Source organism: Novosphingobium sp. PhB165 (genome assembly GCF_004341845.1).
In the GTDB taxonomy this organism is placed as follows: Bacteria; Pseudomonadota; Alphaproteobacteria; order Sphingomonadales; family Sphingomonadaceae; genus Novosphingobium.
In genome coordinates this window covers 115,344-156,929 of record NZ_SLVB01000009.1, presented here as the reverse complement: position 1 = coordinate 156,929, position 41,586 = coordinate 115,344, and the positions used below count along the sequence as shown (strand labels likewise).

General features: G+C 64.6%; 31 protein-coding genes and 1 other annotated feature (1 of these 32 cut by a window edge). Of the genes, 24 read left to right on the top strand and 7 right to left on the bottom strand.

Annotation, left to right across the window (positions count from 1 at the left end; translation table 11 throughout):
- Positions 1 to 37 precede the first annotated feature (37 nt).
- The 19 genes from EDF56_RS21705 (at position 38) to cobA (ending at position 26,365) form a co-directional block, all read left to right on the top strand.
- On the top strand, positions 38 to 394 hold the full coding sequence (locus EDF56_RS21705; RefSeq protein WP_132391486.1) for an Arm DNA-binding domain-containing protein: 357 nt from the start codon (positions 38 to 40) through the stop codon (positions 392 to 394).
- A gap of 272 nt (positions 395 to 666) precedes the next feature.
- Positions 667 to 1,647, top strand: coding sequence for an efflux RND transporter periplasmic adaptor subunit (locus EDF56_RS21700; protein ID WP_132391484.1), 981 nt, complete (start codon positions 667 to 669; stop codon positions 1,645 to 1,647).
- Entirely contained in the window at positions 1,647 to 4,748 is a 3,102-nt protein-coding gene (locus EDF56_RS21695; protein ID WP_132391482.1) for an efflux RND transporter permease subunit, read from the top strand. Before EDF56_RS21700 ends, EDF56_RS21695 begins: the two co-directional genes overlap by 1 nt.
- Positions 4,745 to 6,130 carry a TolC family protein gene (locus tag EDF56_RS21690; protein ID WP_132391480.1) on the top strand — a complete coding sequence of 462 codons (1,386 nt, stop codon included), beginning with the start codon at positions 4,745 to 4,747 and terminating at the stop codon, positions 6,128 to 6,130. The genes EDF56_RS21695 and EDF56_RS21690 overlap by 4 nt, the downstream gene beginning before the upstream one ends.
- Before the next feature lie 9 nt (positions 6,131 to 6,139).
- On the top strand, positions 6,140 to 6,814 hold the full coding sequence (locus tag EDF56_RS21685) for a response regulator transcription factor (RefSeq protein WP_132391478.1): 675 nt from the start codon (positions 6,140 to 6,142) through the stop codon (positions 6,812 to 6,814).
- Between the two features lies 1 nt (position 6,815).
- Positions 6,816 to 8,165, top strand: a complete 1,350-nt coding sequence (locus tag EDF56_RS21680) for a HAMP domain-containing sensor histidine kinase (protein ID WP_132391476.1) — start codon at positions 6,816 to 6,818, stop codon at positions 8,163 to 8,165.
- A 243-nt stretch (positions 8,166 to 8,408) separates the two neighbouring features.
- Positions 8,409 to 9,485: an alpha/beta fold hydrolase gene (locus EDF56_RS21675; RefSeq protein ID WP_132391474.1), complete on the top strand. Its 1,077-nt coding sequence runs from the start codon at positions 8,409 to 8,411 to the stop codon at positions 9,483 to 9,485.
- A gap of 103 nt (positions 9,486 to 9,588) precedes the next feature.
- Entirely contained in the window at positions 9,589 to 10,632 is a 1,044-nt protein-coding gene (locus EDF56_RS21670; protein ID WP_207904873.1) for an alpha/beta hydrolase, read from the top strand.
- A 30-nt stretch (positions 10,633 to 10,662) separates the two neighbouring features.
- Positions 10,663 to 11,079: a carboxymuconolactone decarboxylase family protein gene (locus EDF56_RS21665; RefSeq protein ID WP_132391506.1), complete on the top strand. Its 417-nt coding sequence runs from the start codon at positions 10,663 to 10,665 to the stop codon at positions 11,077 to 11,079.
- Entirely contained in the window at positions 11,076 to 11,588 is a 513-nt protein-coding gene (locus EDF56_RS21660; RefSeq protein ID WP_132391470.1) for a cupin domain-containing protein, read from the top strand. The genes EDF56_RS21665 and EDF56_RS21660 overlap by 4 nt, the downstream gene beginning before the upstream one ends.
- A gap of 542 nt (positions 11,589 to 12,130) precedes the next feature.
- Entirely contained in the window at positions 12,131 to 13,372 is a 1,242-nt protein-coding gene (locus EDF56_RS21655; RefSeq protein WP_165912314.1) for a class I SAM-dependent methyltransferase, read from the top strand.
- Positions 13,373 to 13,690: 318 nt separating this feature from the next.
- Positions 13,691 to 17,857 (top strand): bifunctional nitrate reductase/sulfite reductase flavoprotein subunit alpha, encoded by a 4,167-nt coding sequence (locus tag EDF56_RS21650; RefSeq protein WP_243652763.1) that lies wholly within the window; start codon positions 13,691 to 13,693, stop codon positions 17,855 to 17,857.
- A 94-nt stretch (positions 17,858 to 17,951) separates the two neighbouring features.
- Entirely contained in the window at positions 17,952 to 18,533 is a 582-nt protein-coding gene (locus EDF56_RS21645) for an ANTAR domain-containing protein (protein ID WP_132391466.1), read from the top strand.
- Positions 18,530 to 19,744 carry a CmpA/NrtA family ABC transporter substrate-binding protein gene (locus EDF56_RS21640; protein ID WP_132391464.1) on the top strand — a complete coding sequence of 405 codons (1,215 nt, stop codon included), beginning with the start codon at positions 18,530 to 18,532 and terminating at the stop codon, positions 19,742 to 19,744. The genes EDF56_RS21645 and EDF56_RS21640 overlap by 4 nt, the downstream gene beginning before the upstream one ends.
- 210 nt (positions 19,745 to 19,954) lie before the next feature.
- Positions 19,955 to 21,217 (top strand): nitrate/nitrite transporter, encoded by a 1,263-nt coding sequence (locus EDF56_RS21635; protein WP_132391462.1) that lies wholly within the window; start codon positions 19,955 to 19,957, stop codon positions 21,215 to 21,217.
- A gap of 76 nt (positions 21,218 to 21,293) precedes the next feature.
- Entirely contained in the window at positions 21,294 to 22,523 is a 1,230-nt protein-coding gene (locus EDF56_RS21630; protein ID WP_132391460.1) for a hypothetical protein, read from the top strand.
- Positions 22,524 to 22,743: 220 nt separating this feature from the next.
- A complete protein-coding gene (gene nirB, locus EDF56_RS21625; RefSeq protein WP_132391458.1) occupies positions 22,744 to 25,260 on the top strand; it encodes a nitrite reductase large subunit NirB in 2,517 nt (838 codons plus the stop codon).
- Positions 25,261 to 25,265: 5 nt separating this feature from the next.
- Positions 25,266 to 25,601, top strand: coding sequence for a nitrite reductase small subunit NirD (gene nirD, locus EDF56_RS21620; RefSeq protein ID WP_132391456.1), 336 nt, complete (start codon positions 25,266 to 25,268; stop codon positions 25,599 to 25,601).
- Entirely contained in the window at positions 25,598 to 26,365 is a 768-nt protein-coding gene (gene cobA, locus EDF56_RS21615) for a uroporphyrinogen-III C-methyltransferase (protein WP_132391454.1), read from the top strand. Before nirD ends, cobA begins: the two co-directional genes overlap by 4 nt.
- Positions 26,366 to 26,598: 233 nt before the next feature.
- Here cobA and EDF56_RS21610 read toward each other — a convergent pair whose 3' ends face one another.
- The 3 genes from EDF56_RS21610 to EDF56_RS21600 form a co-directional block, all read right to left on the bottom strand.
- Positions 26,599 to 27,978: an aryl-sulfate sulfotransferase gene (locus tag EDF56_RS21610; RefSeq protein WP_132391452.1), complete on the bottom strand. Its 1,380-nt coding sequence runs from the start codon at positions 27,976 to 27,978 to the stop codon at positions 26,599 to 26,601.
- Between the two features lie 289 nt (positions 27,979 to 28,267).
- Positions 28,268 to 29,020, bottom strand: a complete 753-nt coding sequence (gene yaaA, locus EDF56_RS21605; RefSeq protein ID WP_132391502.1) for a peroxide stress protein YaaA — start codon at positions 29,018 to 29,020, stop codon at positions 28,268 to 28,270.
- Positions 29,021 to 29,128: 108 nt separating this feature from the next.
- Positions 29,129 to 30,019 carry a LysR family transcriptional regulator gene (locus tag EDF56_RS21600; RefSeq protein WP_132391450.1) on the bottom strand — a complete coding sequence of 297 codons (891 nt, stop codon included), beginning with the start codon at positions 30,017 to 30,019 and terminating at the stop codon, positions 29,129 to 29,131.
- 93 nt (positions 30,020 to 30,112) lie between these two features.
- On the opposite strand from EDF56_RS21600, the gene EDF56_RS21595 reads away from it, so the two are divergent.
- On the top strand, positions 30,113 to 31,537 hold the full coding sequence (locus tag EDF56_RS21595; protein ID WP_132391448.1) for an aldehyde dehydrogenase family protein: 1,425 nt from the start codon (positions 30,113 to 30,115) through the stop codon (positions 31,535 to 31,537).
- Between the two features lie 28 nt (positions 31,538 to 31,565).
- Complete coding sequence (locus EDF56_RS21590; RefSeq protein ID WP_132391446.1) at positions 31,566 to 32,441, top strand: SDR family NAD(P)-dependent oxidoreductase; 876 nt, start codon at positions 31,566 to 31,568, stop codon at positions 32,439 to 32,441.
- On the opposite strand, the gene EDF56_RS21585 is transcribed toward EDF56_RS21590, so the two are convergent.
- Positions 32,416 to 35,223 carry a winged helix-turn-helix domain-containing protein gene (locus tag EDF56_RS21585; protein WP_243652762.1) on the bottom strand — a complete coding sequence of 936 codons (2,808 nt, stop codon included), beginning with the start codon at positions 35,221 to 35,223 and terminating at the stop codon, positions 32,416 to 32,418. The two genes, EDF56_RS21590 and EDF56_RS21585, sit on opposite strands and share 26 nt — an antisense overlap.
- Before the next feature lie 129 nt (positions 35,224 to 35,352).
- Positions 35,353 to 36,444: a redoxin domain-containing protein gene (locus EDF56_RS21580; RefSeq protein WP_132391444.1), complete on the bottom strand. Its 1,092-nt coding sequence runs from the start codon at positions 36,442 to 36,444 to the stop codon at positions 35,353 to 35,355.
- Between the two features lie 229 nt (positions 36,445 to 36,673).
- Here EDF56_RS21580 and EDF56_RS21575 point away from each other — a divergent pair, with 229 nt between their 5' ends.
- Genes EDF56_RS21575 through EDF56_RS21565 form a run of 3 tightly spaced genes read left to right on the top strand, consistent with a single transcriptional unit; the run spans position 36,674 to position 39,215 of the window.
- A complete protein-coding gene (locus EDF56_RS21575) occupies positions 36,674 to 37,957 on the top strand; it encodes an epoxide hydrolase (RefSeq protein WP_132391442.1) in 1,284 nt (427 codons plus the stop codon).
- Between the two features lie 37 nt (positions 37,958 to 37,994).
- Positions 37,995 to 38,408, top strand: a complete 414-nt coding sequence (locus EDF56_RS21570; RefSeq protein ID WP_132391440.1) for an organic hydroperoxide resistance protein — start codon at positions 37,995 to 37,997, stop codon at positions 38,406 to 38,408.
- 15 nt (positions 38,409 to 38,423) lie between these two features.
- Complete coding sequence (locus tag EDF56_RS21565; protein WP_132391438.1) at positions 38,424 to 39,215, top strand: alpha/beta hydrolase; 792 nt, start codon at positions 38,424 to 38,426, stop codon at positions 39,213 to 39,215.
- 318 nt (positions 39,216 to 39,533) lie between these two features.
- On the opposite strand, the gene EDF56_RS21560 is transcribed toward EDF56_RS21565, so the two are convergent.
- Together EDF56_RS21560 and EDF56_RS21555 are read right to left on the bottom strand one after the other, a co-directional pair.
- Positions 39,534 to 41,015, bottom strand: coding sequence for a SulP family inorganic anion transporter (locus EDF56_RS21560; RefSeq protein ID WP_132391436.1), 1,482 nt, complete (start codon positions 41,013 to 41,015; stop codon positions 39,534 to 39,536).
- A gap of 68 nt (positions 41,016 to 41,083) precedes the next feature.
- Positions 41,084 to 41,139, bottom strand: a sequence feature (sul1 is cis-regulatory element that is thought to sense ions involved in sulfur or methionine metabolism; They are found in Alphaproteobacteria).
- Positions 41,140 to 41,233: 94 nt separating this feature from the next.
- Positions 41,234 to 41,586, bottom strand: the end of a protein-coding gene (locus tag EDF56_RS21555; protein WP_132391434.1) for a pirin family protein. 526 nt of this gene lie beyond the right edge of the window; 353 of the gene's 879 nt are visible here — the last part of the coding sequence; the start codon falls outside the window, past its right edge — the gene reads right to left on this strand; its stop codon occupies positions 41,234 to 41,236.

Below are 41,586 nucleotides of genomic sequence, written 5' to 3'. Positions count from 1 at the left end.
TAGCATTTGGGCCGATACCCCCAGATGGATACGACCCATGGCGCTCACGGAACTCGAGGTCAAATATGCCGCCAAGCGCGGCAAGCCTTACAAGCCCGCCGATGGCGGCGGCTTGCATGTCCTCGTCCATCCTAACGGCTCCAAGCTGTGGCGCATGAAGTACCGCTTTGACGGCAAGGAAAAGCTCCTCAGCTTCGGCCAATACCCGAAGGTGTCGATGGCTCACGCGCGTGCCAGGCGCGAGGAGGCCAAGGTGTTGCTCGCCGCAGGCAAGGATCCCGCTGTCCAGCGTAACGTCGAGCCATCCGCCGGGCGAGTTAGCCGGCCGTCGGCGGGCGCATCGGCCGCCGAGACGGCCGGCGATAATTCCGAGGGAAGCGGCTATTCCGGCTGAGATCGAACTGCAAAGCGTCTCCTTAAACAGGCCGTTCCCGCAGTGCCGGCACCTGCCGACCCGAAGGGCCGTGCCGTCGGACGGACCGGTAAGTCTCTTATGCATGGCACAATGGGCGAAGCTACCGTTGGTTCAGGCTGGCCAATTTTGTGCCGGCGAGTGTCGCCTCTTGCCGCAGCAATCTGCGATCTTGGCGCAAGGCAATCTCAACATTGGGAATTTGTATAGGGGCCTCCAGCGTCCCCCAATGATGATCGGGTAGCGCATGCGCCATGCGTCAGATCCTCCTATTGGTCCTTCCGATCGCCGTAGCCGCCTGTGGGCAACCGTCCTCCAGGCAGGCGGCTGCTCCGTCCCATGCCGAGCTTATCGCGCTTGAGACGGAACTGCTGAGATTGAAGCTGACGTCGGCGGCGCAGGAGCGGCTCGGCATCGAGATTTTCCGCGTCGGTATTGGCTCGATGCCGCGGACGCGGAGCGTTTCGGGTGAGGTGGTGGTGCCGCCGATCACTGCCAATGGCGTGCCGACCGGTTCGCTCAGCAATCTTCAGCAGATCGGTGCGCAACAGGCGACCGCAGACGGCGAAGTGGCGCGTACCCAGGCCCAGGCCAGACTGGCACGCATTGGGCTAAGCCGGGCGGAAGCCCTCGTGCGAGAAGAGGCCGGAAGCGCGCGCGCCCGCGATGAAGCGTTTGCCGCTCTGGCTGCGGCTCAGGCCCTGGCAGACGCGGCGCAGCAGCAGCGTCGGCTGCTTGGGCCTGCTATTGGCGCGTTGGGAAATCAGGCGACCCTGTGGGTGCGGGCTTCGGTCTTCGCAAGTGACCTGGGCACTCTGGCGCGAGGGGCCGCGGCTATGGTGCGGGCGATCGGCGCACAGGAGGTTGCGCGGGGCGCGCGCCCGGTAGCGGCGCCGCCCTCGGCAAACGCCGCCGCAGGCACGGTCGACGTCTATTATGCGCTGGACAATCGCGACCGGAGCTTCCGGGTCGGCCAGCGTGTTTCAGTGGACCTGCCGATGGCGGGCCGGAATGCGGGCCTGACGATTCCGTCCTCCGCTATCCTGCGCGACATTTACGGCGGCGAATGGGTCTATCGCCGCACGGCAAAGGATACTTTCGTACGTCAGCGTGTGGAGGTAGCTTCGGAAGCCGGCGGTCAGGCGCTGCTCGCGCGCGGGCTGGAAAGCAGAGCCGAGATCGTGTCCGTCGGCGCGGCGGAACTGTTCGGCACCGAATTTGGAGCGGCTCACTGATGCTGGCCGGTCTCGTTCGCTTCGCCCTCATCCAGCGCGTCCTCGTGCTTGCGCTGGCAGCCCTCCTCATCGTGCTCGGCCTGCGTGCTGGCCGCGATGTACCGCTGGACGTCTTTCCCGAATTCGCACCGCCCATGGTCGAGATCCAGACCGAAGCGCCGGGCCTGTCAACCGAGGAAGTCGAGAGCCTTGTCACCGTCCCGATCGAGACCGCGGTTAACGGTGTGCCAGACCTGATGACGCTGCGTTCCAAGTCGGTGCTCGGCCTGTCCTCGGTACAGATCCTCTTCCAGCGCGGCACCGATGTGATGCGGGCGCGCCAGATGGTGGGCGAACGCGTGGCGCAAGTGCAGGCGCGCCTGCCGCTCGCCGCGCGTCAGCCGGTGCTGATGCCGCCGCTATCCTCGACCAGCCGCGCGATGAAGATCGGGCTGACCTCGGACAAGCTCGACCAGATGAAGCTCTCCGAACTTGTGCGCTGGACCATCCGGCCGCGGTTGATGGCGGTACCGGGCGTTGCCAATGTCGCGGTTTGGGGACAGCGGGACCGCCAGCTCCAGGTACTTGTCGATCCCGACCGGTTGCAGGCGGCGGGCGTGACGCTTGCCGAAGTGCGTGCGGCGGCGGGGGACGCGGTGCTGGTGGGCGGCGGTGGCTTCATCGATACGCCGAACCAACGCATTGCCGTCCAGCAGGCGGGCATGGTGCAGAATGCAGAGCAGCTCGCGCAGGCGATCGTCAAGCAGAGCGGCGATGCTCCGGTTCGCCTGGGTGACGTCGCCCGCGTCCAGGACGGCTATGCCGCGCCGATCGGCAATGCGATCATCGACGATGTGCCGGGCATCATGCTCATCGTCGAGAAACAGCCGACCGCCAACACGCTCGAACTCACCCGCGCGGTCGAGGCGGCCATCGCCGAACTGAAGTCGGGGCTTGGCGAGGTGAAGGTCGATACCACCATCTTCCGTCCGGCGACGTTCATCGAACGCTCGATCGATAACCTGACCCAGGCGCTGCTGATCGGCTGCGCGCTGGTCGCGGCGGTGCTGTTCCTGTTCACCCGTGACTGGAGGCAGGCCGTGATCAGCCTCACCGCGATTCCGCTGTCGCTTCTCGGAGCCGGGTTGGTCCTGCTGTGGAGCGGCGCGACGATCAACGTCATGGTCATCGCCGGACTTGTCATCGCGCTGGGCGAGGTCGTCGACGATGCCATCATCGACGTGGAAAATATCGCCCGCCGGCTACGCCTGAACCGCGAGGCGGAAATTCCGAGATCCGCGTTTGCAGTCGTCCTGACCGCTTCGCTCGAAGTCCGCTCGGCCGTAGTGTTCGCTTCGCTGATCGTGATGCTGGTATTCCTGCCGATCTTCTTCCTTGGCGGCCTTGCGGGAACGTTCTTCCAGCCGCTCGCCATCGCTTATGTGCTTGCCATCGCGGCCTCGCTGCTTGTCGCACTGACCGTTACTCCGGCACTCTGCCTGATGCTCCTGCCGAATGCTCCACTCAAGCCCGAGCGCGAAACCCGCGCGGTCGCCTGGCTTAAGCGCCGCTACGTCGGCGCGTTGCCGGCGGTCATCGAGCGGCCGAAGCTTGCAGTTGGGGTCGTGGCCGCCGGGCTCGTGCTGGCGGGGGTCGGTTATGCGACATTCAAGGACCAGTTCCTGCCCGACTTTCGCGAGACCGACTTCCTCATGCACTTCGTCGAAAAGCCCGGCACTTCGATCGAGGCGATGGAACGCATCACCATCCGGGCCTCGAAGGAACTGCGCTCCATTGCCGGCGTGCGCAATTTCGGCGCCCATATCGGCCGCGCCGAACAGGCCGACGAAGTGGTCGGCCCCAACTTCACCGAACTGTGGATCAGCCTTGACGAAAAGGCGGACTACGATGGCTCTGCGAAGCGGATCAAGGAAGTGGTCGACGGCTATCCCGGCCTGTTCCGTGACGTGCTCACTTACCTTCGAGAGCGCATCAAGGAAGTGCTTACCGGTGCCGGAGCCACGGTCGTCGTGCGGATCTACGGTCCCGATCAGGGCGAACTGCGCGCTGCCGGGGGACGCGTTCGCAGTGCCATTGCCGGTATCCGAGGGGTTGCCGATCTCAAGCTGGAAAGCCAGGTGCTGGTTGCACAGGTGCGCATCCATCCGCGGGCTGCTGAACTGGCGCGGCTCGGCCTGACGGCGGGCGAAGTGCGGCGGCAGGCTCAGACTCTTGTTGCGCAGCAGAAGGTTGGCGAAATCTACCGCGACCAGCGGGCCTTCGACGTGGCGATATGGGGAGAGCCTGCGGTGCGCGGCAATGTTCACGCTCTGCGCGACCTGATGATCCAGTCGCCCGCCGGGGCGCCGGTGCGCCTGTCCGACGTGGCCGACGTGGAAATCGTTCCCGCCCCCAACGAAGTGAAGCGGGAAAACGGCCAGCGCCGTCTTGATGTGACGCTCAATGTTGCGGGCGCCGATCTCGGCACCGTGGCCCGCGAGGTTGAGGCGGCTGTCGGCAATGTGAAGTTTGCGGCAGGCTATCACCCTGAAGTGCTGGGCGAATATGCGGCGCTCAAGGAAACGCGCCAGCGGCTCTGGTCCACCGGAGCCCTCTGTCTGATGGGCGTCATGCTGCTGGTATGGATCGAGTTCCGCTCACGTCGGATCACCGCGCTCGTCAGCGTCAGCCTTCCGTTCGCGCTTGTTGGCGGCGTGGTTGCCGTCGCGTTTACCGGAGGCGTGCTGTCGCTGGGTTCGCTGGTCGGTTTCGTGACCGTGATCGGCATCGCGGCGCGTAACGGCATCATGCTGCTTTCGCACTATCGTCATCTGGAACGAGAAGAGGGCATGCCTTTCGGGCGGGAACTGCTGCTGCGCGGTGCCGAGGAACGGCTGGTGCCGATCCTGATGACGGCGACCTGCGCGGGCCTTGCCCTCGTGCCGCTGATCGTCGCGGGCAATGCGCCGGGGCACGAGATCGAGCATCCGATGGCGATCGTCATCCTGGGCGGGCTGATCTCCTCGACGGTGCTCAACCTCTTCCTGATGCCATCGCTCTATGGACGCTTCGGTGAGGAGCGCCGCGCTCGAAGCGAGCAGAGTGGGGAGGCGCTGGCATGAGCGCGCGGTTCGGCCGGCCCCTCGCGCCGCTTCTCGCCCTTGCGGCGTCCGCCTGCATGACCGCGCCGAAGGTTCATGTTCCGGCCGCGCCTCCGAGTGCTACCGGAGCCTTCGCCAGCCTGCCGGTAGCGTCGATCGCGCCGGTGCCGGACGATTGGTGGCGCCTTTATGCGGACCCGCAGCTCGATGAACTCGTCGCACGCAGCCTTGCCGCCAATGCCGATTTGCGCGTCGCCTATGCCAACCTCGACGGCGCGCGCGCCGCTTTGCGCGCGGCCAAGGCGGCCCGCCTGCCGACGACGACGATCGAAAGCGCACTGACGCTCGACAATCCCAGCAAGCAGCCGAGCGCAGCATCGGTTTCCGCCAGCGACTGGGACATTGCCGCCACGGCAAGCTGGGACATCGACCTGTTCGGCCGCTTGCGCTCGGGTGCGCTGGCCGCGCAAGCGGACGCGGATGTCCAGCAGGCTGCGCTTGATGCCGTGAAAGTGACGGTCGTGGCCGACATGGTCCAGGCCTATGTCGATCTGTGCGCGGCGAGCCAGGCCAAGCGCGAGGCGGAAAGCATAGTGGCGGCGCAGGAGCGTTCACTGGAACTCGTGCGCGAGCAGCTCGGCGCGGGCGAAGTCTCGCCGCTTGAAGTATCGCAGTCGGCGGCGCTTGCGGCGTCCTCGCGCGCAGTCGTCGCACCCTATGAGGCGCAGCGGGCCTCTGCCCTCTATCGCATCGCCTTGCTTCAGGGGCGACCTCCGGCGGAAGCGCGGGGCTATGGCTTTGCCTGCAATCGGCCGCCGCGCCTCGCCGCGCCTGCGCCGGTCGGGGATGGCACGGCGCTGCTCCTGCGGCGTCCCGACATTCGCGAGGCCGAGCGACGACTCGCCGCTGCCGCCGCCCGCGTGGGTGTGGCAAGGGCGGACCTCTATCCGCGGGTCAATCTGGGCGGTGCCCTGGGCCTGCTTGCCGGAGGGTTCGATGCGGTTGCCTCGCCGCTCGTAAGCTGGGCCTTCCCCAATCAGGGACCGGCCAGGGCGAAGCTGGCGCAGGCGCGGTCCGCAGAACAGGCGGCGCTGGCTGGATGGGACGCGGTGATTCTAAAAGCGTTGGGGGAAGTCGAGACGGCGCTGGCCGCCTACGACGCCGAAGTCCGGCGCAATCGCGTTCTGGGTCAGGCAGATGCTGAATCCACAGATTATCTACGGCGGACGGCGGTACGCGTGCGCCTCGGCGAGGCTTCCGGGCTGCTCCACGTCGATGCCGAACGCACTCTTGCAAATGCGCGGCTGGCGAAGGCGCAGAGCGACCTTGCCCTTTCCTCCGCGGAAGTTTCTCTGTTCCGCGCGCTCGGCGGTGGCTGGCGCGCGGGGCAGGAGAGCGACTAGGCTATCCTCATGCGAATCCTGATGATCGAGGACGACGAGGAAACCGGCAGGTTCGTTTCACGCGGACTGCAAGAGGCGGGGCATTCCGTCGTTCTCAGCCGCGACGGCAGGGAAGGTCTCTTCGAGGCGACGGGCGGCGGTTACGACGTGATTGTCGTGGACCGCATGCTACCGGGGCTCAACGGCATCTCGGTCGTGAAAGCCATGCGTGCCGCCGGTGATGCGACCCCGGTGCTGATGCTAACGGCAGTCGGCGGGATCGCCGATCGCGTGGACGGGCTGGATGCAGGTGCGGACGATTACCTGGTGAAGCCTTTTGCCTTTTCCGAGCTTTCAGCGCGGATCAATGCACTGGCCCGGCGTCCCGCCGTCCGTGCCGAAGCACACACGCTGGAAGTGGGCGACATCATGCTCGACCTGCACCGCCGGACGGTCGATCGGCAGGGCCAGCGCATAGCCCTGCAACCGCGTGAATTTGCCCTTCTCGCGGAACTCATGCGCAATCCCCGACGGATCATGACCCGTACAATGTTGTTGGAGCGGGTCTGGGATTTCGACTTCGATCCCAAGACGAACATCGTCGAAACACACCTGAGCCGCTTGCGGTCGAAGCTCAATGCGGGCTTTGACGAAGATGCCATCGAGACGATCCGGGGGGCGGGCTACATGATCCGGAGCCGCTAGGATGCGCCGGTTTTGGAGGACGACCACGGGTCTAATCACCGTCGTCGCACTCGTGTTTGCGCTCGCGACCATGGCCATCGGTGCGATCGCTTACGAAGTGACACACGAGGCGCTCGAACAGCAACTCGACCATCGCATCGCAGCGGAAACTTCGGCCCTGCTTGCAGAAGCCCGGCACGAAGGCCTTCCGGCGCTGGCCGCAGGAATTCACCGGCGCGAGGCAGCTCGCTCCACGGCCAGCCTGGAATATCTGCTGGTAGGCGATCACGGCGAACCGATTGCCGGAGCGCTTGGCGCCGAAGTTCCGGCGCGCGATGGCTTCGAGGAACTCCTCGCCTATCGCCACAAAGTGTCGGGGCATGAAGGGATTGCACAAGCGCTGACTACCCGCGTTCCTGGGGGTACCCTGATTGTGGCGGCGGATCGGTCGGATCTCAACGAGATCGACTGGGCCTTGGGCCGCCTGTTTGCGGCGGCCTTAGCGGCCACGCTGGTCCTCGGGCTTGCTGCCGCGGGTTTCATCGGTTGGGTGACCCGCCGCAGACTCGGCCGCATCGATGCAACGGCGCAAGCGATCATAGATGGCGATTTGACGCGCCGCATTGCACTGGACGGATCGGGCAGCGAGTTCGACCGTCTCGCCGAGACTCTGAACGGCATGCTTGATCGCATCGAAAGTCTGATGGAAAATCTGCGACAGGTTTCGAGCGATGTCGCCCATGACCTGCGCACGCCTCTGACCCGGCTCTACAGCAGTCTCGAAAGAGCTGACGCGTCGGACGATCCCGCCGACCTGCACCGTTTGATCGACAGCGCCCGTGCACAATCGGCCGGGCTTCTGGAGATATTCGCGGCCGTACTCCGGATCGCGGAAGTAGAGGGGCTCTCCGAAAAACTCCCTCGACAGCATGTCGATGTTTCGACCTTGCTGGAAGAGATGGTCGAGACCTACGCTCCGGATTTCGAGGATGGCGACAGGATGCTCCGGCATGCGATCCAACCCGGAATGACCTTGCTGGGCGATCGGCGGCTCTTGAACCAGGCCCTTGCCAATTTGCTCGATAACGCCTTGCGTCACACGCCGGTGGGTACGGTCGTCGACCTGAAAGCATGCACGAGGGACGGACAGATCATCCTGACCGTGTCGGACGACGGGCCAGGGGTCGCCGAGGCGGAGCGGGCCAGACTGTTCCGGCGCTTCGCGCGCGCAGAACGGTCACGTAGTACCGAGGGCCATGGGCTGGGCCTCAGCATGGTCAAGGCCATCGCGCTCGCTCATGGCGGAACAGCGCAGATTCCGGCGCATGGCCCCGGTTTCGAAGTGCAGGTTCGTCTGCCATCCTCGACCTGACCAAAGTGGCGCCCGGCTGTTCCCGCTGACGGGAGCAGATACCCGTCGACAGCCGGACGCTAATTCGATCAGCGCGACACCCTCAGGCGGGTAGATTAACGCTCAACCGGTCATTTTGCCGCGCGATTTTGCTGAAGGTCCCCGTCCGTTGATAAGCGTGGCTAATTACTACATGCGCATTTAGCTCCCTAATCAGATAAAATCTCCCGCGCTATTCTCCGACGCAAACCAGGAGGAAGCGCCATGTTGTCCCGCGCGATTACCGCTGCCGCAGTCGCGATATCGTTGGGGGTGGTTGCCGTGGCCGCACATTGCGCCCCAGCGAGCCCTCTTCCCTTGGTCATTCGCGAGCAGGGAAGTTTCGCGATCGGCGGAACGGTTCGCACGGCGCCCGGATCATTCGACAACAATGCCCCTACGTCTGCGGGGCAAAGCATCCACGCAGATCATCTCTACGCCTTCTACCAGATGCCGGAAAATCCAAGGCGCCTGCCGATTGTCATGCTTCACGGTGCCTACCAGTCCGGACGAAGCTGGGAGACAACGCCGGATGGGCGCGAGGGCTTTCAGACGATCTTCCTGCGCCGCAATTTCAGCACGTATCTGGTCGATCAGCCGCGCCGTGGCCGGGCCGGCAACAGCAGCATCGCGACTACTATCGAGCCGGTGCCGAACGACCAGCTCTTCTTCGACCAGTTTCGCCTGGGGACCTGGCCAAACTTCTTTGAGGGCGTACAGTTCGATCCCAGGCCCGAGACACTCGATCAGTTTTTCCGCTCGGTTACGCCGAATACCGGGCCCTACGATGCCACGATCATTTCCGCCGCGATGGCCGCCTTGCTGGCGAAGACGGGCCCCGCCATCCTCTTCACCCACTCGCAAGGGGGTGAGCCGGGATGGTTGACCGCAATCCAGAGCGCGAACGTCAAGGCGATCGTTGCGTTCGAGCCGGGAAGCGGCTTCGTCTTTCCCAAAGGGGAGGTGCCTCCCGCGATGCCGAGCGCGGCAGGAACCCTGAGGCCGGTCGAAATTGCCCCGGCTGAGTTCGCGAAGCTCACACGCATTCCGATCGTCATCTACTATGGCGACAACATTCCGACCGAGCCTACGAGCGAACGTGGCAAGGATAACTGGCGCGTGCGCCTCGCGATGGCAAAACTTTGGGTCGCGGCCGTCAATCGGGATGGCGGAGATGCCCGGCTGGTCCATCTCCCCGACATCGGCATACGCGGGAATACGCACTTCATGATGTCCGATCTCAACAACGTTCAGATCGCCGACCAAGTCTCCGCATTTCTCTCCGAGAAGCATCTCGATTGACCAGGATGAGCCGAAAATGACCGACTACCCCCATCGAAGCCGGCGCGCGTTCCTGGGCGGAACCGCGCTCGTCCTCGCCTCCGGATTGATAGGAATGCCCTCTATGGCCGATGCATCTGCTACCGCACCCGCGGCTCCTCGCCTGGACTACCGGAACAACCCGTTCACGCTCGTCTACGATGGTGCGCTTACCAAAAACGAGGCGGGCAAGGTCCAGATCCATCCGGTCAAGTATAAGGTACTCGGGCTGGACATCGCCGCCAACGTTTACACGCCTGCCAATTACGAGCCGAGCCGGAAGTACCCTGCCATCGTCGTGGCGCATCCCAACGGCGGGGTGAAGGAACAGGTCGCGGGTCTCTATGCGCAGCGCCTTGCAGAACAGGGCTACATCGCGATCGCCATGGACGCCGCCTATCAGGGGGCGAGCGGCGGTGAGCCCCGCAATACTGACAAGCCGCAGTCGCGCATCGAAGATATCCACGGCGCGGCGGACTTTATCTCCAGCTATCCCGGCGTCGATCCCGCCCGGCTCGGCCTGCTTGGGATCTGCGGCGGCGGCGGTTACTCGCTCGCGGCAGCCAAAGTCGACAAGCGTTTCAAATCCGTCGCGACAATCAGCATGTTCAATTCCGGTCGTGTCCGGCGCAATGGCTTCGAGGATTCGCAGCTGCACACGATCCAGGAGCGACTGCGACAGGCGTCGGTTGCCCGCGCGCAGGAAGCATCCGGCGGCCAGGTCCTTTATGTTGGAGGCGGCGCCCCGCTGACCGATCCCCAGATCGCCGCATTGCCGTTTGAAATGTACCGCGAGGGGGCCGTCTATTACGAGCGGACCAACGGGCACCCCAATTCCGGCGCCTATCCCGGCTCGGGTGGCACTTATACGGTAAGCAGCCTCATGGACCTGATGCGCTGGGACGCGACCGACCAGATCGAGCTGATCGACCAGCCCTTGCTGATGATCGCCGGAAGCAAGGCCGACAGCGGCTACATGACCGAAGATGCTTTCGCCAAGGCGACCGGCACCGATGCCAAGGAGCTGTTCAAGATCGAGGGCGCCTCGCACATCCAGACCTACTGGGTTCCCCGGTACGTCGATGCGGCCATGGGCAAGCTCACGACCTTCTACGCCAAGAACGTATAACCCGTTCCAGCTTTCGACGAGGACCCCATGATGAAAATCATCGCCAAGACTACGCTTTTCGCCATGGGCATCATGATGACCGGAGGAATTGCCACGATGGCCCATGCCCAAGCACCCACCGGTGCGACGGAAACGCCGCCGTCTCGTGCCCAGCAGCTCATGGGCGATGTCGCTCCCAAGCTTGCAGAGCTGACCGACGACGTACTGCTTGGTGACGTCTGGGAACGCCCCGGTCTCGCAAAGCGCGACCGCAGCCTCATCACGGTTGCCGCACTGATTGCGCTGAACCGTCCGGAGCAGCTGCGCTCACACATGCAGCTCGCGCGGCGAAACGGCGTCACCGAGACCGAACTGGTGGAAACGATCACGCAGCTTGCCTTTTACGCGGGATGGCCGAACGCCATCAATGCCGTTGGCATTGCCCGTGACGTCTTCAATTCCAAATGAGGCGGCCGGCGCACTCGGCCATCGTCGCTGTCGGCATGATGTCGCTATCGGCGATCGCAACGGCTGAACCGAAGTCGGAAGACATGAGCGTCTCCGTCATCAAGCACGGCACCGGGGCGTCAAGCGTCGGGGCGGAAGAGAACTTTACCGGCAAGGTGCGTGTGCAGGGTCGTTTTCAGCGCGGTGCACCGGCGCGGATCGGCGGGGCGACCGTGACGTTCGAGCCCGGCGCGCGAACCGCCTGGCACACGCATCCGCTCGGTCAGACGCTGATCGTCACGAGTGGCCACGGCTTTGTGCAGGAATGGGGCCGGCCCGCGCAAGCCCTGGAATCAGGCGACGTCGCCTGGATCCCACCAGGCGTGAAACACTGGCATGGCGCCGCCCCTTCCGCGGAAATGACCCATGTCGCGCTTGCCGAAAGCCAGGACGGCAAGTCGGTGACCTGGATGGAGAAGGTCAGCGACGCGCAATACCGGGGCGGTAACGCGGACACAGCCAAGCCATGATCTGCCGCGCGGCCTTTCCCGCGCGGCGAAGCAGACAATTTGAAAGTCAGCCGATGCCTCTTGATCGCCGCCGGGGCGGCGTCCTTGGGCCGGATTTGGATGCCGCCAAACGAAGCCCTTGCCGTTTCGGCCAAAGGGCTTCGTTTGGCGCTTCTTCCATCTGAGAACAGTCGTCAGCGCCGTTGCAGCCGGCAAGGCCTGCTTCCGTCGGAGCGGACCAATAATCTCTCCACCCCTCTATAAATGCAGAAGCACGTGAACACGCGAGCGGTACGGGCACTTCGCTCCCTCAATGCGCGCAATTTGATGAGGTTGTCAGAGATGAATTTCCAAAGCTCCGCGATGCCTGAGCCGATAATCGAAACGACGGCTCATCCTATGGCCCATCGGGTGGATTGCATCATTGCGCACCCCGGAAGGTTGTGTCCGCGTTGAGGTAAATTCCCAGCCCGTCGTTCAGGCACGGACTGTTCTGCCGGATCATAAATTTCCGTAGTCATGGTTATGAATATCCGCTGACACCCCCACTATTTTTATAGACCTTGCTGCCGAACGCCTCCGACGCTGCGCTCAATAGCGATCCTGATTTCATAGGAAAAATAATGCATAAACCATACAACATCGATGGCGATAAGCATATTTGCCGCGTGCCCGTGGAAATGTTGTTCTGCGAAAGCAACGACTTTATCCATGGTCCGAACGCCTATGCCGAGCGCCCGCCGCTATGGCATCAGCAGCACAATATCACCGACGGCTTACCAATCATGAGCCTACGGTCCCACATCCGGCTTTTCGAAGGCTTCTTCGATCCTTCGCAGCTCGATGTCAGCTATTACGAGAATTGGTGGAACACCATTCATAACACAATGGGTATAGCTCTGCCGTGCAGTGCGGCGGACCAAATTTCCCAGCGCTACGACTATTTCAATCATCTCAATGCACGTTATGCGGAAAATGGCATTGAAGACGAAGCCTTTCTTCTTGAAGGCGAATATGATGCATCGACCGGCCGCTTCATTCTGCGGGATGGCCATCATCGCACCTGCTATTTGATTGCGCGCCGCGAACGTTGGGCCAATGTGCGCATGTCGCGTTCATCCTTCTCGGCGTTATTCGAGCCATCCATCGGCGAGCGCGTGCGCAACCATGTCGACAAGGTTGGCTATAGCCAACCTTACGCTCCCATCGAGCATCCACAATTCCATATCCCCTTTGCCTATCGGGACAATTTCTTCCCGAACCGGCTCAGCTGCATAGCCGACACGCTCGGCTATATCCGGCCAGCGAGCGTATTGGATATCGGCTGCAACGCCGGATATTTTTCTCGTCATTTCAGCCGTATGGGCGCGCACGTCGTTGGTGTGGAGCCGCAAGATTGCCACTTCAGCACCGCTTCGATCCTCAACGAACTTTTCAACACGCAGTGTGATTTTCGGCAGGATACCGCGGAAAACGTCGATTTGGGCGACCAGGTATTCGAAGTCGCGATCATGCTGACTGTACTATATCATTTCCTCGACAAGGGTGACACGGCAGTCAAGATCGCCAAAAAGATCGATAGCCACGTGTCGCACTTCGTGTTTTGGGAATCCGGCTCCGACGCCGCTCGCGAAATCGAATTCATGAAGCGACATACCGGCTTTAGTGCCTATCGCCGCCTGCGCATGACCAGCGGCACCGGCCGTGTTCGCGAATTAGGCGTATTTGCTCGCGAGTCCGATACCATCGATAATCTTCTGGCCTTCAATCCCTATCACCAGATCATGCTCGCACATACCCATTGAAGATCGCGATGATCCGTGCTGCGCCTGCCGCTCCGTCTGCCGTCTCAGGGGGAACACCATAGCAGAATGACGGACCTTTCGGGGGGCAGGTCAATGAGGATCAGCACCGGTCCCTGAGTAACGAACAGATTGTGCAGCGCAAAAAAAGACGCTTGCGGGGTCGTTTCTCATCTGACAAACATTGTCGGGGTTAGGAACCATTCCGCAACGATGCGGCGTCGGTTCCCAGATTACCATCAATTTTGAAATGGCAACGGCGCCATCGATCCACCTGTTCAGGTGATGATCGATGGCGCCTTTTTCGTGCGGAAGGCAGGCGTGAATCGCAAGACCGTCAAAAGCGTTTGCCCCTATTGCGGCGTCGGCTGCGGCATCGTCATGGACGTGGCCGACGGTCGGATCGTCAAGGTGACCGGCGACAAGAGCCATCCGACCAACTTCGGCCGTCTCTGCACGAAGGGAAGCAGTTGCAACGTCCCCGTCACCGCGCCCGGGCGCGCGGATGCGGCCTATTTCCGCATTGCCGGCGGCACGGATCAGGGCATCATTCCCATGACCGAGGCGATCAATCGGACCGCCAGCGGTCTGCGCGCGATTATCGACCGGGACGGCCCCGATGCGGTGTCCTTTTATGTCTCCGGGCAGATGTCGCTGGAGGCTCAGTACCTTGCCAACAAGCTTTGCAAGGGCTTCATCGGCACCAACAATATCGAGAGCAATTCGCGGCTCTGCATGGCCAGCGCCGCCAGCGGCTATAAGCTGTCGATCGGCGCCGACGGACCTCCCGGTTCCTATCAGGATTTCGACAAGGCGGACCTGTTCTTCGTCATCGGCGCGAACATGGCGGACTGCCATCCGATCCTGTTCCTGCGCATGATGGACCGGGTGAAGGCCGGGGCGAAGCTGATCGTAGTCGATCCGCGCCGCAATGGCACGGCCGACAAGGCGGACCTGTTCATGCAGATCCGGCCCGGCACCGATCTCGCGCTGCTCAATGGCCTGTTGCACCTGCTGGTTGCTTCTGGCGGCTTCGATAGCGACTTCATCGCCCGGTTCACGCAAGGGTGGGAGGCCATGCCGGACTTTCTGGCGGACTATGCGCCGGAACGCGTCTCCGCAGTGACCGGCATTCCCGAGGCGGATCTGCGCCAGGCTGCCGAATGGATCGGCGCGGCGGGCGAGTGGATGACCTGCTGGACCATGGGCCTGAACCAGAGCACCCACGGCACCTGGAACACCAATGCGATCTGCAACCTGCACCTCGCCACCGGGGCGATCTGTCGTCCCGGCAGCGGGCCGTTCTCGTTGACGGGGCAGCCGAATGCGATGGGCGGGCGCGAAATGGGCTATATGGGCCCGGGCCTGCCCGGCCAGCGCGCCACCACCAGCGAAGCCGATCGTCATTTCGTGGAGGACGCATGGGGTGTGCCGAGAGGCACGCTCCGCACCGAAACCGGCGCGGGAACGGTGGCGATGTTCGAGGATATGGCGGTAGGGCGCATCAAGGCGTGCTGGATCATCTGCACCAACCCCGTTGCCAGCCTATCCAATCGCAAGACGGTGATCGCCGGGCTTGAGGCTGCCGAACTGGTGATCAGTCAGGACGTCTACATCGATACCGAAACGAACCGCTACGCCGACATCATCCTGCCGGGCGCGCTCTGGGCAGAGGCTGAGGGGGTGATGATCAATTCGGAGCGGAATCTGACGCTGATGCAGAAGGCCGTCGATCCCCCCGGAGAGGCAATGGCGGACTGGGAGATCATTGCCCGCGTGGCCTGCGCGATGGGCTATGCCGACGCCTTCACGTATAACTCCGCCGCAGAGGTTTTCGAGGAAATCCGCCAGTTCCAGAACATGAGGACCGGATACGACATTCGCGGCGCCAGCCACGAACGGCTGCGGCAGGGCCCCATGCAATGGCCCTGTCCGCCGGAAACCGAAACCGACCGCAATCCCATCCGCTATCTGAACGACGGCGTCTCCCAGACCCTGCGCGTGGAGCAAGACGGCTCCCAGCCGCGCATCGCGTTTCCCACCGAAAGCGGAAAAGCCCATTTCCTGCCGCGCCCGCACATGCCCGCCGCCGAGATGCCGGACGAAGAATTTCCGCTGGTCCTGAACACCGGGCGCCTCCAGCACCAGTGGCATACCCTGACCAAGACCGGGAAAGTGCCCACGCTGAACAAGCTCAACCCCGGCCCGTTCGTCGAAATCCATCCGGAGGACGCGGCGTCGCTGGGTATCGGGGAGCGGGATCAGGTGGAAGTGCGGTCGCGGCGCGGACGCGCGGTGCTGCCGGCGGTCGTCACCGACCGGGTTCGCCCGGGCAACTGCTTCGCGCCGTTTCACTGGAACGACGTTTTCGGCGACGATCTTGCCATCAATGCCGTGACCAGCGACGCGGTGGACCCGATATCGCTGCAGCCCGAATTCAAGTTTTCCGCCGTCGCATTGATGCGGGTGTCCGGCCCTGCCGAGACTGAAACCGTTGCGCATACGGCCGCAGGCCGTGCGCCTTCTTCGCCATCGCTTTCGGGGTATTCGCCCATGCAACAGGCCGCCGTTGACGTTTTCGAACGCGTAATGGGGCTGGAAGCCGCGCAGCCGCCGCGTCTTTCCGATGAGGAAAGAGCCTATCTCACGGGCTTCACTTCCGGTCTGCGATCGCTGGAAACCCTGCCTGCGCGCGATGTGCCCCTCGTCCCGCAAGGTTCCCCGTTCGATCCGGAGCGGCGGCACTATGTGAACGGATTGTTGGCAGGTCTCTTCGCGCGGGCACCTCTCCCCGATGGAAACGCAGCGCCCGTCGCCCCTTCATCGGGCCATTCTTCATCCGGCGAGGTTCTTCTGCTCTGGGCCTCGCAAACCGGCAATGTCGAAACTTTCGCCCAGGCCTGCGCCGGTCAGTTGAAGCAGGCGCGGCACGATGTTCGGTTGCTGGCCATGGATGCGGTGAAACCCGCCGAACTGGCCGATGCGGGCGCAGTGCTGCTGATTGCAAGCACGTTCGGGGACGGCGATGCGCCGGACAATGGCGGCCAGTTCTGGTCGGCACTGACGGAAGCGGCGGCTCCGCGCCTTGAAGGCCTACGCTATTCCGTCCTTGCGTTCGGCGATTCCAGTTACGACCAGTTTTGCGGTTTCGGGCGCAAACTCGATGCGCGGCTTGAGGAACTGGGCGCGGCAAGGCTGGCCCCCCGCATTGATTGCGAGCCCGATTACGAAGAGGCCGCGGCCTCCTGGGTCGCGAGTACTCTGGCCGCGCTTCGGCCGGATAGTGCTTCCGATGCCGGATCTGTGCCGGCGCCAACCCGCATCATAGAGACGGCGGAGCGGCCAGTCGCCGAAGCCGTCGCAGTTGCCGTCTATTCGCGCAAGGCACCGCTAAGGACCGCGCTTTCGCGCAATACCCTGCTGAGCGGAGCGGGGGCTGCGAAGGAGGTCCGTCAGCTTGGTTTCGACCTGGCCGGGCGCGATTTTGCATACAAGGCCGGGGACTCGTTGGGTGTCTGGCCGGTCAACTGCCCCACGCTGGCCGCCGAAATATTGAACGTCCTCGATCTCTCCGCCGAAGCGCCCGTCGCGGTGAAACAGGTGGGCGAGATGGCGCTTTTCGATGCGCTGGTCCGGCATTGGGATATTGCCCGGCTCAACCGCAATATCCTCGAACTGATCGCGGAGCGCCGCCCGGATGCGTCCTTCGCACCCCTGCTCGATCCCGATCGGAAGCCGGAATTCGACCGGTGGCTGTGGGGCCGCCAGATCGCCGACGTTCTGCACGAGACAGGCGTCCGTCTGAGCCCCGGCGATCTGGGGCAGGTCATGCGTCCGCTGCAGCCGCGCTTCTATTCGATCGCGTCCAGCCCCCACGCGCAGGTGGACGAAGTGCAATTGACGGTATCGACGGTGCGCTATTCCTGCGAAGGTCGCAGTCGCCACGGCGTATGTTCGGCATTCATGGCCGACCGGGCACAGGATGCCGACGTCGGCATTTTCCTCCAGCCCGCCGCGCATTTCCATCCGCCGGCCGATCCTGCACGCGGCGCGATCATGGTTGGCCCAGGCACCGGCATCGCCCCGTTCCGGGGGTTCCTGCACGACCGCCAGGCCCGCGGCGCCAAGGGACGCAACTGGCTGTTCTTCGGCGAGCAGCACGCCGCGACGGACTTCTATTACCGCGAAGAGATCGAAGAATGGCGCCGGAACGGCCATCTCGACCGGCTCAGCCTGGCCTTCTCGCGCGATCAGGCAGAGAAAATCTATGTCCAGCACCGGATGCTGGAAGAAGGCGCGGAACTCTGGCGATGGCTGGACGGCGGCGCCCATTTCTATGTCTGCGGGGAAGCCGGACGCATGGCCAAGGATGTCGACAAGGCGCTGAAGCAGATCGTTGCCCAACATGGCAGCATGAGCGGCGAGGACGCGAGCGACTATGTGGCGCAGATGCAAAGCGAAAAGCGCTATGTCCGCGATGTCTACTGAACCGGGGAATACCTTGCCGCCGATGATCCGGATCGGTCGTTGACATGCCCGAACCACTCAACGATCAGCAACGCCGGTATGCCGGGGGCGGGACATGAGAATCGTCATCATCGATGACAGCGGCTTGCGGGCAACCGTCCTTGAGGAAGGGCTGCGCGAGGCTGGCTACGACGATATTCACATCGTCCCCCCGCGCGGCGCCTTCGTCGCGCGGCTGGAACGCATGGCGCCTGATGTCGTGCTGATGGACCTTGGCAGTCCCAGCCGCGACACGCTGGAGGAAATGCTGTCGGTCAGCCGCGCGCTGGCGCGGCCCATCGCCATGTTCGTGGATCAATCGGACGAGGCGATGATCGGCGCCGCCATCGACGCAGGCGTTTCGGCTTATGTGGTCGATGGCCTGCGCAAGGAGCGGGTGAAGCCGGTGCTGGAACTGGCGGTGCGGCGCTTCAACGCCTTCTCGAAGATGCAGACCGAGCTGGAGGAAGCGCGCACCGCGTTGGCCGATCGCAAGGTGCTGGATCGCGCGAAATCGATCCTGATGAACCAGCGCGGCCTTTCCGAGCAGGATGCCTATGGACTGCTGCGCAGCAGCGCGATGAACCAGGGCAAGAAGATCGTGGATGTGGCGCAGGCGCTGATTACCGCCAGCGACCTTCTGGGAGGCGGACTATGACGACCAACCTTCGTATCGCCTTCCTGCCGCTGAACGACGTGGCCGTGCTCGCTGTCGCCCGTGAACGTGGCTTTGCGGAGGAAGAGGGCATCGCGCTCGACCTCGTTCGCACCACGAGCTGGGCCACGCTGCGCGACCGGCTGGTCTATGGTCAGGTGCAGGCGGCGCACATGCTGGCCCCGCTGGCCGTCGCGGTAACGCTGGGGCTCAGCCAGCAGCCCGCCGCACTGGCCGCGCCTTACAAGCTGGGCGTCAACGGCAACATGCTGGTGATGGCGCGCGATTTTTCGGCCGCGCTGGAGCCCGATCCGGCGCGGCGGCTTGCCGATCCGGTGGGCACGGCGCACGACTTTGCCTCTGCCATCGGCCTGTGGCGACGCAAGCCGGTAATCGGCGTGGTGCACCGTTTCTCCAGCCATGCCCTGATGCTGCGCTACTGGCTGGCCAGCGCGGGCATCGATCCCGATCGCGACGTGGTGCTGCGCGTATTGCCGCCCTCGCTCACCGTCGAGGCAATCCACGCGGGGGAGATCGACGGGTTCATCGCCGGTGAACCGTGGGGCAGCGCCGCCATCGATTCCGGCCGGGCCGAGGCGGTGGCCATCGGAGAGCGGATCTGGCAGCGCGGGGTCGAGAAAGTGCTGGCCTTCCGCGAGACATGGCTGGACGAGAACCCGGAGACGGCCGACCGTCTGCTGCGTGCGCTGGCCCGGGCCGCCGCATGGTGCGATGAGCCCGCCAATCACGAGGCGCTGGCGGACCTGCTGGCGGATGCGCGCTATGTGAACCAGCCTGCCGATCTGATCCTGCGCGCGCTGTCGGGCCGGATCATTCCGCGCGCGGGCGATGCCGCAGTCGCTGCACCGGATTTCGTGCTGTTCTCGCGTGAGGCCACGTCGTTTCCGTGGCGCAGTCAGGCGCTGTGGATCTACTCCCAGCTGGTGCGTTGGGGCATGGTCGAACATTCGCCCGAAAACGCCGCGAAAGCTGGCGCGGTGTTTCGTCCCGACGTGTTCCGCCGCGCCCTTGCCGGGAGCGACGTACCGATGCCGGGGGCCAGCATGAAACTGGAAGGCGCCGTGGCCAGTCCGCTGGCGGTCGGTTCGCGCAAGGGCGATCTGACACTCGGCGCCGATCGCTTCTTCGACGGCCGGGTGTTCGATCCTGATCGGATCGACGAATATCTGAAGGGCTTTTCGCAGTCGCACTGAAAGCGGCCGAAATTTTGTGCCTTGCAACATGAGCCGAATCGTCTGATGATGCAGATCTCACGCGAAGGCGCGTGATCATATCTGGATGCGCCGCTTCAACGGTGGAGCGCCATCCTCACCGAAATTCGCAGCAAAGCCGCTGACCGGTCTCACCCAAGGGTGACGTCCGGCCTGCGGCTTTTTTCGTGTCCGTTTTACGGGGGACTTACGATGGCAACCGCTTACTGGAAACGTGACGGAGAGGCCGCGCTGGCCGAAGATACATCTGAGGCTGCCCCGGCCACCAGCTTCTGGAAAGCCGGCCATGCGCCGACGCTTATCGCTGCCTTTCTCTATTTCGATCTGGCCTTCATGGTCTGGGTCCTGCTGGGCCCGCTGGCGCCGGAAATTTCGAAGACGCTCGGCCTGACGCCTGCCGAAAAGGGCCTGATGGTCGCGGTGCCGACGCTTGCCGGTGCCTTGCTGCGTGTGGTCAACGGGCTGCTGGTGGATCGGATCGGCCCCAAGCGTTCGGGCGCGATCAGCCAGTTGATCGTGATCGTGGGCCTGTTCACGGCATGGTTCGTGGGCGTGAACAGCTTCGGCGGCACGCTGGCGCTGGGCGTGATCCTTGGCTTTGCCGGAGCCAGCTTTGCCATCGCCCTGCCGCTGGCCAGCCGCTGGTATCCGGCCGAGCATCAGGGCAAGGCGATGGGGCTTGCCGGCATGGGCAATTCGGGCACCGTGCTGGCATCGCTTTTCGCACCGATGCTGGCCAAGACCTTCGGCTGGAACGCCGTGCTGGGCCTTGCCTGCATTCCGCTTTCGGTGGTTCTGGTGGTCTATCTGATCCTTGCCAAGGATGCCCCCAACCAGCCGCCGCCGCGCAAGCTGGTCGATTACTTCGGGCCGCTGAAGCAGGCCGACGCATGGTGGCTGATGGGCTTTTACGCCGTGACGTTCGGCGGTTTCGTGGGCCTTGCCGCCTCGCTGCCGATCTACTTCACCGACCAGTTCGGGCTTACCTCCATCACCGCCGGCTATTGCACTGCGGGCTGCGTGTTTGCCGGATCGCTGGTGCGGCCGATGGGCGGCGCGTTGGCGGACCGGATCGGCGGCGTGAAGGCGCTGATGATGGTCTATGCGGTCGCGGCCGTCGCGCTGGTCGGGGTGGCGCAGGCACACTCGCTGCCAGGCGCGCTCGGCATGTTCGTGCTGGCCATGCTGGCATTGGGCACCGGTAACGGATCGGTCTTCCAGCTCGTTCCGCAGCGCTTTCAGGCGGAGATCGGCGTGATGACCGGGCTCGTCGGCATGGCGGGCGGGATCGGCGGGTTCTACCTGGCCAGCTCGCTGGGCCTTGCCAAGCAGATGACCGGCAGCTTCGCGCCCGGTTTCCTGATCTTCGCGGGGCTCGCCGTGGCTGCCCAGGCGGGCGTGGCGCTGGTCAAGACCCGCTGGCGCGCCAACTGGAAGACCGGCGCGCGTATCTGATCGGAGAGGGAGGCGGCGGACGGACCGATAGGGTCCGTACCGCCGCCCAATTACTTTCCCAGGGGGGAAACATCCAATGCGATATCTTTTGGGAACGGCGGTCGCCATGACCGCCGCGATGTCTTGCGCCGGCTCTGCTCATGCCGATGAAGTGGTCCTGAAGCCCGTGGCCGAGGCGCGGGTGCGCTATGAGCATGTCGATCAGGATGGACTGGACGCCTCCGCCGATGCCCTGACGCTGCGCGTTCGCGGCGGGGCTTCGGCGGCGAGCGGCCCGCTGAGCGCTACCGTCGTTGCGCAAGGCACACTGGCGGTAGTGGGCGATTACTACGATGGTCTTCATGGCGCCGCGACCCGGCCGCTGGTCGCCGATCCGCAGAATGTGGCGCTCTATCTGGCGCAGCTTCAATACAGGACGCCGATCATCGCGCTCACTGCCGGGCGGCAGAAAATCGCGCTGGATGACGAGCGTTTCGTCGGTAATGTCGGCTTTCGCGACAATGCGCAGACTTTCGATGCCGTGCGGGCCGAAGTGACGCCGCTGAAGGGATTGAAGTTCGATCTGTCCTATGCGTGGAGCGTGCGCACGATCTGGGGTGTCGATGGACACGGCGCGCGTCCGCAGGCGGTGGACGGGAACAATGTGTTCGCGAACCTGTCCTTGGCGACACCTATCGGTACACTGACCGGCTTTGGCTACCTCGTCGATCAGGACGAGGCGGCCATGCAGGGATACAGACTTTCCAGCCAGACTTATGGCGCACGATTGGTGGGCAGTCGTGCCCTCTCCACTGAGGTGAAACTCTCCTGGCAGGCAAGTTATGCCCGCCAGTTCGACTGGCATCGCAACCCCGGCGACTATCATGCCAACTATTGGCTGGTGGATGCGACGCTCGATGTGAAGGGCTGGAAACTGAATGCCGGATACGAAGTTCTCGGTGCCGGCGGGGGCCCGGACGGGGGCAAGCCCTTCACCAGTTTCCAGACCCCGCTTGGCACCAATTTCAAGTTTCAGGGGTGGGCCGACAAGTTCCTGACCACGCCTGCGAACGGCGTGCGCGATCTCTATTTCGGCGGCGGTTATCACTGGAAGCAGCTGGGGCCGTTTTCGGCGGTTGGGCTGCAAGGCACATGGCATCGTTTCGAGAGCGACCGCCTTGACCAGCACTATGGCAATGAGGTCGATCTTCTCGCATCTGCGAAGCTGCGCAGGACGACTTTATCGCTGCGCTATGCCCGTTACGACGCCCGAGAAATGGCGACAGATACCGATAAGTACTGGATTCAATTGGACTGGGCCTATTGATCAGGAGGCATGACGGAATCGCTTGAGCCCTCGGGCGTTTCCCCATATGGTGCAGTGCAAAGGACGACGCTGTCCTTCTTACATCACCGAAGCGGCCCATTGGCGGGTCGTGGAGGTCCGAACGATGGCAAGGCCGCCATCCAGACTTTCGGTTTCGAACCGAGGGTCCGGATGGCGGCCTTTTCTCGTTTCTCCCTTTGCTTTTTGCGGAGTCTCGCGAATGGAATTTCAGGACGGGATCGAACCCCAGCAAACCACGGCGCCGGACTACGACGAGGCTCTCGTCGTGCCATCGGATGATGTGCGCGAGCATCTCGTGGTCGTGGGCAATGGCATGGCCGGGTGCCGTGCGGTGGAGGAACTGCTGGCACGCGACGCCGGGCGTTACCGCGTCACCATTTTCGGTGCCGAACCGCATGTGAACTACAACCGCATCATGCTTTCGCCGGTGCTGGCGGGCGAGAAGACGTTCGATCAGATCGTCATCAATCCCCGCGCATGGTACGATGACAACGGCATCGAACTGGTCGCTTCGGACCCCGTTGCCGCCATCGACCGCAGGGCAAAGACGGTCACCTCGCAGTCGGGCCGCAAGGTCCATTACGACCGGCTGCTGATTGCCACCGGCTCCGATCCCTTCATCATTCCCGTGCCCGGCAAGGATCTGCCCGGTGTCATCTCCTTCCGCGACATGAAGGACGTGGACACGATGGTCGCGGCAGCGGCCGAAGGCGGCGACGCGGTGGTGATCGGCGGCGGCCTGCTCGGTCTGGAAGCCGCGCATGGCCTGTCGCTGCGCGGAATGAAAGTCACCGTCATCCACCTGATGCACACGCTGATGGAGCGCCAGCTGGACGAGGCGGCAGGCTGGCTGCTCAAGACCGCGCTTGAAGCGCGTGGCCAGACGATCCTGACCGGGGCCGACACTGCCGAAATCTATGGTCAGGGCAAAGTCGAGGGCGTGCGCCTGAAGGACGGCCGCGCGATTCCGGCCAGTCTGGTGGTCATGGCCGTCGGCATCCGCCCGTCCATCGCACTGGCGCGCGACGCCGGGCTCGAGGTCAATCGCGGCATCAAGGTCGACGATCACATGGTGACCAGCGACCCCGCCGTGCTGGCGGTGGGCGAATGCGTCGAGCATCAGGGCAATGTCTACGGCCTTGTCGCGCCGCTCTGGGACATGTGCCGCAGCCTGGCCGACGGCCTGACCGACCGGCACACCGGCTATCGCGGCTCGGTCACGTCGACCAAGCTCAAGGTTGCCGGGCTCGACGTGTTTTCCGCCGGTGACTTCTCGGGCGGTGAGGGCTGCGAGGATGTGGTCCTGCGCGATGCTTCGCGCGGCGTCTACAAGCGAGTTGTCATCAAGGAAGGCAGGATCGTCGGCGCCGTGCTCTATGGCGATACGGCGGACGGCAACTGGTACTTCGACTTGCTGCGCAAGGGCGAGGATATCTCGGAAATCCGCGATACGCTCATTCTGGGGCAGGCTTTCGCCTCTGGCGGCAATGCCGATCCACTGGCGGCGGTGGCCGCGCTGCCTGCCGATGCGGAAGTGTGCGGCTGCAATGGCGTGTCCAAGGGGCAGGTCGTGTCCTGCATCGAAGCGGGCGCTTGCAGCCTCGATGCGGTGCGCGCCACCTGCAAGGCTTCGGCAAGCTGCGGCTCGTGCACCGGCCTCGTCGAGAACCTGCTGGCGCTGACACTGGGCGATGAAGTCAAATCCGGTCCCAAGACCCTGTGCAAGTGCACCAGCTTCACCCACGACGATGTGCGACGGGAAATCGTGGCGCAAGCGATGAAGTCGATCCCCGAAGTGATGCAAAAGCTTCACTGGTCGACGCCGGACGGCTGTTCCTCGTGCCGTCCCGCGCTCAATTACTATCTGCTCTGCGCGCTTCCCGGCGAATACGAGGACGATCAGCAGAGCCGCTTCGTCAATGAGCGCATGCACGCCAATATCCAGAAGGACGGCACTTATTCGGTAGTCCCGCGCATGTGGGGCGGCCTTACCAATCCGCGCGAACTGCGCGCGATTGCCGATGTGGTGGAGAAGTACGAAGCGCCGATGGTGAAAGTCACCGGCGGCCAGCGGCTCGACATTTTCGGGATCAAGAAGGAAGACCTGCCCGCCGTCTGGGCCGATCTCAATGCCGCCGGGATGGTCTCCGGCCATGCCTACGGCAAGTCGCTGCGCACGGTGAAGACGTGCGTGGGCTCCGAATGGTGCCGCTTCGGCACGCAGGATTCCACCGGGCTCGGCGTGAAGACCGAGCGGATGACCTGGGGATCGTGGATGCCCCACAAGTTCAAGATCGCGGTTTCCGGCTGCCCGCGCAATTGCGCCGAGGCGACGATCAAGGACTTCGGCGTGGTCTGCGTGGACTCCGGCTACGAACTCCACGTCGGCGGCAATGGTGGCATTCACGTGCGCGTCACCGATCTGCTCTGCAAGGTCGCCACCGAACAGGAAGCGCTCGATTACTGCGCCGCCTTCGTCCAGCTCTACCGCGAGGAAGCGCGTTATCTGGAACGCACCGCGCCGTGGATCGAGCGTGTCGGCGTCGAGTACGTCAAGCAGCGGATCGTCGAGGATGAGGTGGGACGTGAGGCCCTGCGCGCCCGCTTCCTCTATTCGCAAAGCTTCAGTCAGGATGACCCCTGGGCCGAACGTGCGGCCGGTGAGAAGGCCGAACTGCACCAGCACCTTGAACCTCTGGCAATTGCCGCGGAGTGAATGACATGAACGACTGGATCGACATCGGCACTTTGTCCGACATTCCCCTGCGCGGTGCGCGTACTGTTCAAGTTGAGGGCGAGAAAGAGATCGCCGTGTTCCGTACAGGCGACGACAAAGTCTTCGCGCTCGTCAACGAATGCCCGCACAAGAAGGGGCCGCTCAGCCAAGGCATCGTCCATGGCCATTCGGTTGCCTGCCCGCTGCACAACTGGAACATCGCCCTTGCCAGCGGCGAGGCGCAGGGAGAGGACAGGGGCTGCACGCCGACGATCGCGGTGCGGCGGGAAGGCGATCGCATCCTGATCGCGCATCCGCAGACCCTGCAGGTGGCCGCTTGATCGCGCCGGGCGAAGTCTGGCTGGTGGGCGCCGGGCCGGGCGATCCGGACCTGCTCACGCGCAAGGCCGAGCGTCTGATCCGTGCGGCGGACGTGGTGTTCTACGATGCGCTGGTCGGCCCGGGCGTGCTCGAACTGATCCCGCCGGGGATCGAGGCCGTGAGTGTCGGCAAGCGGTCCGGCCGGCATAGCAAGGCGCAAGGGTCCATCAACGATCTGCTCTTGCAGGCCGCCCTCTCGGGAAAGCGCGTGGTACGCCTGAAGGGCGGCGATCCTTCGGTGTTCGGGCGTTCTGCCGAAGAAATGGACCATCTCATGCAGGCGGGCGTCGCCGTGCGCGTCTGTCCCGGTGTCACCACGGCCAGCGCTGCCGCTGCCAGCGCCAATGCCTCGCTGACGCTGCGCGGCGTTACGCGCTCGATCACTCTGCTGACGGCCCATGCGCGCGCGGGCGAGCGGCTGGATCTCGACTGGGACGCGCTGGTCAGGGCAGGGGGCACGCTGGGCGTCTATATGGGCCGCGCGGCGGCGGGGGAAATCGCCAGTTCCCTGATCGCGGCGGGCTGCGACCCCCAAACACCGGTGATGGTGGCAGTGGACGTCTCGCTGCCCAGCGAGCGTCTTATTCGCGGGCACCTGTCCGCATTGGCATTTCTGGTCGCCACGGTCAGCGATGACGATCCGACCCTGCTTTTGATCGGCGAGGCTGTGGGCCAGCACCGTCCGGTCCCTTCGTCACGGGCCTTTGCAAAGGGATATGCGTGACGGCTTTATCCATCGATGAGGCCGCGCGGACGATCATCGATGCGATCCGGGCATCGGACGGCATTGAAGAAGTTCCCTTGCGCAATGCCTTCGGACGGATGGCAGTGCCGCGCTGAGCCCGCTGGCAGGCGCAAACGCCATTTGCATCGTCGGCCAAGGAGGGGCGAGGCGGGCCGATTTGCTGATGTAATTTCCCACCCGCCTGGCGCCGTCGCAGGCGGGTGGGATTTTCGTTATGCGCCCGCCTTGATGTGGAAGTTTGCAGGCGTGGGCGGAACGACTGCGGTTTCCTCGTGCGGTGTGCCTTCGGGCGTCCAGTCGTAGGGCACGGGCTGGGCGCGATAGACCCAGTTGCTCGTCACCGGGCGGCCGCTGCCGGCGGCAGACGTCTTCGCGAAATAGGGGCTGACATATTCCCAGACGATCTCGCCGGCCGGGGTCACCTGGAAGAAGCGGCCGTTCATGCCTTCGTCGATCAGCGTATTGCCATTCGGCAAGCGGCGCGCGCTGGAGATGAAGGCGCTGCGGAATGCCCAGAGCGGCTGGTCGGAATTATCGGCCGTGTAGGACCAGACGACCTTGCCCGTGGTGGGATCGATCTCCAACACGCGCGAGCCGCCAACGGTCGCGAGTTCGGCGTCGGGATAGCCCGCTGCGCCCTGATTATCGAACAGCAGCAAGTCGCCTGCGCCCGGCAATCCTTTCGGAATGATATGCGCGTCATGCTGACCGACAAACTGGTCGACCGGCTGACCGGGCTGCGGAGCCGGGGCAGGGCGAGCGCCTGCGGCATGGCTGACCAGAGGCGGCAGGTTCGGCCCCAGGTGCCAGACGACTTTGCCGCTCTTCCTGTCGATGATGGCCACGAAATCGCCGTTGCGGGAATCGATCAGCACATTGTCGGGCGCGAAGCGCTTGTCGCCGCCGTCGAACCACTTGTTGGGGCCCACCGACGTCATGTCGTTGAGGTGAAAGTAATCCGGCGTCGAAGCTTCGCGGATGAGCTTCAATTGCTCGGCCGTGAAGCCGAGTTCATCGAGATGTTCCGATACCGCCCATCGCCACGCGACCTTGCCGGCAGGCGTCACTTCGTAGACGGCATCGTCAAGCTGCTGCGGCAGCGTGAAGCCATCCACCTTGTGCGGCCAGTTGGCGAGTACCAGCGTGTTGCCGTTGGCCAGGCGCTGCCAGTCATGGTGCTGGCGCGCTTCGCCCGGCGGCGTGCCCTCGCCATTCCACTGCCAGGTGACTTTGCCGTTCCAGTCCAGTTCGGCGATCGACTTGTTGCTGAAGATCTTCATGCCCGGCACGGTGCCGATGCCATTCTGGTCGCTGGCCGCCAGTTGGACGAGGACATGGCCCTTGGCTCCGCCCGTTACCGCCGGATCGAGGAGTTCACCCGGAAATCCCTGATGATCCCATGTGCGGACTTCGTTGCCGTTCATGTCGATCAGATGGGTCTTTTCGTCGGTCCCGCTGAAAATCACATAGCCGTTCCAGGCTTTCGCCGGATCGTAGCGGGTCGTTCCCGTGGGAAAGACGCTGGGGTTTGCAAGTGCGGCAGTTCCCGCGGAACCGAGCAGGGCAGCAGCAACCCAAAGTGCTTTTCTCATAAATGTCTCCTCTCATGGACCTGCCGCCAAACAGGCCGCATTCTCTATCAATTTGATTGAGAATGCGGCAAAGGAGAAAATCTAATGCCCCCATGGAGTTTAGCTTGTCGGCAATCTGCCGATGCAGATCCTCGCAAGTCCCGATGGCCGAGAAAGCCGCCCCTTATCCCGGCCGCCTGAACCTCAAGCTGCCTGGACGGTTCGACGATGTTCGCTTGCGCGCGGTCTCAGCTGCGCGCCGAGGGGAGCGGTTCGCGGATCGAAAATGCGAATGCTCCGCCCGTGCCAGTCACGCCCGCGTGAAGCGCCAGTTGTCGGCGTCACTCTCGCGCGGATCGAAGCGATATCCGTCGCTGTCGAACCCGCGCATGGCATCCGCATCGACGATATGATGTTCGCACATCCACCGCGCCATCATGCCCCGCGCCTTTTTGGCGTTGAAGCTCACGAAACGCGGGCCGTTCGGACCCGGCTCGCGGAAGTCGACGGTGATGACGCGCAGGCCCTTCAGCCGGTCCTCGACGGCGGCAAAGTATTCCTGGCTGGCCAGATTGAGCACTACGCCAGATCCTTCGTCTGCGACTTCCTGCCGCAACAGGGCGGCGATGCGGTCGCCCCACCAGTCGGTCAACTTCTTGTGACGCGGCGCCCAGCGCGTTCCCATTTCCAAGCGATAGGGACGGATCGCATCCATCGGGCGAAGCAGCCCGTAAAGGCCGGACAAAATTCGCACATGGTCCTGGGCAAAGGCCACGCCCGGCTCGTCCAGTGTGTCGACCTCGAAACCCGTGTAGACGTCACCCGCAAAGGCATAGAGTGCCTGTCGCTCCGGCAGGTCGGCGAAGTCGCGGAAGCGGTCGGCATTGAGTTTTGCGAGGCGCGGCGAGATGCGCATCAACTCCGCCAAGCGCTTTTGCGGAAGGTTCGCGGCCGATTTGGCAAGATCGCGCGCTTCCTTGACGAAATGTGGCGTCGTGGCGGCAAGGGCCGGCAACGTGCGTTCGAAGTCGAGAGTCTTGGCGGGCGAGAGCAGAACGATCATGCCGCAGGCGGTAGCCAGCCCCGGCTTATGCGTCAAACCTTGGCCTCCATTCTTCCGGCGTCTTCTGGATCGGCTTTCACCTGCTCCGCCGAACATGCCCGGCCTGCGCTATTTCAGAGCGCGCGCGAGTTCGATAAAGGCGCGCAGCTTGGCCGGGACCTGACGGCGTCCGGAGTAGTAAAGGCACAGCGGCGGTTCCAGAGGCATCCAGTCCGTCAACAGCCGCGTCAGGCGTCCCTCCCGAACATGCGGGGCGACCGTCTCCTCGGCCAGATAGGCCAGCCCCATCCCTTCGAGCGCCGCATCGTGCATCAGCCCGCTGTCGTCGACGATCATGCGGCCCGGCACGTCCAGTTCCAGTCGCTCGCCGCCGCGCGCGAACTCCCAGTGATAGATGCGCCCGCTGCCCATGCGGTAGCGGATGCATTCGTGCGCAAGCAGGTCTCGCGGGACGATCGGCCTTGGGCGATCCCGCAGGTAATCCGGTGAACCGACCACGACGAGGCGCACCTCCGGAATGATGGGCACGGCGATCATGTCGGGCGGAACGCTGTCCCGCAGCCGTATCCCGGCGTCGAAGCCCTTGCCGATCACGTCGACCAGCGCCGCTTCGCTGACGATCTCCACCTGCATGCGGGGGTAGCGGTCAAGGTAGTCGCGGATCAGCGGCGCCATGACGAACCGCGCCGCGCCCGCCGCCATGTTGAGGCGCAGCAGGCCCGAGGGTTCTCCCAGATGCTCCCCCGCATTCTCGATCGCGCCATCGATTGCGGCGAGCGCGGGGAGGATTTCCTCCAGGAACCGCGCGCCTGCCGCGGTCAAGGCGACACTGCGCGTGGTGCGGTTGAACAGGCGCAGGTTCAGCCGCTCCTCCAGCGCGGCGATGGCATGGCTCAGCCCGGAGGAGGAAACTCCCAGTTCGCGCGCAGCGACGCGAAAGCCGCCCCGGCGCGCCACCGTGGCGAAGGCTTCCAGTTCGGCGAGGCTCGCCTTGGGCATTGCGCGATTTTCCTCATCAGCCTGTCTCTCATTGTCCTTCTAATCGGAACAGCCTGCGTAAGCCATATCGTCGCTGACCAATGGAGACGGACAATGCGGAATATCGACAAGATCTACATCGACGGCGCTTTCGTGACGCCGCACGGCAGCGCGCGTTTCGACCTTTTCAACCCCGCCACCGAAGAACCGATCGGCTGCGTCCGTCTGGGCGATGCGGAGGATGTGCGTCTGGCCGTCGCGGCGGCCAAACGGGCGTTCCCGGCGATGGCGCGCACCACCAAGGCAGAGCGGATTGCCATGCTCTACCGCCTGCGGGACGCGGTGAAGGCCCGGACCGACGATCTGATCGCCGCAATGACCGAGGAATACGGCGCGCCGGCCTATTTCACCGGCTTTTCGGTGCAGAACACCGCTTCCGTTTTCGAGGTCATGGCCGCCTCGGTGGAGGACTATGCCTTTGATCGGACGGCCGGTTACAGTGCCGTGACCATGCTGCCGCTCGGCGTCATCGGGGCGATCACGCCGTGGAACAGCAACTTCGGCTTCATCGCGACCAAGCTGGCCCATGCCATCGGTTCGGGATCGACGATCGTCATCAAGCCCGCCGAACAGAGCGCGATCCAGACGCAGGTCCTGCTCGAATGCCTGCATCAGGCGGGGCTTCCGAAGGGCGTGCTCAATGTCGTGAACGGCACCGGCCCGGAAGTCGGCGCGGCGCTGACGGCCCATCCCGACGTGGCGCTGATCACCTTCACCGGATCGACGCCGGCGGCGCGGATCATCCAGCGTTCGGCGCTGGAAACGATGAAGCGAATGGTGCTGGAACTGGGCGGCAAGAGCCCGACGATCATCCTGGACGATGCCGATCTCGATGCCGCGATCCCCATTGCGCTGATGAGCGGCTTTGCCAACAGCGGGCAGGCCTGCGTCGCCGGATCGCGCATTCTGGTGCCGCGCTCGCGCCGGGAAGAGATCCTTGCGCGCCTGAAGCGGGAGGCGGAAAGGCTCAAGATCGGTATCCCCACCGATCCGGAAGTGCGCATCGGCCCGCTGGCCAATGCCGCGCACTGGGACCGCGTGCAAAGCTGGATCCGGCTGGGACTGGAGGAAGGTGCCACCTTGCTGACCGGCGGCGAAGGACGGCCCGAAGGGCTGGATCGGGGCTGGTTCGCGCGCCCGACGATCTTCACCGATGTCTCCAACACCATGCGCATCGCCCGCGAGGAGATCTTCGGCCCGGTCCTGAGCGTCATCACCTATGACGACGAGGCTGACGCCATCGCCATCGCCAACGATTCCGACTTCGGGCTTCAGGCCTATGTCCTCTCCTCGGACGAAGGCCGCGCGCTGCGCGTGGCGCGGCAACTGGTGGCCGGGCGCGTCGTCATCAACGGTGCGCCGCACGATCCCCGCGCGCCGTTTGGCGGCTTCCGCCAGTCCGGCCTTGGGCGCGAGATCGGTGCCTATGGCCTTGACGCCTTCCTGGAGCCGCGCGCGATCCTGAGGCCCGCCGCCTGAACCTTCCCCCCGACAGAAAGCAAAAGACATGCAGAAAACCTGGATCATCACCGGAAGTGCGCGCGGCCTTGGCCGCGCGATCCTGACCGCCGTGCTGGAAAGCGGCGACAACGTGCTCGCGACTGCCCGCAACGTGGCGCAGCTTGCCGACCTCAAGGCGCTTTACGGCGACCGCATCGAACCTTTCGCGCTGGATGTGACCGACGAGGCGCGAGCGGGCGATGCTGCCACCGCCGCGATTGCCGCCTTCGGGCGGATCGACGTGCTGGTGAACAATGCGGGCTACGGCCATTTCGAAGCGTTCGAGCAGAAATCCTCCGCCGATTTCCGCGCCGAAGTGGAAACCAACCTGTTCGGCGTCGTCAACATGACGCGCGCGGTGCTGCCGTTCATGCGGGAGCGCGGTTCGGGCCACATCCTCAATGTCTCGTCCGTGGGCGGGCGGGTCGGCACGCCGGGACTCTCTGCCTATCAGGCGGCGAAATGGGCGGTCGGCGGCTTCACTGAAGTCCTGCGCAGCGAAGTCGCCCATCTGGGCATCCGCATCGTGTCGCTGGAACCGGGCGGCATGCGCACGGATTGGGCCGATATCGCGGGCAATGCCGCCTCAAGCGCCGTGCTGCCGGACTATGCAGATACGGTCGGCGTTACGCTGGAGCGGATCAGGGCCTATGCGGGCAACGAAGTGGGCGACCCGGCACGCATCGCGCAGGTCATTCTGGGCCTCTCCCGCCGCGACGACGTGCCTGCCCATCTGGTGCTGGGCACGGATGCACTGGCCTCGTTCGACGCCGCCGAAGCCGAGCGCGGCGAAGCCCATGCCCGGTGGATCGACGTCAGCCGCGCCACCGTGTTCGACGGGCCGGAGGGCGAGGCGCTTACCGCTCTGTTGCCCCCGGGCTGACCGAGTGGGCAAGCAGACCCGCCCGGTCGGCAGCCACGCGCATTTCCCAGGCGCGCGCGCCCTGCTGCCGGGCGACTGCCCCTGCCTGTTCCAGCGCGGCGAGCGCATCCTCCGTGGCACCACCGGCACCGGCGATGGCCGCCTTGATCCGTAAGAGTTCGGGCAAGGCGATCCGTTCGCCGCTGGCGGTGCATCGCGCAATCGTGGTTTCCACCGCCCGGCGGGCGTCGGCCAGCCTGCCCTCCGCGGCAAGCCCGCGCGCCAGCGCGATCGAGAACGGGGTGGCCAGCAGTTCGTAGCGCGCGCCGCGCAATTGCGAGAGGCTCTCTTCCAGGGCTTCGACGGCTTCGGCATAGCGTCCGTGCTCGATAGCCAATTCACCCCCGAAACCCTGCGCCGCCGCGATATAGGGGCCAAGGGCATCGACCTGAGCGCAATCGCGGAAAGTGCGGAGTGCCTGCTCGGCGCGCGCCACGTCGCCCATCCACAAGTGGACCGACAGCGACCAGATCAGGGCGATGCAATGCGTGACCGGGTGATCGAGCGCTGCCGCTTCGGCCACGGTCTGCTCGGCCAGATGCTGCGCGGCGTCGGACTCGCCCGCCAGCCACAGCACGCGGGCCAGTGCTATGCCGGAGCGGTTGCGATGGTCGAAACCGTAGGCAATCGTAAGATTGCGCTGCGATTGCGGGCTGTTCTCCAGCGCCCGTTCCAGATCGCGGCGCGCGCGGGTCTGGTCGCCGGCCAGATGATGGGAAATGCCCGAGAGCGAACAGGCGACGGCCAGTGCTTCCGGCTCGCCGATCTCTTCCGCCACCGCGATCGCCTGTTCGGCATGGGCCATGGCCACGGCATATTCCCCGATCCGCTCATGGAAGATGTGCAGCCGCCCCAGCATGCACAGGCGGCTCCAGCGGTCCTCCACCAGAGTGGCAACCTCCAGCGCGCGGGCCAGCGCCTCGCCCGCCTCGGGGGTGTTGCCGCGCGTGAACATCAAGGCGATGCCGAGCGCGCCCTGTAATTCCAGTTCCATCGCCGTGCCGCGCTGATCGGGTTCCAGCGCGGCAATCGCGCGGGCGGCCCAGGTCCGGCATTCGACCAGATGCGAAAGATTGAGGAACACCCGCATGCTCGCCGTCGCCAGGCGCACGGCAAGGCGGATATCGCCCTCCGGCCCGAAGCTCCAGTCGAGCGCGCTGCGGATATTGCCCAGTTGCGGGCGCAGCGAGCGGGTATCCTGAAACGCGGCCTTGTCCTGCGCGGCGATGGCTTCCAGTTCGGAAAGGAAGAACATCGCATGGCGGCGGGTCGTGGCGCGGTGTTCCTCGGCCCCCCGCGCGGCCAGCTTTTCGCGGGCATAGGCACGCGTCATTTCGAGCAGGCGGTAGGTGCCCGATCCTCGCGCCCGGTTGGCGGCGATGAGCGACTTGGCGGAGAGGTCGTCCAGCGCCATCGCCGCCTCGTCAGATCCCAAGGCCGCATCGGTCACCACGTCGAGCGCCGCATCGACGGAGAACGGCCCGACGAAGACGCCCAGCCGGTCCAGCACCGTGCGCTCGGCCGGGGTAAGCAGGTCGTAGCTCCAGTCCAGCGTCGCGCGCAGGGTCTGCTGGCGCGGCTGCGCGGTGCGGCGACCGGACCAGGCAAGGCTGAAACGCTCGCCGATCTGGCGCGCGGTCGCCGCGATCCCATGCGTGGCGACACGCACGGCGGCCAGTTCCATGGGCAGCGCCATGCCGTCCAGCCTTTGGCACATGTCCGCGATCAGGCGGGCGTCCGCATCGTCGATTTCCAGCGTGCTGTCGGCGGCGCGGGCACGTTCGCAGAACAGCTCCACCGCCGGATAGGCCAGCAGTTCCTCGCGCGTCAGCCCTTTCACCTCCTGCGGATAGTCCAGCGCATCGAGGCGGTGGACATGCTCACCCAGTGCGCGCAGCGGCTCACGGGACGTGGTGACGATGCGGGCTTGCGGCGCGGCTTCGATGATGCGCTCGACGATCTCGGCCGCCTGCTCGATCACATGCTCGCAATTGTCGAGCAGAAGCAGGAACGGGCCGCCGCGTAAGTGGCCCAGGATGACGGCGGCGGGATCGCCGCTCTGTACCGAAATGCCCATGGCGCCCGCGATCATCGGCGGCACGAGCGCCGGGTTCTCCAGCATGCCGAAGTCCACGAAAGCCGCTTGCCCGGCAAAATGCGCGGTCAGGCGGTGGCCGATCTCGATCATCAGCGAGGTCTTGCCGACGCCCGCCGGGCCCGCAATCGTGAACAGCGGGGTATCGACCACGCGGGCCAGCAGCAGATCGAGGTCACGCTCGCGGCCGATCAGATGCGGCAGCGGCGGGGGAATGTTGGTAGCAAACCCCGCCGGAGCCGGAACCGGCTGGGCAACCGCGACGGCATGCTCCGACCGCTCCACTTCCAGCCGCTCCACGGGAGCGACGAAGGCGTAACCCACGCCGACCTGGGTAGCGATATAACGGCTGCCGTCGCCATCCGCGCCTTCGCCCAGCAGCTTGCGCAGCCCCGCCATGTGGAAGCGCAGGCTGCCATCCTCGACGACGACGTCGGGCCAGACCCGTTTCAGCAGTTCGCGCTTGGACAGAACGCGGCCCGGCTGCTCGGCCAGAGCGACGAGAATGTCGAACGAACGCCCGCCGATCTCCACCGGCTGTCCGTCGCGCGTCAGCAGGCGCTTGGCCGGATGGAGGCAGAAGCGCCCGAAGGCCATTCGCTCGCCCAGATCCTGTCTGTCCGGGTTCTGACTTTCACCTTGCGCCACGATGCCGTCTTGCCCCTATCTCACTAAAATGCCGCACTTTAATCATGCCGCGGTGCGGCATGTCCGGCTACCTATACGATGGTTGCCGGTCGTGGGAGAGGCTTTAGTAGAGTTAGGGGCGAGATCAGATCATCCGAACGTGAACGAGTAGGCGCGCACGCCGGGGCGCGAGAACTCGATGCGCACGGTGCGGTCGGAAACGGGCCCATGCTGGCGGACCAGTTGATAGAGCCGGTCCTGCCGCAGCTCCCCCCATCCGGCGGGGTCGGTGTCGGTTCCGTGATCGGCGCCGGGAGCCTTGCCGTCGATCGTCACCCGGAAGCGGACCGGCTGGCCATCGGCCGGCGCGCCGAGCACGGCGTGGGCATCGCGCGCATGGAAATGAAAGCGGATCGCGCCGCCGGACTTGTCGAGCCGGGCGAACTCGCGCGCGACGGTCCAGCTTCCGGCCAGGTCCCAGCGGTTCAGCGGCAGCGATGAGGCGGGAGTGTAAGTGCCCGAACCGCCGCGAAGCAGTCCGCCGGGGGAGGCGAAGGCCTGCGCCTTGGCATAGCCGAGATAGGCCTCGGGCGATTGCAGGTTGGGCCAGTCCGCCTGCGCTTCCACGCCTGCCGCGCCGATCGGGGCTTCGGGCAGGCCGGACACATCATTCCCGGCTTCGGCAAGGAGTTTGCGGATCAGTCGCTCCGCCTCGGCATAATTGCCCTCACCCACGGTATATCCGCGCACGCGGCCATGGGCGTCGATGATGTAGAACCCCGGCCAGCCCTCGTTTCCAAACGCGCGCCAGACAGCATAGTCGTTGTCCTGAACGTTGGGGTAGCCGACGCCGAGCGCCTGCGTGGCCGCGCGCACTTTGCCGGGATCGTGTTCGAAATCGAACTCGGGCGCGTGAACGCCGATGACGGTCAGGCCCTTGTCCCCATAGCGCTCGTTCCAGCCGCGCAGGTAGGGCAGGGCGCGCAGCGAGTTGATGCACGAATAGGTCCAGAAATTGACCACCACCACTTTGCCGCGCAGCGACGGTGCGGCCCCGCCAAGCCATGGGCGCGCATCGGCCAGCACTTGCAGCGGGCGCGGTGTCGCATCGCTGGGCGCGGAAGCAATGGCATCGCCGTCCGCCGGAGAGCGCGCCAGCGCCTCGCGCCAGCACGTCGCGGTGGTGGTGCCCGCCGCCATCAGGGCAGCGGCGATGAAGCCTATCGAGCGGTTCGTGGTCATGACGGATATCTCCGGGTGAGCGCCTGTTGATCGGGAAAGAGATCTAGGGCGCCGTCCGGCGCGCTTCACGCCAGATGCTGATGGGCCGCGTTAGCCGGTGACAGCGCGCGGCGCCTGAAGTGCTCCCAGGCAGACGCTAACACGACATTGCGGCACCTAACGGGCGCCCGAAGCGCGTCCGCTCTATCATCCAGCCAACAGATCGGATGATCGGCGGAAGGATAGACAAATGCTTGCAGGATATTCGACATCGCGGCGCGATTTCGTCGCTCGGATCGGAGAGGGCGCGGCGCTGGCCGGAATGATGACGGCCATGCCCGGTCTGGCCCGCGCGGCGGTTACGCAAGACAGCGTCCGCCCGTTCCGCATCGCCATTCCCGCAACCGAGATCGCCGGCATGAAGCGCCGGATCGCCGAGACCCGCTGGGCCGATCCGCAGCCCGTCAGCGATGACAGCCAGGGCGTGCGCCGACAGACCTTGCAGCCGCTGATGCAGTACTGGGCGGGCGCCTACGACTGGCGCAAGGTCGAAGCCCGGCTCAATGCCCTGCCGATGTTCATGACCGAGATCGACGGGCTGGACATCCACTTCATCCACGTCCGCTCCCGCCACGAAAATGCCATGCCGCTGATCCTGACGCACGGCTGGCCCGGCTCGGTGCTGGAATTCCTGAACGTGATCGCCCCGCTCACCGATCCCACCGCGCATGGCGGGCGGGCGGAGGATGCCTTTCACGTTGTCATCCCCTCGATCCCGGGCTTCGGTTTCTCCGCGAAGCCGACGGTGCCGGGCTGGGGTTCGGACCGGATCGGGCGGGCATGGTCCGCGCTGATGCTGCGCCTTGGCTATGACCGCTATGTCAGCCAGGGTGGTGACTGCGGCTCGGTGATCTCGCAGCGCATGGCCTTGCAGAAAGTACCGGGGCTGCTGGGCATCCACCTCAACATGCCCGCCGTCGTGCCCGCCGATGTGGCCCATATCCTCGCCGCCGGAGATCCCGCGCCTGCCAGCCTTTCCGTCAAGGAACGCGCCGCCTTCGACCAGCTGGAAGCCTTCTACCGGGACAACGCCGCCTATGCCGCGATGATGAACACGCGGCCCCAGACGATCGGCTATTCGCTGGTGGACTCGCCGGTCGGCATGGCCGCGTGGATGTACGAGAAGATCGCGCAGTGGACTTACAGCGACGGCCAGCCCGAACGCGTGCTGGGCCGCGACGCGATCCTCGACGACATGTCGCTCTACTGGTTCACCGCCACCGGCGCTTCCGCCGCGCGGATCTACTGGGAAGACCACAGCAACAACTTCAACGCGCGTGGGGTGATCGACCTGCCGGTGGCCGTCAGCGTCTTCCCCGGCGAGATCTTCCGCGCGCCCAAGACTTGGGCCGAGCGTTGCTACACGAACCTCTATTACTTCAATGAAGTACGCGATGGCGGCCACTTCGCCGCCTGGGAACAGCCCGCGCTCTTCGCACAGGAAGTGCGCGCCGCGTTCCGCCCGCTCCGCTGACCTTCACACCGAATCCGTCCCCCACAGGAGAAAACCCATGTCCGACAGCAAGACCCTCTACACCGCCCATGTCCACGTGACCGGAGGCCGCGAAGGCACTGCCCGCAGTTCCGACGGCCACCTTGACGTGAAGCTGACCACCCCCGGCACCTCCGGCGCGGGTACCAACCCGGAGCAACTGTTCGCCGCCGGCTGGTCCGCCTGCTTCGAAGGCGCAATGGCGATCGCCGCGAAGTCGAGAGGCGTGGACCTTCCCGAAACGCTCGCGATCGATGCGCAAGTGGAACTGCGCCACGGGGGCGACGGCTATGCGCTGGCCGCAAGGCTAGACGTCAGCGTGCCCGGTCTGGACCCAGATCTCGCCCGCCAGATCATCGAGGCCGCCCATCGCACTTGCCCCTATTCGAAGGCGGTGAAGGGCAACATCGACACTGTCGTCGCGCTTATCTGAACTGGAGAACAGCCCATGAAGAAATCGCTTATCGCTGGCGGGCTGATGCTCGCCGCTGGCCTCCTTGCACCCGCTGCTCAGGCAGAGCCCGCAGCTTCGGCGGCAAAGCCTACCGTGGTTCTCGTCCACGGCGCTTTCGCGGATTCGTCGAGCTGGAACGGCGTGATCGCCGCGCTCCAGCATGACGGCTACACCGTCGTCGCCGCGCCGGACAACTTGCGCGGGGTCCGCGCGGACGCCGATATCGTGGCGGACGTGGTGAAGGGCATCGCCGGCCCGGTCGTGCTGGTCGGCCATTCCTATGGCGGATCGGTCATCAGCGAGGCGGCCGAAGGCGCGGCCAACGTCAAGGCGCTGGTCTATGTCGCCGCCTTCGCACCCGAAGCGGGCGAGACCGCGCTGGGGCTGACCGGCAAGTTCCCCGGCAGCACGCTGGGCCCGACGCTGGCACCACCGGTGCCGCTGGCCGGCGGCGGAAACGACCTCTACATCCAGCAGGCCCGCTTCCCCGCCCAGTTCGCCGCCGATGTGCCGGAAGCGCAGGCGCGGCTCATGGCCGCAGGCCAGCGCCCGATTGCCGATGCCGCGCTTTCGGAAGCCTCGACCGCTCCGGCATGGAAGCACGTGCCATCGTGGTTCGTCTATGGCGATGCCGACCGCAACATTCCTCCGGCGGCGATGCAGTTCATGGCGCAGCGGGCTGGCGCGCGCGAGACGGTGGTGGTCAAGGGCGCCTCGCATGTCGTCATGGTCTCACACCCGGCCCAAGTCGCGCAGTTGATCGAGCGCGCGGCCAAGGCCCCATAAGCCAAGACTGCGCATCGACAGCCCCACCGTTCCCCCCGCGGTGCGCGGGCTGCCCCCGGTCGGCCTCACAAGGCCGGCCGGGGGTTCTCGCAGGCGCTCACGCCGAAAAGCATGAAATCGGACAACAGCTAACCCGCAATTCCGGCCCTTTAAATCCGCTCAGGCTGAGCTTGTCGAAGCCCCCGAGGCGTGGCGCGGATCCAACATCCTTCGACAAGCTCAGGATGAGCGGGGTGGGGGGCGATGTCCGCTCCCCCGCATTGGCTGGCTTAAGGGCTGCCCTTCACATCCTCAGATCGGCATTTTGCAGCCGATCATTCACCCTGCACGACGGACGAGCGGCGCGTGACGGTCCACCAATATGGCGCTTGCCTCGTTCAACCCGATCAGATCGACCGCAATGCCGTGTCGGCGCAGTTTGTCCACCAGGACTTCCAGCGCCCCCACCGCCGTCACGTCCCACAAATGGGCGGCGGTCAGGTCGATGCGCACGCTTCGGGCCGTATCGCGCAAGTCGAAGCGATCGGCGAAGATATCGGCGCTTGCGAAGAAAATCTGGCCGGAAACCGCGTAAGTCCTCGTGTCCGTATCCGGATCATAGGTGATCGCCACATCCATCATCCGGGTCACCTTGAACGCGAAGAAGACGCCGCTCATCAGCACACCGACGATCACGCCTGCCGAGAGGTCGTGGGTCGCCACCGTAACCGCGACCGTGGCAAGCATGACGGCGCCGGAGACTTTGGGATGGCGGGCCAGATCGCCCAACGATGTCCACGAAAACGTGCTGACGGACACCATGATCATGATCGCCACGAGCGCCGCGACCGGGACCTGGGCAACCCAAGGCCGCAAGGGCACAAGGACCACAAGCAGGAAAACGCCCGCTGCCAGCGTGGACAGGCGGCCGCGCCCGCCATAACGGACATTGCCGACCGTCTGTCCGATCATGCCGCAACCGGCGATGCCGCCGAACACACCCGCCGCCATGTTCGCCAGCCCAAGTCCCGTGCATTCGCGCGCCTTCGAGCTGGTGGTCTCGGTCAGGTCGTCGACGACACTGGCCGTCATCATCGATTCCAGCAGTCCAACCGCTGCGATCGCCAGTGAATAGGGCGCGATGACCCGCAAGGTCTCAAGATTCAAAGGCACGTCCGGCAGGGCAAAGACGGGCAGCGAAGCGGGCAGCGTGCCCAGATCCGAAACGGTGTGGATCGGCATCGGGAAGGCCATCGCGATCGCCGTCAGGACGACAATGCAGATGAGGGGTGACGGGATCGCCTTGAAGATCCGGGGCACAAGATAGATGATGACCAGGCCGCCCGCGATCATCCCATAAGTATGCCAGGTCACGCCCAGCATCTGCGGCACTTGCGCGGAGAAGATCAGGATCGCCAGGGCATTGACGAAACCGGTGCGCACCGAACGCGAGACGAAGCGCAGCAGCACATCCAGTTTCGCCAGTCCGAACGCAATCTGGAGAAGTCCGCCCAGGATCGTCGCCGCCAGCAGGTATTGCAGCCCGTGCGCCTTCACGAGCGCGCCGACCACGAGCGCGACCGAACCCGCCGCGCCGGAGATCATCGCTGGCCGCCCCCCGGCAAAGGCGATCACGATGCCGATGACGAAGGAGGCGAACAGGCCGACCTGCGGGTCCACGCCGGCAACGAACGAAAACGCGATGACCTCAGGGATGAGCGCAAATGTGGCCACCAGGCCCGCCAGGACATCGCGGCGTGCAGCAGCGACGCCGCCGCCGAACCACTCGGCACGATAACGAGCGAAAGATCGGAAATTCATGAACCGGGATATTCCGCAGTAATCGCAAGCAACTGGCAACGCCAGGAAGGGTCAATGCTGGCGAAGTGCGTTGTCCGGCGGATCGGCGGCCGGAATAGCCACCCGGAATTTCACCGGGTCCGAGCGAATGCAAGGCCGTTAGCGATATCGTGTAGGGGGCGCAACAGTCATCGCCCTAAAGCCCCACGTGCAGGTCGAAGATGCGGGGCGCTGCTCGCTTACTGGCCAACGCCGAGCAAGGGACCCGTGCCGTTGAACTTGCCGGCCTGATAGTCGCGAATGGCCTCGCCGATTTCCTCGCGCGTATTCATCACGAAGGGGCCGTGCGCCACCACCGGTTCGCCGATCGGGTCTGCGTGGCCAAACAGCAGTACCGCGTCGCTGCGCGCTTCGAACGAAACCAGATCGCCGTCGTCGTCCATGGTTACGAGGTGCCAGGCGTTCACCGCCTTGCCGCTGACCGAAACGCTTCCAGACACGACGTAGAGAAAGACATTGCGCCCTTTGGGCGCCGGCAGGTCAAGGCTTGCTCCGGCAGACAGGCGGACGGTGGACATGAACACCCCCGTCA

Excerpts from the sequence above, each read along its gene's own strand:
- EDF56_RS21670 (WP_207904873.1), top strand. The coding sequence starts at position 9,589 with ATGGCCGATGCATCTGCTACCGCACCCGCGGCTCCTCGCCTGGACTAC.
- EDF56_RS21695 (WP_132391482.1), top strand. The coding sequence starts at position 1,647 with ATGCTGGCCGGTCTCGTTCGCTTCGCCCTCATCCAGCGCGTCCTCGTG.
- EDF56_RS21645 (WP_132391466.1), top strand. The coding sequence starts at position 17,952 with ATGAGAATCGTCATCATCGATGACAGCGGCTTGCGGGCAACCGTCCTT.
- EDF56_RS21630 (WP_132391460.1), top strand. The coding sequence starts at position 21,294 with ATGCGATATCTTTTGGGAACGGCGGTCGCCATGACCGCCGCGATGTCT.
- EDF56_RS21665 (WP_132391506.1), top strand. The coding sequence starts at position 10,663 with ATGAAAATCATCGCCAAGACTACGCTTTTCGCCATGGGCATCATGATG.
- EDF56_RS21675 (WP_132391474.1), top strand. The coding sequence starts at position 8,409 with ATGTTGTCCCGCGCGATTACCGCTGCCGCAGTCGCGATATCGTTGGGG.
- nirB (WP_132391458.1), top strand. The coding sequence starts at position 22,744 with ATGGAATTTCAGGACGGGATCGAACCCCAGCAAACCACGGCGCCGGAC.
- EDF56_RS21685 (WP_132391478.1), top strand. The coding sequence starts at position 6,140 with ATGCGAATCCTGATGATCGAGGACGACGAGGAAACCGGCAGGTTCGTT.
- EDF56_RS21705 (WP_132391486.1), top strand. The coding sequence starts at position 38 with ATGGCGCTCACGGAACTCGAGGTCAAATATGCCGCCAAGCGCGGCAAG.
- EDF56_RS21680 (WP_132391476.1), top strand. The coding sequence starts at position 6,816 with ATGCGCCGGTTTTGGAGGACGACCACGGGTCTAATCACCGTCGTCGCA.
- EDF56_RS21640 (WP_132391464.1), top strand. The coding sequence starts at position 18,530 with ATGACGACCAACCTTCGTATCGCCTTCCTGCCGCTGAACGACGTGGCC.
- EDF56_RS21580 (WP_132391444.1), bottom strand. The coding sequence starts at position 36,444 with ATGACCACGAACCGCTCGATAGGCTTCATCGCCGCTGCCCTGATGGCG.
- EDF56_RS21590 (WP_132391446.1), top strand. The coding sequence starts at position 31,566 with ATGCAGAAAACCTGGATCATCACCGGAAGTGCGCGCGGCCTTGGCCGC.
- EDF56_RS21700 (WP_132391484.1), top strand. The coding sequence starts at position 667 with ATGCGTCAGATCCTCCTATTGGTCCTTCCGATCGCCGTAGCCGCCTGT.
- EDF56_RS21595 (WP_132391448.1), top strand. The coding sequence starts at position 30,113 with ATGCGGAATATCGACAAGATCTACATCGACGGCGCTTTCGTGACGCCG.
- EDF56_RS21575 (WP_132391442.1), top strand. The coding sequence starts at position 36,674 with ATGCTTGCAGGATATTCGACATCGCGGCGCGATTTCGTCGCTCGGATC.
- EDF56_RS21560 (WP_132391436.1), bottom strand. The coding sequence starts at position 41,015 with ATGAATTTCCGATCTTTCGCTCGTTATCGTGCCGAGTGGTTCGGCGGC.
- EDF56_RS21600 (WP_132391450.1), bottom strand. The coding sequence starts at position 30,019 with ATGCCCAAGGCGAGCCTCGCCGAACTGGAAGCCTTCGCCACGGTGGCG.
- yaaA (WP_132391502.1), bottom strand. The coding sequence starts at position 29,020 with ATGATCGTTCTGCTCTCGCCCGCCAAGACTCTCGACTTCGAACGCACG.
- EDF56_RS21610 (WP_132391452.1), bottom strand. The coding sequence starts at position 27,978 with ATGAGAAAAGCACTTTGGGTTGCTGCTGCCCTGCTCGGTTCCGCGGGA.
- EDF56_RS21565 (WP_132391438.1), top strand. The coding sequence starts at position 38,424 with ATGAAGAAATCGCTTATCGCTGGCGGGCTGATGCTCGCCGCTGGCCTC.
- EDF56_RS21570 (WP_132391440.1), top strand. The coding sequence starts at position 37,995 with ATGTCCGACAGCAAGACCCTCTACACCGCCCATGTCCACGTGACCGGA.
- EDF56_RS21635 (WP_132391462.1), top strand. The coding sequence starts at position 19,955 with ATGGCAACCGCTTACTGGAAACGTGACGGAGAGGCCGCGCTGGCCGAA.
- EDF56_RS21690 (WP_132391480.1), top strand. The coding sequence starts at position 4,745 with ATGAGCGCGCGGTTCGGCCGGCCCCTCGCGCCGCTTCTCGCCCTTGCG.
- EDF56_RS21660 (WP_132391470.1), top strand. The coding sequence starts at position 11,076 with ATGAGGCGGCCGGCGCACTCGGCCATCGTCGCTGTCGGCATGATGTCG.
- nirD (WP_132391456.1), top strand. The coding sequence starts at position 25,266 with ATGAACGACTGGATCGACATCGGCACTTTGTCCGACATTCCCCTGCGC.